57 protein-coding genes, 1 tRNA gene and 1 pseudogene (2 of these 59 cut by a window edge) are annotated in these 56178 nt (G+C 66.4%); 27 read left to right on the top strand and 32 right to left on the bottom strand.

The features are described from left to right. The 3 genes from FQ142_RS03805 to FQ142_RS03815 form a co-directional block, all read right to left on the bottom strand. A protein-coding gene (locus FQ142_RS03805; RefSeq protein WP_149422277.1) for an endonuclease domain-containing protein crosses the window boundary here: on the bottom strand, positions 1–69 show its start. The gene continues 852 nt to the left of window position 1, outside the view; 69 of the gene's 921 nt are visible here — the first part of the coding sequence; it begins with the start codon at positions 67–69; its stop codon lies beyond the left edge, outside the window. A gap of 496 nt (positions 70–565) precedes the next feature. After that, the gene (locus tag FQ142_RS03810; RefSeq protein WP_262492045.1) at positions 566–1600 is read right to left on the bottom strand and encodes an LLM class flavin-dependent oxidoreductase; all 1035 of its coding nucleotides are present in this window, start codon (positions 1598–1600) and stop codon (positions 566–568) included. Between the two features lie 120 nt (positions 1601–1720). Then, a complete protein-coding gene (locus FQ142_RS03815) occupies positions 1721–2143 on the bottom strand; it encodes an Hsp20/alpha crystallin family protein (protein ID WP_149422279.1) in 423 nt (140 codons plus the stop codon). A 126-nt stretch (positions 2144–2269) separates the two neighbouring features. Here FQ142_RS03815 and FQ142_RS03820 point away from each other — a divergent pair, with 126 nt between their 5' ends. Further along, positions 2270–2560 (top strand): MerR family transcriptional regulator, encoded by a 291-nt coding sequence (locus tag FQ142_RS03820; RefSeq protein WP_149422280.1) that lies wholly within the window; start codon positions 2270–2272, stop codon positions 2558–2560. Positions 2561–2600: 40 nt separating this feature from the next. Further along, complete coding sequence (locus FQ142_RS03825) at positions 2601–4331, top strand: cation:proton antiporter (protein WP_149422281.1); 1731 nt, start codon at positions 2601–2603, stop codon at positions 4329–4331. A gap of 87 nt (positions 4332–4418) precedes the next feature. On the opposite strand, the gene FQ142_RS03830 is transcribed toward FQ142_RS03825, so the two are convergent. Continuing rightward, the gene (locus FQ142_RS03830) at positions 4419–5837 is read right to left on the bottom strand and encodes a dicarboxylate/amino acid:cation symporter (protein WP_149422282.1); all 1419 of its coding nucleotides are present in this window, start codon (positions 5835–5837) and stop codon (positions 4419–4421) included. A gap of 140 nt (positions 5838–5977) precedes the next feature. Beyond that, the gene (locus tag FQ142_RS03835; RefSeq protein ID WP_149422283.1) at positions 5978–6322 is read right to left on the bottom strand and encodes a hypothetical protein; all 345 of its coding nucleotides are present in this window, start codon (positions 6320–6322) and stop codon (positions 5978–5980) included. A gap of 108 nt (positions 6323–6430) precedes the next feature. On the opposite strand from FQ142_RS03835, the gene FQ142_RS03840 reads away from it, so the two are divergent. After that, the gene (locus FQ142_RS03840) at positions 6431–6793 is read left to right on the top strand and encodes a YbjQ family protein (RefSeq protein WP_149422284.1); all 363 of its coding nucleotides are present in this window, start codon (positions 6431–6433) and stop codon (positions 6791–6793) included. 10 nt (positions 6794–6803) lie between these two features. Here FQ142_RS03840 and FQ142_RS03845 read toward each other — a convergent pair whose 3' ends face one another. Genes FQ142_RS03845 through FQ142_RS03860 form a run of 4 tightly spaced genes read right to left on the bottom strand, consistent with a single transcriptional unit; the run spans position 6804 to position 9068 of the window. After that, complete coding sequence (locus FQ142_RS03845) at positions 6804–7034, bottom strand: helix-turn-helix domain-containing protein (RefSeq protein ID WP_045253663.1); 231 nt, start codon at positions 7032–7034, stop codon at positions 6804–6806. Continuing rightward, a complete protein-coding gene (locus FQ142_RS03850; protein WP_149422285.1) occupies positions 7031–7807 on the bottom strand; it encodes a hypothetical protein in 777 nt (258 codons plus the stop codon). Before FQ142_RS03850 ends, FQ142_RS03845 begins: the two co-directional genes overlap by 4 nt. Then, positions 7807–8448: a hypothetical protein gene (locus tag FQ142_RS03855; RefSeq protein ID WP_149422286.1), complete on the bottom strand. Its 642-nt coding sequence runs from the start codon at positions 8446–8448 to the stop codon at positions 7807–7809. Before FQ142_RS03855 ends, FQ142_RS03850 begins: the two co-directional genes overlap by 1 nt. Then, positions 8448–9068: a hypothetical protein gene (locus tag FQ142_RS03860; protein ID WP_149422287.1), complete on the bottom strand. Its 621-nt coding sequence runs from the start codon at positions 9066–9068 to the stop codon at positions 8448–8450. Before FQ142_RS03860 ends, FQ142_RS03855 begins: the two co-directional genes overlap by 1 nt. A gap of 228 nt (positions 9069–9296) precedes the next feature. Between FQ142_RS03860 and FQ142_RS03865 the strand changes: the two genes are divergently transcribed. The 4 genes from FQ142_RS03865 (at position 9297) to FQ142_RS03880 (ending at position 13891) form a co-directional block, all read left to right on the top strand. Then, complete coding sequence (locus tag FQ142_RS03865) at positions 9297–11822, top strand: ATP-dependent Clp protease ATP-binding subunit (RefSeq protein WP_056415517.1); 2526 nt, start codon at positions 9297–9299, stop codon at positions 11820–11822. Between the two features lie 121 nt (positions 11823–11943). Continuing rightward, positions 11944–12447 (top strand): amino-acid N-acetyltransferase, encoded by a 504-nt coding sequence (locus FQ142_RS03870; protein WP_149422288.1) that lies wholly within the window; start codon positions 11944–11946, stop codon positions 12445–12447. Positions 12448–12456: 9 nt separating this feature from the next. Continuing rightward, entirely contained in the window at positions 12457–13113 is a 657-nt protein-coding gene (locus FQ142_RS03875; protein WP_149422289.1) for a hypothetical protein, read from the top strand. Positions 13114–13471: 358 nt separating this feature from the next. Beyond that, positions 13472–13891 (top strand): dehydrogenase, encoded by a 420-nt coding sequence (locus FQ142_RS03880; protein ID WP_149422290.1) that lies wholly within the window; start codon positions 13472–13474, stop codon positions 13889–13891. A gap of 415 nt (positions 13892–14306) precedes the next feature. On the opposite strand, the gene radA is transcribed toward FQ142_RS03880, so the two are convergent. After that, on the bottom strand, positions 14307–15674 hold the full coding sequence (gene radA / locus FQ142_RS03885; RefSeq protein WP_149422291.1) for a DNA repair protein RadA: 1368 nt from the start codon (positions 15672–15674) through the stop codon (positions 14307–14309). Between the two features lie 100 nt (positions 15675–15774). Here radA and FQ142_RS03890 point away from each other — a divergent pair, with 100 nt between their 5' ends. From FQ142_RS03890 to cydC, 5 genes are all read left to right on the top strand, one after another. After that, positions 15775–16419, top strand: coding sequence for a helix-turn-helix transcriptional regulator (locus FQ142_RS03890; RefSeq protein ID WP_149422292.1), 645 nt, complete (start codon positions 15775–15777; stop codon positions 16417–16419). Positions 16420–16510: 91 nt separating this feature from the next. Next, the gene (locus tag FQ142_RS03895) at positions 16511–17926 is read left to right on the top strand and encodes a cytochrome ubiquinol oxidase subunit I (RefSeq protein ID WP_056415537.1); all 1416 of its coding nucleotides are present in this window, start codon (positions 16511–16513) and stop codon (positions 17924–17926) included. A 16-nt stretch (positions 17927–17942) separates the two neighbouring features. Beyond that, on the top strand, positions 17943–18965 hold the full coding sequence (cydB, locus tag FQ142_RS03900) for a cytochrome d ubiquinol oxidase subunit II (protein ID WP_149422293.1): 1023 nt from the start codon (positions 17943–17945) through the stop codon (positions 18963–18965). Positions 18966–19083: 118 nt separating this feature from the next. Then, positions 19084–20751: a thiol reductant ABC exporter subunit CydD gene (cydD, locus tag FQ142_RS03905; RefSeq protein WP_149422294.1), complete on the top strand. Its 1668-nt coding sequence runs from the start codon at positions 19084–19086 to the stop codon at positions 20749–20751. Then, entirely contained in the window at positions 20748–22436 is a 1689-nt protein-coding gene (gene cydC, locus FQ142_RS03910; RefSeq protein ID WP_149422295.1) for a thiol reductant ABC exporter subunit CydC, read from the top strand. Before cydD ends, cydC begins: the two co-directional genes overlap by 4 nt. Positions 22437–22563: 127 nt before the next feature. Here cydC and FQ142_RS03915 read toward each other — a convergent pair whose 3' ends face one another. Continuing rightward, a complete protein-coding gene (locus FQ142_RS03915; RefSeq protein ID WP_149422296.1) occupies positions 22564–23340 on the bottom strand; it encodes a hypothetical protein in 777 nt (258 codons plus the stop codon). A 126-nt stretch (positions 23341–23466) separates the two neighbouring features. Between FQ142_RS03915 and FQ142_RS03920 the strand changes: the two genes are divergently transcribed. Both FQ142_RS03920 and FQ142_RS03925 read left to right on the top strand, forming a co-directional pair. Continuing rightward, a tRNA-Ser gene (locus FQ142_RS03920) sits at positions 23467–23557 on the top strand. A 600-nt stretch (positions 23558–24157) separates the two neighbouring features. Then, the gene (locus tag FQ142_RS03925; RefSeq protein ID WP_149422297.1) at positions 24158–24427 is read left to right on the top strand and encodes a hypothetical protein; all 270 of its coding nucleotides are present in this window, start codon (positions 24158–24160) and stop codon (positions 24425–24427) included. Positions 24428–24514: 87 nt separating this feature from the next. Here the strand turns inward: FQ142_RS03925 and FQ142_RS03930 are convergent, their stop codons facing one another. The 6 genes from FQ142_RS03930 to FQ142_RS03955 form a co-directional block, all read right to left on the bottom strand. Continuing rightward, positions 24515–25051 (bottom strand): hypothetical protein, encoded by a 537-nt coding sequence (locus tag FQ142_RS03930; protein ID WP_149422298.1) that lies wholly within the window; start codon positions 25049–25051, stop codon positions 24515–24517. A 91-nt stretch (positions 25052–25142) separates the two neighbouring features. Further along, entirely contained in the window at positions 25143–26054 is a 912-nt protein-coding gene (locus tag FQ142_RS03935) for an AAA family ATPase (RefSeq protein ID WP_149422299.1), read from the bottom strand. Further along, on the bottom strand, positions 26054–27439 hold the full coding sequence (locus FQ142_RS03940) for a Mu transposase C-terminal domain-containing protein (protein WP_149422300.1): 1386 nt from the start codon (positions 27437–27439) through the stop codon (positions 26054–26056). The genes FQ142_RS03935 and FQ142_RS03940 overlap by 1 nt, the downstream gene beginning before the upstream one ends. Before the next feature lie 7 nt (positions 27440–27446). Then, positions 27447–28043, bottom strand: coding sequence for a recombinase family protein (locus tag FQ142_RS03945; protein ID WP_149422301.1), 597 nt, complete (start codon positions 28041–28043; stop codon positions 27447–27449). 234 nt (positions 28044–28277) lie between these two features. Continuing rightward, the gene (locus FQ142_RS03950) at positions 28278–28694 is read right to left on the bottom strand and encodes a PaaI family thioesterase (protein WP_149422302.1); all 417 of its coding nucleotides are present in this window, start codon (positions 28692–28694) and stop codon (positions 28278–28280) included. Between the two features lie 56 nt (positions 28695–28750). Then, on the bottom strand, positions 28751–29971 hold the full coding sequence (locus FQ142_RS03955; protein ID WP_149422303.1) for an acetyl-CoA C-acyltransferase: 1221 nt from the start codon (positions 29969–29971) through the stop codon (positions 28751–28753). Positions 29972–30069: 98 nt separating this feature from the next. Between FQ142_RS03955 and FQ142_RS03960 the strand changes: the two genes are divergently transcribed. The 9 genes from FQ142_RS03960 (at position 30070) to FQ142_RS04000 (ending at position 39429) form a co-directional block, all read left to right on the top strand. After that, the gene (locus FQ142_RS03960; RefSeq protein WP_149422304.1) at positions 30070–31092 is read left to right on the top strand and encodes a fumarylacetoacetate hydrolase family protein; all 1023 of its coding nucleotides are present in this window, start codon (positions 30070–30072) and stop codon (positions 31090–31092) included. Then, the gene (locus FQ142_RS03965; protein ID WP_149422305.1) at positions 31089–31703 is read left to right on the top strand and encodes a cupin domain-containing protein; all 615 of its coding nucleotides are present in this window, start codon (positions 31089–31091) and stop codon (positions 31701–31703) included. The genes FQ142_RS03960 and FQ142_RS03965 overlap by 4 nt, the downstream gene beginning before the upstream one ends. After that, complete coding sequence (locus tag FQ142_RS03970) at positions 31700–33682, top strand: acetoacetate--CoA ligase (protein ID WP_149422306.1); 1983 nt, start codon at positions 31700–31702, stop codon at positions 33680–33682. Before FQ142_RS03965 ends, FQ142_RS03970 begins: the two co-directional genes overlap by 4 nt. 9 nt (positions 33683–33691) lie before the next feature. Beyond that, positions 33692–34288, top strand: coding sequence for a TetR/AcrR family transcriptional regulator (locus FQ142_RS03975; protein ID WP_149422307.1), 597 nt, complete (start codon positions 33692–33694; stop codon positions 34286–34288). Positions 34289–34368: 80 nt separating this feature from the next. Next, the gene (locus FQ142_RS03980) at positions 34369–35589 is read left to right on the top strand and encodes an FAD-dependent oxidoreductase (protein WP_149422308.1); all 1221 of its coding nucleotides are present in this window, start codon (positions 34369–34371) and stop codon (positions 35587–35589) included. A 64-nt stretch (positions 35590–35653) separates the two neighbouring features. Then, on the top strand, positions 35654–36595 hold the full coding sequence (locus FQ142_RS03985) for a LysR family transcriptional regulator (RefSeq protein ID WP_149422309.1): 942 nt from the start codon (positions 35654–35656) through the stop codon (positions 36593–36595). An 86-nt stretch (positions 36596–36681) separates the two neighbouring features. Beyond that, the gene (locus FQ142_RS03990; RefSeq protein ID WP_149422310.1) at positions 36682–37701 is read left to right on the top strand and encodes a VOC family protein; all 1020 of its coding nucleotides are present in this window, start codon (positions 36682–36684) and stop codon (positions 37699–37701) included. Beyond that, on the top strand, positions 37694–38725 hold the full coding sequence (locus tag FQ142_RS03995; RefSeq protein WP_149422311.1) for a fumarylacetoacetate hydrolase family protein: 1032 nt from the start codon (positions 37694–37696) through the stop codon (positions 38723–38725). Before FQ142_RS03990 ends, FQ142_RS03995 begins: the two co-directional genes overlap by 8 nt. Next, positions 38689–39429 (top strand): ABC transporter substrate-binding protein, encoded by a 741-nt coding sequence (locus tag FQ142_RS04000; RefSeq protein ID WP_149422312.1) that lies wholly within the window; start codon positions 38689–38691, stop codon positions 39427–39429. Before FQ142_RS03995 ends, FQ142_RS04000 begins: the two co-directional genes overlap by 37 nt. Before the next feature lie 60 nt (positions 39430–39489). Here FQ142_RS04000 and hxlA read toward each other — a convergent pair whose 3' ends face one another. Together hxlA and hxlB are read right to left on the bottom strand one after the other, a co-directional pair. Beyond that, entirely contained in the window at positions 39490–40113 is a 624-nt protein-coding gene (hxlA, locus tag FQ142_RS04005) for a 3-hexulose-6-phosphate synthase (RefSeq protein WP_149422670.1), read from the bottom strand. A 40-nt stretch (positions 40114–40153) separates the two neighbouring features. Next, positions 40154–40744 carry a 6-phospho-3-hexuloisomerase gene (gene hxlB, locus FQ142_RS04010; protein WP_149422313.1) on the bottom strand — a complete coding sequence of 197 codons (591 nt, stop codon included), beginning with the start codon at positions 40742–40744 and terminating at the stop codon, positions 40154–40156. Positions 40745–40842: 98 nt separating this feature from the next. Between hxlB and FQ142_RS04015 the strand changes: the two genes are divergently transcribed. After that, positions 40843–41724, top strand: coding sequence for a LuxR C-terminal-related transcriptional regulator (locus tag FQ142_RS04015; protein WP_316502112.1), 882 nt, complete (start codon positions 40843–40845; stop codon positions 41722–41724). A gap of 54 nt (positions 41725–41778) precedes the next feature. On the opposite strand, the gene FQ142_RS04020 is transcribed toward FQ142_RS04015, so the two are convergent. Genes FQ142_RS04020 through FQ142_RS04040 form a run of 5 tightly spaced genes read right to left on the bottom strand, consistent with a single transcriptional unit; the run spans position 41779 to position 45600 of the window. Then, entirely contained in the window at positions 41779–42162 is a 384-nt protein-coding gene (locus FQ142_RS04020) for a hypothetical protein (protein ID WP_149422314.1), read from the bottom strand. 48 nt (positions 42163–42210) lie between these two features. Beyond that, positions 42211–43584, bottom strand: coding sequence for an FAD-dependent oxidoreductase (locus FQ142_RS04025; RefSeq protein ID WP_410477425.1), 1374 nt, complete (start codon positions 43582–43584; stop codon positions 42211–42213). Then, positions 43475–43897 carry an HtaA domain-containing protein gene (locus FQ142_RS04030; RefSeq protein ID WP_149422316.1) on the bottom strand — a complete coding sequence of 141 codons (423 nt, stop codon included), beginning with the start codon at positions 43895–43897 and terminating at the stop codon, positions 43475–43477. Before FQ142_RS04030 ends, FQ142_RS04025 begins: the two co-directional genes overlap by 110 nt. A gap of 2 nt (positions 43898–43899) precedes the next feature. Beyond that, positions 43900–44364, bottom strand: coding sequence for a flavodoxin domain-containing protein (locus tag FQ142_RS04035; protein WP_149422317.1), 465 nt, complete (start codon positions 44362–44364; stop codon positions 43900–43902). A 42-nt stretch (positions 44365–44406) separates the two neighbouring features. Then, on the bottom strand, positions 44407–45600 hold the full coding sequence (locus FQ142_RS04040; RefSeq protein WP_149422318.1) for a cytochrome P450: 1194 nt from the start codon (positions 45598–45600) through the stop codon (positions 44407–44409). A gap of 96 nt (positions 45601–45696) precedes the next feature. On the opposite strand from FQ142_RS04040, the gene FQ142_RS04045 reads away from it, so the two are divergent. Next, positions 45697–46629 (top strand): LysR family transcriptional regulator, encoded by a 933-nt coding sequence (locus FQ142_RS04045; protein WP_149422672.1) that lies wholly within the window; start codon positions 45697–45699, stop codon positions 46627–46629. A gap of 11 nt (positions 46630–46640) precedes the next feature. Here FQ142_RS04045 and FQ142_RS04050 read toward each other — a convergent pair whose 3' ends face one another. Genes FQ142_RS04050 through hpaD form a run of 4 tightly spaced genes read right to left on the bottom strand, consistent with a single transcriptional unit; the run spans position 46641 to position 50637 of the window. After that, complete coding sequence (locus FQ142_RS04050; protein ID WP_149422319.1) at positions 46641–47390, bottom strand: alpha/beta fold hydrolase; 750 nt, start codon at positions 47388–47390, stop codon at positions 46641–46643. Next, positions 47387–49303 (bottom strand): FAD-dependent monooxygenase, encoded by a 1917-nt coding sequence (locus FQ142_RS04055; RefSeq protein WP_149422320.1) that lies wholly within the window; start codon positions 49301–49303, stop codon positions 47387–47389. Before FQ142_RS04055 ends, FQ142_RS04050 begins: the two co-directional genes overlap by 4 nt. A gap of 16 nt (positions 49304–49319) precedes the next feature. After that, positions 49320–49625: a hypothetical protein gene (locus FQ142_RS04060; protein ID WP_149422321.1), complete on the bottom strand. Its 306-nt coding sequence runs from the start codon at positions 49623–49625 to the stop codon at positions 49320–49322. A 1-nt stretch (position 49626) separates the two neighbouring features. Beyond that, positions 49627–50637 carry a 3,4-dihydroxyphenylacetate 2,3-dioxygenase gene (gene hpaD, locus FQ142_RS04065; protein ID WP_149422322.1) on the bottom strand — a complete coding sequence of 337 codons (1011 nt, stop codon included), beginning with the start codon at positions 50635–50637 and terminating at the stop codon, positions 49627–49629. A gap of 128 nt (positions 50638–50765) precedes the next feature. On the opposite strand from hpaD, the gene FQ142_RS04070 reads away from it, so the two are divergent. Next, positions 50766–51674 (top strand): LysR family transcriptional regulator, encoded by a 909-nt coding sequence (locus FQ142_RS04070; RefSeq protein WP_262492071.1) that lies wholly within the window; start codon positions 50766–50768, stop codon positions 51672–51674. Here the strand turns inward: FQ142_RS04070 and FQ142_RS04075 are convergent. Beyond that, complete coding sequence (locus tag FQ142_RS04075; RefSeq protein ID WP_188042293.1) at positions 51671–52147, bottom strand: nuclear transport factor 2 family protein; 477 nt, start codon at positions 52145–52147, stop codon at positions 51671–51673. The genes FQ142_RS04070 and FQ142_RS04075 overlap by 4 nt on opposite strands. Positions 52148–52426: 279 nt before the next feature. Then, positions 52427–53290 (bottom strand): annotated as a pseudogene (locus FQ142_RS04080) (aldehyde dehydrogenase family protein); the annotation flags it as partial. Positions 53291–53333: 43 nt separating this feature from the next. Between FQ142_RS04080 and FQ142_RS04085 the strand changes: the two are divergent. Then, positions 53334–54065: an HpcH/HpaI aldolase family protein gene (locus FQ142_RS04085; RefSeq protein WP_149422326.1), complete on the top strand. Its 732-nt coding sequence runs from the start codon at positions 53334–53336 to the stop codon at positions 54063–54065. A gap of 592 nt (positions 54066–54657) precedes the next feature. On the opposite strand, the gene FQ142_RS04090 is transcribed toward FQ142_RS04085, so the two are convergent. Further along, entirely contained in the window at positions 54658–55839 is a 1182-nt protein-coding gene (locus tag FQ142_RS04090) for an IS30 family transposase (protein ID WP_223145265.1), read from the bottom strand. A gap of 147 nt (positions 55840–55986) precedes the next feature. Next, positions 55987–56178, bottom strand: partial view of a glycoside hydrolase family 2 TIM barrel-domain containing protein gene (locus tag FQ142_RS04095; protein ID WP_149422327.1) — the end only. 2232 nt of this gene lie beyond the right edge of the window; 192 of the gene's 2424 nt are visible here — the last part of the coding sequence; its start codon lies beyond the right edge, outside the window; its stop codon occupies positions 55987–55989.

Raw genomic sequence — 56178 nt, forward strand, 5'->3', positions numbered from 1 at the left:
TGAGGCCGCAGCCTGCCGCACGGTGAAATGGCGGGCGAGTTCGTCGGGCAGGAGTATCCGATGGCGCATCCGACCAGCATGGACACTTGACGCAGCGCTCGGGCATCCTCGTCGCCGGATTTCCGGGGAATGTGAATAAGTCGCGCCTGTGGACAGCATCCGCGGGCAGGTCGTGAGTCGATCGCTTCGGGGCCGGTGGGGTGCGGGGTCATTTCCGCATCCGGCTGCCGGCGCGGGGCCACTTCTGCATCCAGCGATCGGTGCGGGGTCACTTCTGCACCCGGTGATCGGTGCGGGGTCACTTCCGCATCCCCAAGCGACGTTTCGGGTGCGAAATTGACCCCGCCTGGATGCGGGCGGACGTCCGGCCGGACGCCGTGCAGGCGCTCCGCGAGAACGTCGGACGCGAGAACGTCGGACGCGAGAACGTCGGACGGGAGAACGTCGGACGGGAGGACGCCGGACGGGCCCGCCGGACGGACGCCGGACGGGCCCTCCCGACCGGACGAGCCCTAGGCCGCACGGACCGCTCCGGTCCGGGCAGGCGTACCGGACCGGCCGAGCCCTACGCCGCGGCGGCGATGAGCTCGAGTGTCTGAGCGCGACCGGCGGCGCTGTCGCGCGGCTCGGACTCGTACGCCCCGGCGACCGGCGACAGCATGACCTCGTCGACGCCGTGCTTCGTGGCGAACTCTCGCACCTCGGCGGCGACCGAGTCACCGGTGCCGACGAACCACCGCGAACGCGCAGCCTCGACGACCTGGTCGGTCGCGGCATCCGTCTCGGCGGCCAGTGCCTCTTCGACGGTCTCGAGCGCGACCAGCGGCTTGTTCAGGCGCAGCCTCGCCATCATGCGCAGCTGCGGCAGGGCGCGGGCCTCGGCCTCTTCCTGCGTGGGCGAGGCCACGGCGTTCACGGTGAGGAACGTCTGCGGCTCGGGGTGCTCCTCGCTCGGCTGGTAGCCGGTGCGGTAGAGATCGAGGGCTCGCTCGAGACCCTGCCCCGAGAAGTGGTTCGCGAACACGTAGGGCAGTCCGTGCGACGCGGCGAGCTGGGCCGAGTAGTCGCTCGATCCGAGCAGCCACACCACGGGGGCGCCGGTCGCAGCCGGGGTGGCCCGCACGGTGTATTCGCCGCCGGAGGTGAAACGCAGCGACGCGCCGTCGCCCGACACGAGGGCGCCGATGTCCTGCACATGGCGGGGGAACTGCTCGACGTCGCTGGTGGTGCCCGATCCGCGCAGCAGCTGGGTGATCACGGGGTCGCTGCCGGGTGCGCGACCCAGGCCGAGGTCGATGCGTCCGGGGGCGATGGCCTCGAGCGCGGCGAACTGCTCGGCCACGATGAGCGGCGCATGATTGGGCAGCATGACGCCGCCGGACCCGAGACGGATCTTCGACGTGCGCATCGCCGCAGCCGCGATCAGCACCGGGGGAGTGGTGGATGCCACGGCGGGCATGTTGTGGTGCTCCGCGAACCAGAAGCGGCGATAGCCGAGTCGGTCGGCGACGGCCGCGAGGGACAGGGAGGCCGTGATGGCCTCGGCGCTGGTCTGCCCGGTACGCACCGGGACGAGGTCGAGAACGGAGAGAGCAGTCACCCCGGTCTCAACGCCGGGCGACAGCGGCGCATTCCCGACGGCGGAACGGATGCGGAACGGTGACGCGTGAGAGGGAGGCGACGCGTGGGGCGGGTCGCGACGCCCGCCCCACGCGCGCGCTCAGGCGTCGATGGCCTGAGGGCGCTCCGCCGATTCCACGGTGATCTTGCGCGGCTTCGCTCGTTCGCTCACCGGGATGATCACCGACAGCACACCGCTCTCATACGAGGCGCTGATGCCGTCGAGGTCGACGCCGTCGCCGAGGGTGAACTGACGCAGGAACGACCCGGCACCGCGTTCGCGGGCGAGCCAGCGCGCGCCGTCGCGGGTGTCGGCTGTGCGCTGGGCGCGGATCGTGAGCTGGCCCCCGTCGAGGTCGACGTCGATCGACCCGGGATCGACGCCCGGCAGATCGGCGTGCAGGATGTAGCGGTCGCCGTCGCGATAGAGGTCCACCGGCATCAGCCGGGGAGCGCGACCGGAGTCCAGCACGCTCGCGGCGAAGCGATCGAGCTGGCTGAAGGGATCGAAGGTCAGTGCCATGAGGTTTCTCCTTTCGAGCGGCCCAGGAGGGCGGATGGGTGATGCAGATAATCTGCATCAGTTGGTGTAGATTTTTTATAGAACAAATCTCAGAACACCGCAAGTCGATCGAAGGGATCTCGACGCATGATCCGCCGCGACCCCCGCACGCCCCTGTACGGCATCGCCGTCGCCGCGCAGCTCGTGGACCTCCCCGAGGCAACCCTGCGCCTGTTCGAGAGCAGGGGGCTGCTGACGCCGGCCCGCAGCGAGGGGGGAACCAGGCGGTACAGCGAGGACGACATCGATCGTCTGCGTCGTGCAGCGGAACTGCGCGACGACGGCATCAACATCGTCGGCATCGCCCGCGTCCTCGCACTGCAGGACGAGAACGTCGGCCTACGCGCGGCGTTGGGCGATGCGGCGTCGACCGACTGAGGGATGCGTGCACCGACGATCCGCCCAGTAGCGTGAGGGCATGGATGCGGAGATCTTCTACGTGCTGGTCGGTGCTGTCATCGTGGCGGCCATCGCCCGATGGCGAGGGTGGCCGGCGCCGCTGCTCGTGACGGTGGTCGCGCTCGCGGCATCCTTCCTGCCGTTCGTGCCCGATGTCGAGATCGACGGGCACCTGCTGCTGAACCTCGTGCTGCCGCCGCTGCTGTACTCGGCGGCGCTCGACGTCTCGTTCGTCGGCTTCAAGCGCAGCCTGCCCCAGATCCGCCGACTCGGGATCACGCTCGTGCTGCTCACCTCGGTCGCCGTGGGACTCGTCGCGTGGTGGATCCTGCCCTCGCTCACCCTGCCGGGCGCCCTGCTGCTCGGGGCGATCGTGGCTCCGCCCGATGCCGTCTCGGCGGCCGCGATCGGCCGCAAGCTCGGGCTTCCGCGTCGCATCATGACGGTGCTGTCGGGTGAGAGCCTGATCAACGACGCGACCTCGCTGACCCTGTACCGGGTGTTCGCGGCGATCATCGCCGGCGCCACGGTGGGCATCGTCGACGGCATCGGCCAGTTCCTGATGGCCGTCGGGGTCGGCGTCGCGATCGGTCTCGTGTTCGGCATCGTGCTGCACCAGCTGCGCATGCGCATCAATGACGCCGTCGTGATCGGCACGTTCGGGCTGCTCGCCCCCTTCGGCGCCTACGCGATCGCCGAGCACCTGCTGGGTTCGGGTGTGCTCGCGGTGGTCGCGATGGGCCTCTACGTCGGATACAACTCTCCCCGTACCGACTACACGACCCGCCAGCAGGAGAAGCCGTTGTGGCTGTCGGCGGACCTGCTGCTCGAGAGCTTCGTCTTCGCGTACATCGGTCTGCAGTTCCCCCGGGTGCTCAGCGACCTCGGTGGCGAGGAGGTGGGCCGCATCCTGCTGCTGTCGGGCGCCGTGCTGCTGGTCGTCCTCGTCATGCGACCCCTGTACGTCTACCCGGCGAACCTGTGGGCGAACCGGCAGGACCGGCGCCGGCTGGAACGTTGGGATCGCTCCGTCGCCTCGGGCGCCTTCGAAGCGCGTCGCCGTGAGTCGAAACGCTGGAAGCAGTACACCCCCGAAGAGCTGCGGTCCCAGATCGTGCGCGATCGCATGGCGGGGCTCCAGCTGACGTGGAAGGACAATGCGGTGATCTCGTGGGCGGGGATGCGTGGCGTGGTCACGCTCGCGACCGCGCTCGCCGCGGCCGATCTCGCGGCCCTCGACACCGAGCCGTCGCACGCGATCGTCGTCGTCGCCTTCATCGTGACGGTCGGCACCCTGCTGCTGCAGGGCCTCACGCTGCCGCTGCTGATCCGCGGGCTCGGCATCGCCAGCGATGTCGAGGACGAGGACGACGAGAGGGCGATCGCCGACATCAGGGCCAAGAGCCGCGAGGCGGGGATGGCGTTCCTCGCCGAGAAGCGCGTCGAGTGGGAGGCCAAGTACGGCGCGGTGGACCTCAGCGTGTTCGACGCCTTCACCAAGCGCATGACCCGGGTCGAGAAGGACACCGATGAGGCGCAGGAGGTCGAGGATGCGGCGGCGCGGCCCTCGTACGACGACCTCGTCGCCCTGTCTCGGGGGTGGTTGCAGGTGCGCCGCGACATCCTGCTGTCCGAACGCGATGCCGGCAACCTCGACGAAGAGGTCATGCGCGAGCTGATGACCGCGATGGACGCTGAGGAGCTCGCGCTCGACACCCGTGGTGCCACGCGTCAGCAGGGTCGCGCGTAGCGCAGGTCGCCGCATGCACGAACGCCCCGCCCGAGGTGGGCGAGGCGTCCGGTCGGTGCCGTGGTGCGGGCCGGCGAGCGGTGCGGGTCAGCGAGTGCCGACGGGCGCGTTCTCGGATGCCGCGGCATCCGCCTCGTCGTCGTCCGAGTCGTCAGCGAACGGCAGTCCCTCGCGGGGCGCGTTGTAGAGCTCCTCGTCGAGGATGCCCTCGCGCTTGGCCACGATCGCGGGGACGAGCGCCTGGCCGGCGACGTTGACCGCGGTGCGGCCCATGTCGAGGATCGGGTCGATCGCGAGCAGCAGGCCGACACCTTCGAGAGGAAGCCCGAGGGTCGACAGCGTGAGGGTGAGCATGACGGTCGCCCCGGTGGTGCCTGCCGTGGCTGCGGAGCCGACGACCGAGACCAGCACGATCAGCAGGTACTGCACGAAGTTCAGCTCGATGCCGAAGAACTGCGCGACGAAGATCGCGGCGATGGCCGGGTAGATCGCCGCGCATCCGTCCATCTTCGTGGTCGCGCCGAACGGCACGGCGAACGAGGCGTACGAGCGGGGCACGCCGAGGTTGCGCTCGGTCACGCGCTCGGTCAGGGGCAGTGTGCCGATCGAGGAGCGGCTGACGAAGCCGAGCTGCACGGCGGGCCACACGCCCGAGAAGTACTGCCTGATCGACAGCCCGTGCGTCTTGACGAGCACCGGGTAGACGACGAACAGCACGAGTGCGAGGCCGATGTAGACCGCGATCGCGAACCAGCCGAGGGCCGCGAGCTTCTCCCAGCCGTACTTGACGACCGCGGCGCCGATGAGTCCGAACGTGCCGATCGGGGCGATGCGGATGATCCACCACAGCACGCGCTGGATGACCTTGAGCAGCGACTCGGTGAAGGCGAGGAAGGGCTCGGCCTTCTTGCCCGCCTTGAGCGCGGCGATGCCGACCGCGACGGCGACGACGATGACCTGCAGGATGTTGAAGTTCACGCTCGAGCTGAACGTGCCGTCGGTGGCGCCGGGGTTGGTGCTCACGCTGAGACCGAGGAAGTTCTGCGGGATCAGACCCAGCAGGAAGTTCCACCAGGTGCCCACCGTGTATGGGTCGCTGGGCTCGAGGCCCTCGCCGGCACGCGAACCGGGCTGCAGCACGAGGCCGAGCGTGATGCCGATGATCACGGCGATGAACGCGGTGATCGCGAACCACAGCAGGGTCTGGCCCGCGAGGCGAGCGGCGTTCTGCACCCGACGCAGGTTCGAGATGCTGGCCACGATCGCGGTGAAGATCAGCGGTACGACGGCGGCGCGCAGCAGCGTGACGTAGGAGCTGCCGATCGTGTCGAGGGTGGCGGACAGGCCGTTCGGGCTGTCGGCCGTGGCGCCGAGCTGGCGGGCGATCAGGCCTGCGGCGATGCCGAGGACGAGGGCGGCGAGGATCTGGAAGCCGAACGACGTCAGCAGCTTCCGGACGGGACCTCGGGTGTCTGGCGCCTTCGTGGGGCGGGCGGTGGTGCTCATGGGGTGGGGACTCCAGGATCGGTGCGCGCCGTGTGCACGCTATAACGCTCAACGCTATGAGGGCGTGCGAATTCCGAGGCCGACATGACGAAGGATGACGGATGCCGCGGCATCCGTCATCCTTCGTCAGCCGACCGACCTCACTGGGTGAAGCCGCACTCCTCCACGTTGTCCCGGAGGATCTTCGTGGTCAGATCCTTCTCCTTCTCGTTCGCCTGCTTGTCCTCACCGTTCGCGATGTAGCCGAGGGTCTCATTGCTGAGGTCGGAGTCGACGAGCTTCTCGGCGAAGCACTGGGCGACGTCGTCGGTCACGACATCGCCGAGGCCCTGGTCTTCGTACACCTGCTGGATGCCATCGGCGACGTCATCGGCAGAGGGGCGCGAGGCGCCACCGCAGGCGGCGAGCGAGAAGGCGAGGGCCGCGATGGGCAGGGCCATGAGGATGCGGGAAGAAGTGCGCTGGGTGCGGTCGTTGAGGGTCATGGTCACGACGCTAGCGGCCCACAGGGAATTCATAGTGGGGGTTGCATGGGGAGGAGTCCCCACCCTCTCGTGCTGTGCCCGGCGCCCTCGCTCTGCCACGATGGCCTCATGTTCATCGTGACGACCAACGACGTGCCGGGCTACCGCATCACCCAGGTGCTGGGTGAGGTGATGGGTCTGACCGTGCGCTCGACCGACTTCGGTCAGGGGTTCACCGCCGGATTCCGCTCGCTCGGCGGCGGCGAGATCCCCGAGTACACGCAGGTCATGCACGAGGCCCGCCAGGTGGTGATGCAGCGGATGTGGGATCAGTCCCTGCAGCGGGGTGGCAACGCGATCGTCGCGATGCGGTTCGACGCGGGATCGATCGCCAACTTCACCGAGATCTGCGCGTACGGCACCGCCGTCGTGGTCGAGCCCCTCGCGCCGGCGGCTTCCGCGCCGCAGCCGCCGCAGCCGCAGCAGGCCTGACGCCGGCCGGCTAGGCGAGCACCAGCAGGTCGCCGACCTCGCAGGCGAGCGCGTCGCAGATCGCCCGAAGCGTGGAGTAGCGGATCGCCCGCGCCCTGTCGTTCTTCAGCACCGACAGGTTGACGATGCTGACGCCCACGCGGGTGCTCAGCTCGGTGAGCGTCATGCCGCGTTCCGCGAGCAGCTCGTCGAGTCGGCAGTGGATGCCGGTGAGCTCGTCGTCGTTCTCCGCCGGGCTCATACGAGGCCCCGGTTGTCGTCGGCGAGCATCTCGTTCTCGCGCTGCAGGGCGTCGCGTTCCTGCTGCAGGCGCAGCCCGTGGCGGAACACCGCGGCCAAGGCCGCGAGCATGAGCGCTCCCGCGAACGGCAGCGGCGTCACCGTCAGCTGGTAGACCGACGGATACCACGCGTAGTCGTCGGGCGCGAAGACCTCGCGCAGCGCCGTCGTCGCGGCGATGCCCTGGAGCAGGTCCGAGGCGATCCCGAACACCAGCACGGCGATCGCGCCGCCCGTGAGCGCCCGGGTGATCGTGCGGGAGAATCCGCGGCCCCGCACGGTGTTGACGCAGATGAGCCACAGCATCACGATGGGGGTCGTCGCGAGCGCCAACCCGCTGATCTGCGCCGCTGCCGCGAGCAGTCGGAGTCCGAGTGAGGCGTTGGCGACCGTGAAGTCCGAGAGCGACTCTGATCCGCACCGGAGCATCGCGGACGTGCCGTTCTCTTCGTCGGAGCACGGGAGGTCGGTGGGCCAGGGCACGGAGACGAGGGAGGTGCCGCCCAGCTCGGCCCAGTTCACCGTGAAGGCCTTGACGACGAAGATGACGAGGCTGACGGCTGAGAGGACGATCCACAGTCCCGTGATCGCGAGAGTGGCGTCGAGCGCGATGGTTTTGCTGCCACGCAGTCGGCCGACGAGCACGATCAGGCCGATGATCGCGGCGAACACTCCGAGCGCGATGCCCATGTTCGCGAGGGATGAGTCGAGTGTCTCCGATCCGAACGTGAACATCAGACGAGTCCCTTCGTGTCGTTCGCGAGCGCGGTGTTCGTCTTCTGCAGGCGGATGCCCTGGCGGAACGCCGCGGCGATGAGACCCACGGCGACACCGGTCGCGAAGATCGGCACGATCGACCAGAACTCGATCGGGTGCACGGGTCCGCCGCCCTCCAGGCCCACGGCCGCCGACACTCCGTTGAGGCCGACGTTCTCGAGCATCACGATCAGCATCGGCGCGAGCACCAGAGTCCATCCGATCGTGTCGAAGGCCCGAGCGTTCGAGCGCACGAAGAAGCGTCCGCGGAGGAAGTTCCCGGCGACGACCATGATCCCGACGATGACGATCAGCGGAGCGATCGCCCAGAGCGCCAGCGAGCCGATGATCGCCGCCGTCGACACGGCATCCACCCCGGTCGCGAACACCATCGCGTGCTGCGCGATCCCCTGCACGGAGACCGCCCCGGAGTCGACCGTGGCGTCGATCGGCTGCTCATCGATGGGGATCGACCAGGCGATGCCCTGGTCTCGGAAGGTCGAGAGGACGCGGAGGACCGTGCTGATCGCCGTGACGATCACGGCGGCGGCGCCGAAGAGGATGACGGTGATCGCGTCGGCGCTCTGCGACCTGGTGGGAGTCGTCGCGAGCCCGCTCATCAGACGAGGCCTTCCGTGTCGCGCTGCAGGCGGTCGCCGATCACGAAGACCGTGCTGGTGAGTGCGAAGACGAACGCCGCGAGCACGAACGTGAAGGGCTCGACGCTGATCACGGCGTTCTCGACACCGTTGCCGGTGATGCGGGCGACGGTCGCGTTGGCCAGCATGTTGTCGAAGAAGCGCACCGCGGCGAAGCCGAAGAGCCCGGTGACTCCGGCCGTCGCGACGAGGACGGTGTTGCGACCGCTGAAGACGCGGCCGGTGAGCACGCTCCGGGCGAGCAGGATCAGGCATCCGATCACGATGACGATCGTCAGGATCTGGGCGATCTGCGCGATGATGCCGGGCACGATCGCGATCATCGGCAGCTCAGGCGCCGTGATGACGGCGCTGTCGAGGCCGACCGCGATGCTGTCGCCGGTGCTGAGCGGCAGGTCGACCGGGGTCTTCGAGCCGATGAACTCGACGAGCACGGGGACGTCGACGCCGCGGGCGAGTTCGATGATCCGGATGATCGAGAACACGGTGATGTAGGCGGCGATCGCGACGCCGGCGATGCAGAAGCCGATCAGCGCCCCCCTGTCGCCGAGGGAGATCGTGCGGTTCTTCGTCGAGGTCATCATCCACTCCTTATCGTTGATCGTTATTACCGATAATCGTTAACATATCGACTGTCGATATGTGCGTCAACCCCGCCCGCATCCGCGGCGCTGCGAGGGGCCGTCACGCCGCTATGCCGACGGCGAACACGGGCATACTGCCTCCGCACGGTGGTTACTCTCGATGTACAGGCGCGGAGACCGTCGAGGGATCCTCGCTTCGCCCCAGTGCGAATAAGGAGTCACAGCATGTTCGAGAGATTCACGGACCGAGCCCGTCGAGTGGTCGTCCTCGCCCAAGAAGAGGCGAAGATGCTCAACCACAACTACATCGGCACCGAGCACATCCTGCTCGGCCTCATCCACGAGGGTGAGGGTGTCGCAGCCAAGGCACTCGAAAGCCTCGGCATCTCCCTTGACGCCGTCCGCGAGCAGGTTCAGGACATCATCGGACAGGGCCAGCAGCAGCCCACCGGTCACATCCCGTTCACGCCGCGCGCCAAGAAGGTGCTCGAGCTCAGCCTCCGCGAGGCTCTGCAGCTCGGTCACAACTACATCGGCACCGAGCACATCCTGCTCGGTCTCATCCGCGAGGGCGAGGGTGTCGCAGCCCAGGTCCTGGTCAAGCTCGGCGCCGACCTCAACAAGGTCCGCCAGCAGGTCATCCAGCTCCTCTCCGGAGCACCAGGACGCGAGCCCGCGGCCGTCGGTGCGCAGTCGAACGACACCCCGAGCGCCCAGGGCGGCTCGCAGGTGCTCGACCAGTTCGGCCGCAACCTCACGCAGGCCGCGCGCGACAACAAGCTCGACCCGGTGATCGGGCGCGAGAAGGAGATCGAGCGGGTCATGCAGATCCTGTCTCGTCGCTCCAAGAACAACCCCGTCCTGATCGGCGAGCCCGGCGTCGGCAAGACCGCCGTCGTCGAGGGCCTCGCTCAGGCGATCGTCAAGGGCGATGTGCCCGAGACGCTGAAGGACAAGCAGCTCTACTCGCTCGACCTCGGCTCGCTCATCGCCGGATCCCGCTACCGCGGTGACTTCGAGGAGCGCCTCAAGAAGGTCACCAAGGAGATCCGCACGCGCGGCGACATCATCGTCTTCATCGACGAGATCCACACCCTCGTGGGTGCGGGTGCCGCCGAAGGCGCGATCGACGCGGCGAGCATCCTCAAACCGCTGCTCGCCCGTGGAGAGCTCCAGACCATCGGTGCCACCACGCTCGACGAGTACCGCAAGCACTTCGAGAAGGATGCCGCTCTCGAGCGCCGCTTCCAGTCGATCCAGGTGAACGAGCCGAGCCTCCCTCACACGATCAACATCCTCAAGGGACTGCGCGACCGGTACGAGGCGCACCACAAGGTGCAGATCACCGACGGCGCCATCGTCGCGGCCTCGAACCTCGCCGACCGTTACGTGTCGGACCGGTTCCTGCCCGACAAGGCCATCGACCTGATCGACGAGGCGGGCGCCCGCCTGCGACTGTCGATCCTGTCGTCGCCGCCGGAGCTGCGCGAGTTCGACGAGAAGATCGCCAAGGTCCGCGAGCAGAAGGAAGTCGCCTCCGAGGACCAGGACTTCGAGAAGGCCGCATCGCTGCGCGACGAGGAGAAGAGCCTCCTCGCGGAGCGGCTCCGCCTCGAGAAGCAGTGGCGCTCGGGCGACGTCGCGACCGCTGCGGTCGTCGACGAGGGTCTGATCGCCGAGGTGCTCGCACAGGCCACCGGCATCCCGGTCTTCAAGCTGACGGAAGAGGAGTCCTCGCGACTCGTCTTCATGGAGAAGGCGCTGCACCAGCGCGTCATCGGTCAGGAGGAGGCCATCGCGGCACTCTCCAAGACCATCCGTCGTCAGCGCGCCGGCCTCAAGGACCCGAAGCGTCCCTCGGGCTCGTTCATCTTCGCCGGCCCCACGGGTGTCGGAAAGACCGAGCTCGCCAAGGCGCTCGCCGAGTTCCTGTTCGACGACGAGGCCGCTCTCATCTCGCTCGACATGAGCGAGTTCGGTGAGAAGCACACCGTCTCCCGTCTGTTCGGCGCCCCTCCCGGGTTCGTCGGATTCGAAGAGGGCGGCCAGCTCACCGAGAAGGTGCGTCGCAAGCCGTTCAGCGTGGTGCTGTTCGACGAGATCGAGAAGGCCCACCCGGACATCTTCAATTCGCTCCTGCAGATCCTCGAAGAGGGTCGTCTGACCGACGGTCAGGGACGCATGATCGACTTCAAGAACACCGTCATCATCATGACCACCAACCTCGGTGCTCGTGACATCGCGGGCGGTCCGGTCGGCTTCCAGATCGAGGGCGTCAACTCGACCAGCTACGAGCGGATGAAGGGCAAGGTCAACGAGGAGCTCAAGCGCAACTTCAAGCCCGAGTTCCTCAACCGTGTCGACGACATCATCGTGTTCCCGCAGCTGTCGAAGAGCGAGCTCGTGCAGATCGTCGATCTGTTCACGAAGCGGCTCGGAGAGCGTCTGCTCGACCGCGACATGACGATCGAGCTCTCGCAGACGGCCAAGGAGCGTCTCATCGAGATCGGGTTCGATCCGGCACTCGGTGCCCGCCCGCTGCGTCGCGCGATGCAGCACGAGGTCGAGGACCGCCTGTCGGAGAAGATCCTGCACGGCGAGCTCAACCCCGGCGACCACGTGAAGGTCGATGCGAAGGACGGCGAGTTCCTGTTCGAGCACGGTCCCCGTGGCGAGAAGGTCGCTGTCGGCGTGAACACCGGTGGAGAGATCTCGGCCACCCCCGACCTGGCGGTCGCCAGCGGGGAGTGATCCCGGTCTGAATCAGAAGGGGCGGATGCGAGCTGCATCCGCCCCTTCTGCGTGTCCGGGGGTTCTCGGCGCTCCGCGCGGACTCAGGGTCTCGGGGGTGGCGGGTTCTAGGCTTGACGACGTGAGTGAGTACATCGTCCGTCCGGCGCGCAGCGCGGACATCGTCGGCATCCGCAACCTGCTGCAGCCGATGGTCGAGCAGCGGATCCTCCTCGGCAAGGATCTCGCCGTCCTCTACGGCGCGGTGCAGGAGTTCGTCGTGGCCGAAGCCGACGGGGAACTCATCGGGTGCGGTGCACTGCACGTGTTCTGGGAGGACCTCGGCGAGGTGCGCACTCTGCTCGTCCGAGAGGACTGGCTGCACCACGGCGTCGGCGGAGCCATCGTGGGGCGTCTCGAAGACCAGGCGCGGGTGCTCGGTCTCAGCCGGCTGTTCTGCCTCACGTTCGAGGTCGACTTCTTCGGCCGTCGTGGTTACACGCCCATCGGCGAGCAGGTCGTCGACTCCGATGTGTACTCGCAGCTGCTGCGCAGCGGGGATGCGGGAGTCGAGGAGTTCCTCGACCTCGCCCACGTCAAGCCGAATACGCTCGGCAACACCAGGATGCTCAAGGCCCTCAACTAACCTGGGATCATGCCCCGTCAGTCCGCCGCCGTCTACCGTCGTCGGCGTCTGGTGACCCTTGTCGCGGTGATCCTGCTCCTGGCGGTGATCGCCGCCGCCGTGTGGGCTCTGGTCGCTCGTCCCTGGGCGAGTGCGACGGATGCCGGGCCGGCGCCGACCTCGTCGGCGACCTCCAGCGCGCCGCCGTCGGCCTCGCCGGACGCGACCCCGTCGGAGTCTCCCGCACCCGAGCCGTCGGCGGAGGAATCGCCGGGGCTCGTCGCGTGCGAGGCGGGCGATGTCGAGGTCGCCGCCGTCACGGATGCCGAGTCCTACCCGGCCGGTGTCCTGCCGCAGCTGTCGATCTCGCTGACGAACCGCGGCTCGACGGACTGCGCGATCGACGTCGGGTCTACGACGCAGCGGTTCACCGTGTCGAGCGGCTCCGACGTGTGGTGGACATCGACCGACTGCCAGGAGAATCCGAGCAGCATGATCGCCACCCTCGCCGCGGGCGCCACCGTGACGAGCAAGGTGCCGGTGACCTGGGATCGCACCCGGTCGAGCGTCGAGACCTGCGCGGACGAGAACCGTCCGCGCGCTCCCGGAGGTGGAGCCTCGTACCATGTGTCGGTCGAGATCGGCGGCTTCAAGGGCGCGAGCACCGCTCAGATCCTGCTCTACTGAGCGGTCAGGCGCGTCGCTGGTCGAATGCGGCAATGGCCGAAGGTCTCGAATACCGACCTGCACTCAGTTTCGGGCTGACACTGTCCGATATTTGGGATACCATTGGGGTGACCCTCGCAGACTTGCGGCGCATGCCATCCCCAATGGCGTCGAGCTCAGCGTCCCCAGCGCTTCGACATGCCGCCCGAGGGTCCGAGGGCCCTCCCGAGTACCCCAGTCCCCAATGGATGACTCGAGAGGGCCCCACTTCTTGCCCTTCGCGGTGCGAGCGTGATGCCGCCGCGATGTCGGCGCCGTACCGCCGCGAGGTCGGCGCCGTGCCGCCGCGATGTCCGCGCCGGCTGAATATGCTGGATGCATGGCAGCGAAGAAGGCGAAGTCCGCGAAGTCGGCGAAGAAGAAGCCCGCACCCGAGGATTTCCGGTCGGAGGCGCTCGCGCAGGCACTGGAGAAGCAGGACGTCGCCGCTGTCGCCCTGGCACTGCGTCACGGGGTCACGGTCGTACCCCTGGTGAAGCCGGGGGCGCGAGACAATCCGCTCGACAGCGGCGAGGTGTGGACGTATAGGGATCCGAACTCCGGCGATCTGGCGCTGCTCCTGTTCAGCGACGCCCGGAACAAGCCCGACAATCTGCCGCCAGGCGTGGGCATCTACACGGCGGACTGGCTGCGAGCGTTCCTCGGCACGCACCCGATCACGACCGTGTTCCTCGACATCGCGGGGCCGCATCCGATGCAGGCCTCGCCCGACGAGATCCTCAAAGCTCTCGAGGCCTGATCCCGGGCGCACTGCTGCGGGCCCTGTAGCGCGTGTGTGCCCGCCCGCGTCTGTCGCAGGTGCGCGCGGTCGGCGCCTCGCCCGTCAGGTGCGTTGGCGCTTTCGCGCGTGCGGTCCGTGCGGGGTCAGTTCCGCACCGGGAGTCTGTGCGGGGTCACTTTCGCACCTGCCGTCAGGTGCGGGGTCAGTTCGGCACCGGATGCGGGAGTTTCGGGTGCGAAAGTGGCCCCGGCTGGCGGGGCGATGCAGAAGTGGCCCCGGCTGATTCGCGGGGCGTGGAGTGGGGCAGGGCAGGGCACGCTGGGCGGGGTCAGTTCCGCACGTGGGGTCTGTGCGGGGTCAGTTCTGCACGTGGGGTCTGTGCCCCGCAGGCCGGGCGCGGAAGGACGCGTCAGAAGGGCGGGTCGCCGGCGGGTCAGAAGGGCGGGATGTCTGCCTCGCTGCGCCGGTTGGTGTTGCGAGCCCTGACGTCATTGAGCGCGGCGCGCAGCGTCTTCGACCGATCGTCGACGACCTGCTCGTAGCCGAGTCGCGCGGCCTCGGAGCGACGCTGAGCCGATTGGGTCACGGGGCGGATCTCGCCCGCGAGGCTGAGTTCGCCGACTGCGGCGACCGTGCGCGGCACGGAGATCTGCTGGATCGACCCGGCGACGGCGATGGCGATGGCGAGATCTGCGGCCGGCTCCGTGAATCGCACGCCGCCGACCGTCGACACGTACACATCGAGCGTGCTGGTCTTGATCCCCGCGCGCCGCTCGAGGATCGCCAGCACCATCGCCACCCGTGAGGAGTCGAGACCGTGCACGACGCGTCGCGGATTCGGAGCGGTGGTGGTGATCGTGAGCGCCTGCACCTCGACGGGGAGCGCACGGCGCCCTTCGAGGGAGATCGCCACGCACGTGCCCGGCTCGGTCGCGCCCTGCGAGAGGAACAGGCCGGACGGATCGGGGACCTCGGCGATGCCGTCGCCCGTCATCTCGAAGCATCCGACCTCGTCGGTCGGGCCGAACCGGTTCTTCAGCGCGCGGATGAACCGCAGCGACGTCTGCCTGTCGCCCTCGAAGTGACACACGACGTCGACGAGATGCTCGAGCACCCGGGGGCCGGCCACCTGGCCGTCTTTCGTGACGTGGCCGACGATGATGATCGGCAGACCGCGGTCTTTCGCCACGCGGATCAGCGCCGACGCCACCTCGCGCACCTGGCTCGGCTGGCCCGCGGCTCCGTCGATGAGTGAGGACGACACCGTCTGCACCGAGTCGACGATCACGAGCTGCGGCTGCACCTCGTCGATGTGCCCGAGGATCGTCGCGAGGTCGGTCTCACTGGCGAGGTACAGCTCGTCGTGCAGCGCCCCGGTGCGCTCGGCGCGCAGCCGCACCTGGGCGGGGGATTCCTCGGCGCTCGCGTAGAGCACACGCCGGCCCGAGGCTGCGGCCTTGGCTGCGACCTCGAGAAGCAGAGTCGACTTGCCCACGCCGGGCTCGCCGCTGAGCAGGATCGCGGCGCCGGGCACGATGCCGCCGCCGAGCACGCGGTCGAACTCGCCCACCCCGCTCGTGCGACGGGGAGCGTCTTCGGTCGTGATCTGCGTGATCGGTCGGGCAGCCTTCGCCGCCGTCGGGGCGAGGGGAGTGATCCGGCTCAGGATGCCGGTCTGCGCGCCCTGCTCCTGCACGGTGCCCCACTGCTGGCACTCGGCGCAGCGGCCGACCCACTTCGCCGTCGTCCATCCGCACTCGGTGCAGACGTAGGCGGGAGGGGCGGGTTTTCGGGTGGCCATGCTGTCAGGCTATCGCCGGCATCTGACATCCCTATCAGCCGAGGCATTATTCACGGCCGAACCCGTCGACGTCGCGCAGCGGCCACGGGATACTGGAGTCATGGCCAATGGCGGGCCCGTCTGCGGGCCGATCTCGACGTTCTCCCGAGTGCAGATCCTGCATCTCGTGCAGACGCGAGCGGAGCGCACGATCGACGAGCTGTGCCGGGCCACGGGCCTGCATCCGAACACGGTGCGCGAGCACCTGCAGCGCCTCATCGAAGGCGGCTACGTGATCCAGACGAGCGAGCACCGCACCACCCGCGGCCGCCCGCGCACCCTGTACAGCGCCGCCACCGGGACTGCCGACGCGTCGAGCCCCATCGCGAGGAACAAGGCCAAGGCCGCCGCCGAGCGCGGCGACCTGCTGCGCCGGGTGCTGCCGGCATCCGCCTCGGCTCTGGGGCGCGACGCGACCTATCAGCTGGACGCCCTGATCGAACATCTGGAAGAGAGCGGCTTCGAGCCCGTCGTCGATGACGAGCAGCTCACCGTCGATCTCAGCCCCTGCCCGCACGCCGCGGGCCGCGCCGAAGACCGTCCGATGCTGTGCACCGTGCACCTCGGCCTCATGCAGGGGGTGCTCACCCAAGCCGGTGGGCCACTCGCCGCCGAGGCCGTGCGCACCTCCGCCCTCCCGGCGGACTGCGCTGTACCTGCGGAGTGCGTCGTGCAGCTGACGCTGACGGAGATGACCGCCGCCTAGGCGCGCATCTGCCTTATTCACGGCCGGCAGCCCCACGGGGGCGGCAGGCCCGTCATTAGCGTGGCACCAGGGCACGAAGAAGGAGTGGCTCATGGAATGGCTCGACCCGCTGGTCCTGTCCCGATGGCAGTTCGGACTCACCACCGTCTACCACTACCTGTTCGTGCCGCTCACGATCGGCATGGCGCTCGTCGCCGCGATCTTCCAGACCGCGTGGGTGCGCACCGGCAAGGTGCAGTACCTGCACCTCACGCGGTTCTTCGGCAAGATCTTCCTGATCAACTTCGCCATGGGCGTGGTCACGGGCATCGTGCAGGAGTTCCAGTTCGGCATGAACTGGTCGGACTACTCCCGCTTCGTCGGTGATGTGTTCGGCGCTCCGCTCGCCTTCGAGGGACTGCTGGCCTTCTTCTTCGAGGCGACGTTCATCGGGCTGTGGATCTTCGGGTGGGACAAACTTCCGCAGAAGCTGCACCTCGCCACCATCTGGTGCGTCTCGATCGGCAGCATCCTGTCGGCGTACTTCATCATCGCCGCCAACGCGTTCATGCAGAACCCGGTCGGCTACGAGTACAACCCCGTGACCAACCGCGCCGAGCTGGTCGACTTCTGGGCGCTGCTGACGAACCCCGTCGCCCTCGCGGCCTTCCCGCACACGATCTTCGGTGCGCTGATGTTCGCAGCCGGTGTCGTGATCTCCGTCTCGGCCTGGCACCTGGCACGGGGGCAGCACTTCGACACGATGCGCATCTCGCTGAAGTTCGGACTCTGGGCGATGATCTTCTCGACCGCGGGCGTCGTGCTCACCGGCGACCAGCTGGGTCTCGCGATGTACGCCGCGCAGCCCATGAAGATGGCCGCGGCGGAGGCGACGTTCAACACGGTGTGCGGACCGGATGCCTCCTTCAGCCTCTTCACGCTCGGTACGCCCGACGGCAGCTCCGAGCTGTTCTCCATCCGCGTGCCGTACCTGCTGTCGCTCCTGTCCACCCACACGTTCGACGCCTGCGTGCACGGCATCAACGATCTGAACGCCGAGTACGCCAGCACCTTCGCCGACACCGGTCTGACCGAGTTCGCCCCGATCCTCTGGGTCACCTACTGGGCCTTCCGCTGGATGATCGGCCTGGGCATGGCCGCAGCGCTCGTCGCCGTCGTCGGACTCTGGGTCACTCGCAAGGGCGCCAAGAAGCCGCCGGCTCCGTGGATGTGGAAGCTCGCGATCTGGTCGTTCCCGCTCGCGCTCGTCGCCAACATCATGGGCTGGGTCTTCACCGAGATGGGCAGACAGCCCTGGATCGTGTTCGGCCTCATGACCACCCAGGACGGCGTCTCGCCCGGTGTCAGCGGCGTCGAGGTGCTCATCTCGCTGATCGCCTTCACCGCGATCTACGCGGCGCTCGCCGTGGTCGAGATCCGTCTCATCATCCGCGCGGCCCAGAAGGGCCCCGACACCGAAGAGCAGCCTCACGAGGAGACGGCCCAGCTGCCGTCGGTCGTGTACTGAGAGAGAGGGAACAGTCATGGAATACATGTGGTTCTGGATCGTCGCCTTCCTCTTCGTCGGCTACTTCGTGCTCGACGGGTTCGACTTCGGCGTGGGCATGTCGCTGCCGTTCCTCGGCAAGAACGACGTCTCGCGGCGCCAGGTCATCAACACGATCGGCCCGATCTGGGATCTCAACGAGACCTGGGTCATCGTGGCCGGCGCGTGCCTGTTCGCCTCGTTCCCCGAGTGGTACGCGACGCTGTTCAGCGGGTTCTACCTGCCGCTGCTGCTGATCCTGCTCGCGCTGATCCTGCGCGGGGTGTCGTTCGAGTACCGGCACCAGCGCGAGAGCGCGCAGTGGAAGGCCGGCTTCGATCGGATGATCGTGATCGGCTCGGCCGTGCCCGCGCTGCTCTGGGGCGTCGCCTTCGGCAACATCGTGCAGGGCGTGGCGATCGATGCGAACCACATCTACGTGGGCGGGTTCTTCGCGCTGCTGAACCCGTATGCGCTGCTGGTCGGAGTCACGACCCTGCTGCTGTTCTTCCTGCACGGCGTGCTGTTCGTCGCGCTCAAGACCGACGGACAGGTGCACGCGGATGCTCGACGCCTGGTGAAGCTCGCGGCGGGCCCGACGGTGCTGGCGGCGGCAGGCACGGTGCTGTGGACGATCGGCATCGCCGGGGAGCGTGACGCACCGCTCATGCTGATGGTGATCGGATGCGGGCTCGTCGCCGCGCTCGCGCTGATCGGCTCGGTCGTGTTCTCGCTGCGCGGCCGCGACGGACGCGCCTTCACCGCGGGTGCGGTGACCGTGGCATCCGCTGTCGTGATGCTGTTCGCGGCGCTGTTCCCCTACGTGATGCCGTCGACGATCGATCCCGCCTTCAGCCTCACGATCGAGAACGCGTCGAGCACGCCGTATACGCTGACCATCATGAGCTGGACCGCCCTGATCGCCCTGCCGCTCGTGCTGGCGTACCAGACGTGGACCTACTGGATCTTCCGCAAGCGGGTCACCCGCAGCTCGATCGAGGGGGCTCCGGCGCACGCGTGAATCGGTTGTATGAGGCCGCGTTCACCCGGTCGTTGAGCGAGGCCGCGCGCAGCGCGCCCGAGACTCGGTCGTTGAGCGAGGCCGTGCGAAGCGCGCCCGAGACGAAACGCGCTGTCCGATGAAGCCGGTCGACATCCGCCTGCTCCGGTATGCGAGCGCCGCACGGGGTTTCCTGCTGCTGTCCGGGGTGATCGGCGTCGCCCAGACCGCGGTCACGATCGCGTTCGCGTGGATGCTGACCGATGCCGTCATCGGCGCGCTCGCCGGACGCGACGTGATGGCGTCGCTGCTCTGGCTGCTCGCGCTCGCCGCCCTGCGCGGGGCGCTCATCGCCGCGTCGGATGCCGCCGGCACGCGCGCGGCGGCGAAGACCGGGATGCAGCTGCGCGCCGCGCTCATCGCCGCCGTCGGACGCCTCGGACCCGGATGGCTCGCACAGCGCAACCAGGCCGGTCTCGCCGTCACCGCGGGACACGGGCTCGAGGCGCTCGACGCGTACTTCGCCCGGTACATCCCGCAGCTGGTGCTCACGGTCATCGCGACGCCGGTGCTGCTCGCGGTGATGTGGTGGCAGGACTGGCCGAGCGGTCTGACCGCGCTCATCACCCTGCCGCTGATCCCGCTCTTCCTGATTCTGATCGGCATCGCCACCCGCACCGTGCAGCGCACGCAGTGGCAGACGCTGCAGCGCCTCGCCGCCCGCTTCGCCGACACGGTGCAGGGGCTGTCGACGCTGCGGCTGTTCGGCCGCGAGCGCCGTGCCGCCGCCCAGATCGAGGCCACGGCCGACGAGTACCGTCGCGAGACGATGAAGGTGCTGCGGTTCTCGTTTCTGTCGGGGTTCGCGATGGAGCTGCTCGCCTCGCTGGCCGTGGCGTTGATCGCGGTGGCCGTCGGGTTCCGCCTGCTGTCGGGCGATCTGTCGCTCGAGGTCGGTCTGTTCGTGCTGCTGCTCGCGCCCGAGACGTTCCTGCCGATCCGCCAGGTGGGCGTGCAGTTCCACGCAGCTGCGGAGGGCGTCGCGGCCACCGAGGACGTGTTCGAGGTGCTCGACGCGGCAGGGGCTCAGGCGGGCGGCGTTCACGATTCAGCACGAGATGTCGGGGAACCGCGTGCCGGTGGCCGTGAGTCCGGCCCCGGAGATCTTCATGCTGAATCGCGAACGGCGGCCCGCGGAGACCTGGTCGTCTCAGACCTCCGGGTGCGCGACCTTGCGCCCGTCTCGTTCACCGCGACCCCCGGAACCGTCACCCTGATCGAGGGACCGAGCGGTGCGGGCAAGTCGAGTCTGCTCGCCGCTCTGCGCGGTGCGACCGAGTTCGAGGGGGCCGCCACGGTCGACGGCGTCGACGTGCGCAGCCTCGCCCCCGCGGACTGGCTGGCCTGGAGCGGACAGCGGCCCCAGCTCAGCCGCGGCACGATCGCGGAGAACGTGGCGCTGGGTGACGCCGCCCCGGATGCCGAGGGCATCCGCCGCGCGCTCGACGACGCCTGCGCGAACGAGCTCGACCCGGCATTCGAGCTGGGCGTGCAGGGCAGCGGCCTCTCGGGTGGGCAGGCGCAGCGCGTCGCCGTCGCACGCGCCCTGTATCGACGGGGGCGTCACCCGCACTCCCTGCTGGCTCTCGACGAGCCCTCCAGTGCGCTGGATCCCGAGACCGAGGCGCGGCTGTGGGCGTCGCTGCGCGCCCGGGCGGATGCCGGAGCCACGGTCATCCTCGTCTCGCACCGCCGCTCGGCGAGGGACATCGCCGATCGCATCGTCACCCTGGGGGTGGGCGTATGACCGCTCGACAGGCTCACGGCCCGGGCGTGGAGGGCCGCGTGCGCGGCATCCTGCGTCTGGCGCAGCCGCGGGCCCGCCGGTTCCTGCCCGGTCTGATCTGGGGGTTCCTCTCGGCCGGTGCCGCGGTCAGCCTGCTCGCGGTGAGCGGCTGGCTGATCGTCAGTGCCTCGATCGTGGACTCTCTCGTCCCGCTGTCGATCGCGGTCGTCGGTGTGCGCTTCTTCGCCGTCTCGCGGGCGGTGACCCGCTACCTCGAACGGTTGAGCGGACACGATGCGGCGCTGCGCCAGCTCGCGTCGACCCGTGCCGACATGGTGCGACGCCTCACGCCGCTGTCGCCGGCAGGTCTCGGGCGCACCGATCACGGACGCGTGCAGTCCGCGCTCGTCGACGACGTCGAGAACCTGCAGAACCTCCCGCTGCGGGTGGTGCAGCCGCTCGCGGTCGCGGGCCTCGTCGCGTCGGGGGCGGTCGTGTTCCTCCTGTTCGTGTCGGTGCCCGCGGCATTGACGCTTCTCGCCTGCCTGGTGATCGCGGCGGCCGCGGCCGTCGGGCTCGGCTGGCTCTTCGGTTCCCGGGCCGAGGCGGCGGTCTCGCGTCGTCGTGGCGATCTGTCGGCCGCACTGACCGACTACTTCGGCGCGCTCGACGTGCTGCTGGCCTACGGGGCCGAGGCCCAGGCGCGGGAACGGGTCGCGCAGGCGGATGCCGAGCTCCGCCGCGCCGTCGGCACGGCCTCGCTCGCACAGGCGATCGCTGCCGGGGTCGTCTCGGCCGTCGCGGGTGCGGCGTCGGTCTGGGCCCTCGCCGTCGCCGCTCCCGGGCTCGTGACCGGGGCGATCGACGGGCCGTGGCTCGCGGTCGCCGTGCTCGTCCCGATGGTCGTGTTCGAGGTGTTCGGTGCGGTGCCGATCGCTGCCGCGTCGTGGCGCAGTGTGCGCTCCAGCGCGGAGCGGATCGTCGACGTGCTGCCGTCCGAGGCGCCGGCCGAGCTGCGATCCGACGACGGCGAGGACGTCGAGATCTCTGGAGTCCCGGCCCTGCGGCTGCGGGACGTGCGCGCCTGGTGGCCCGGAGGCTCGTCGGCGCTGCGGGGCGTCGATCTCGATCTGCAGCCGGGGGAGCGGGTGCTGGTCGCCGGAGCGAGCGGGGCGGGCAAGAGTTCTCTGGCGGCGGCGCTGGTCGGCTTTCTGCGGGTCGACGGCGAGTATTCCGTCGGAGGCATGGGCGCCTGGAGGATGTCGGGTCCGGCCCTGCGAAGAACGATCGGCCTGTGCGAGCAGACGCCGCAGCTGTTCGACGAGGACATCCGCCAGAACCTGCTCTTCGCCCGCGACACAGCGACGGACGAGGAGCTGTTGGCTGTGCTGGACCGCGTGGGCCTCGGCGCCTGGGTGCGCGAGCGCGGCGGCCTGGACGCTCGGGTCGGCGACCGCGGCGGTCTGGTGTCGGGTGGTCAGGCGCAGCGGATCGCGCTCGCGAGGGCGCTGCTGCGCGGATTCCCGGTGCTCGTTCTCGACGAGCCGACGGCGGGTGTCGATCCCGATGCCTCCGATGCGCTGCTGAACGATCTGCTGCAGGCGGCGGGGGAGCAGTCGGTGCTGCTCATCTCGCATGTCGAGCCGCCGCGCGGGACGGTCGATCGTGTCGTGCGACTCGAGGACGGTCGCACCATTTCGGTGTAGGGGCGCGTTTCGTCTCGCTGCGCTCGCTCAACGAACGGGGTGCAGATCTGGTCGTCGAGGGAGGGCGCGTTTCGTCTCGCTGCGCTCGCTCAACGAACGGGGCGCAGACGAAGAGCGGTGGTGCCCGTCAGACGCTGAGGTCGGCGCGGGGCTCCATGACGATGCCCTGGGCTTCGAAGACGCGGCGGCGCTCCTCGATGCGCCGGTGCAGTTCGACCTGTGCGTCATCGACGAGGCGCGGGTCGAGGTCGACGGTCGGGGGATGCGGGTCGCCATGGTTCGCGGCGATGTAGGCGTCGAGTTCGGGACCCGATGTCCACGAGGTGATCAGCGCGAACCGCGGCGCCGTGCCCCGGTGCCACACGGCATGCCAGAAACGCTGGGTGTCGACGATGATCCGCGACCCCTGGCGCAGCGGCAGACGGATCTCGGTCGCCGGATCGAAGCGGTCAGAGCGCAGCAGCAGCAGCGAGTCGGTGTCGTCGGAGAGGTTGTAGTACCCCCGCACGACCCAGCCGGTGCCCTCTTCGTTCAGCCGGTTGTTGTCGTCCTGATGCAGGTTGTAGACGGCATCTGCATACTCGTTGGGCTGCAGCTCGATGACCCGGCAGCGACCCACTCCCGCGCCGGGCTCGAGTGCTCGGCGCTGCAGGGTGGGAGCGATCGCGACCTGCGACTCGACCCAGACGCCGTCTTTGTCGCTGCGGGGCGGGGTCTGGTTCCAGAAGCCGTTGCACTCGATCTCGCCCGCGTAGCTCGCCAGAGGGGCGAAGCGCGTCACGCCCGACGAGCGCCAGCCGATGTAGGTGAGGTCGAGCCACTCGGCGGGGTCGGACGCCTGGTCGTGGTCGTCGAGCACCACGTACCCGGTCTCGGCCAGCGCCTCCGATGTGATGAAACCCATGGTTCGCCTCCTTCGCGTCACTTAGGCCATCCTAACCGGGCGGTCGTCGACGGTCCCCAGGTCGCGCCGGAGATAACCGGTCGCTCCGATTCGCGCCGTGGCGCGGCTTGTCGTAAGCTAGTCCGCGGTGACGTGTCCGAGCGGCCGAAGGTGCAACTCTCGAAAAGTTGTGTAGGGTAACCCCCTACCGTGGGTTCAAATCCCACCGTCACCGCCATGGAAACCCCCGAGAAATCGGGGGTTTTTCCGTATCCGGGGTCGGGCGTGGTGCACTTCTGGTGCATATTTTGGCGATGAGCGGTCCGGACGCGATGGGTTGCCTTCGGCACATGCTTGCCATCCGGGTTCAGATCCCACCGTCACCTCCAGGGCCAAGGCTCCGACTCCCTTGGAAACGCTGAGAAGCAGGGCCTTCGTTATCTCCGCATCAGCGGCAGTCGGTAACGCAAGCGTTGGGCATCGGGCAGTGTTTGGGGAGCGTCGATCCATTCGTAAGCGCTAGTCCCCGCGTCGCGAAGAGCCGGCGCCCGTCTCCGTAACATGCGCGAGGTACGGAACGGGCTTGGCGCCAGCCCCAACCGAAGGGTCGAAGACGTGCGGCGCGTCCAACTGACTCATCGCCGCCTCGAGTAGTAGCCCTCGGTGGAGGCGAACCTGTTTTCATGACTAGCATCTGAACCGGGCAGCAAGGTAGCCACGAGATCCAGCAACGCGTATTGCCCATCACGGTCCCCGATAGTCGTAATTATGTCAGAACATCTGACAGGCTCGCCTCCTGATGATTGCGCCCGCCGCTAAGCTGTGGGACTGTTCCCGCATGAGCCCAACACAGTCATCGCATGAGATTCCCGAGCCAACGGCGGAGGATCTAGAACGGATCGGACGACTCCTGCGCCAGGTCGGCGGCCGGGACGTCGTTTGGGGGGCTCAACAGAAGCTCGATGTCTGGACAATCGAGCAGCGGGCGAAACTTGACCAGCACATGAACGAGCGTCTACGACTCGCTTCATGGGTTCTTGTTGCCGCGACGATCGGCCTGGTCGTGTGCACCGCCGGCTTGATATGGGCGACGCTCGCTGCTGCGTGAGGCGACCGATGTCTGCCCCGGGACGCGAGAAAGGCCGGCCCACAGGGCCGGCCTTTTCATCTTCACCGCCCTCAAGGGCGGGCTGCGTCAATCTTCCAGCTCGGGGCTCAGGATCAGTTCGTCAATCGACACCCTCGGATCGAGTAGGTGTGCTGCGCGCACGTCGCGGTCGAGGATGTGAGCCATTTCTTGTTCGTGGGCGGCGATTTGGGCGGGGTCATTCTTCAAAGAGGCCGCTGTGAGCTGATCAGAGAACCCTCCGCTTTCCCGGGTCGCCCGCCGGACGACACCGGCGAGCAGTGAGCGGGCAACTCCCGTCCGCCCGATCGCGTTCGCGTAGTGGAATGCGGCATCGAGATGCCCCTCGAAGCTGTCCCAGACTTCCTCGTGGCGACCAGAGAAATCGGCGTTCTGAAACGCTGCGAGGACGGCGTAGAGCACTAGCTCATCTGTAGATGAGTCAGGTTCCACTGCCTGGGGTCCGATGTTCGAAATCATGAAGTACGGCCCCATGCCTTTGTGGTCCAAGAGACCGCGCGACGACGCCGTGTCACTGTCTAGCCCTTCGAGCCATTGACGAGCGAACCTGTCGACATCGATGTCTTCAAGATGGTATTTAGTCACGAGCGGTTCTCCCTGCCTCTTCGGTCTTGTCAAGCGAGTGCGGGCGGTGGCCGCACTCGCCATAGAGGGCCGACGGATCGGCGCCGGCTCTCTAGTCGCTCAGCGCTTCCTCTGAGAGAGGGCGCTGGCAGCGATGCTCTTGGTGCGAGCAGAGGAGCGTCCGTCTGAAAGCGCCTTCGACGCCTTCGCCGCTACGCTCTTGCTCGAGGATGCTGGCAGCGGCCTCAATGACGTCGTCGGTGATCGTGTCGAGCTGGTTGATCTTGAGTACCCGGTTGATCTGGGGGAAGAGCCGCTCGAGAAGGCGGAAGTTGCCGCGGGTGATGCGTTCGATGGCGGCTATGGCTTGGGCGTCGGTGAAGTCGTCGGGGTCGAGTGTCTTGCCGAGTCGTTTCCAGTGGCGATCGAGAACGAAGAGGAGTTCGTCGCGTCCGAGGGCGCGGTAGTGGTGGGAGAATCCGAGTCGACTGTAGAGCTGGGGGTAGTGGCGGAATCGTTCGTCGATGCCCGGCATGCCGATCAGGATTATCGCCCGGTGGGTGCGATCGTGCTGATCGCGGAGCAGCTCGAGGGCGGTTGGGGTGAGTCGTTCGGCCTCGTCAATGATGAGGAGTTCTACGAGGCGGGTGACGTCGTTCTGCCGGACCCTTTCCGACTCAGGCATCAGAGACCGGAGGTGCTCGTCGGCGCAGATGCCGACTTTCACCTGCCAGTGATCGATGTCGCGCATAAGTTCTTTAGGGCGGCAGAGGACTTCTGGTGTGTAGAAGACGGTGCGGGATCGGTTCGCGAGGGCGTAATGCTTCGCATCGTGGTCCCCACGCGGGCCCCACTCGTTGATGTAGGGCTCGAGCGCTTCCCAGTTGGCGTAGCGGCGGGGGGAGTTCGTCTTCCCGACGCCGGCAGCGCCGTGGCAGATCCCGATGGTCTTCTCCTTCCGCACGGCGTTGGCAAACTCCGTGAAGCGTCGGTGTTCCTTGGTGACGATGAATGCTTGGTTCATCACTCGTCCTCTTCGTAGGTGCGCAGCTTCGGCCGCCGCTTCGTTAGTTCGGGGGTGCGAGGTTCCTCACGGGTGACAACAGTCGGGATGCGATCGTCGATGGCTCGCCGCAGCTGCTTACGGCGAGCCCGGCGCGCAGTCTCGATGTCGCGGAGGCTGAGACGCAGGTTGGGGTGGGCTTCGTCGATGGCGGTGCAGATGAAGGCGTCTCGGTCGTAGACGCGGATCTCGGAAATGCCTCTGGGGTCGTACCGGATCGTGATGGTGCGCCCCACAAACGGAGCGAGCGTTGGGGCTAGGTAGCGCTGGCCTTGGAAGTGGATGCCGTCGCGTTGCACTACTCGGTTCTTTGGAACGGTAAGGAGTAGTCCGTCGAGTTCTTGAAGGCTGTCGGGCATCCGTGGCAGCCAACCGTCGGCAACCCAGGCGTCACGCGGTGAGATCCCCAACTCGCGATGGGTCCGGTCGTTATAGGTGCCGATGAATCTGCCGATCGCACGGTCGAGTCCGGCAAGGTCGAGGACCGGAGTTGGCGCTCGGCTGCCTGGTCCGAGGTGGCCGGGGAGGGCGGTCAGAAGTTCGGCGTTGATGGTGCCGAAGAACCTTTCGATCTTGCCGCGCCCCTGTGGCCGGCCGACGGTCGAGTGGATGATCCTGATATGTAGGGCGATCGCGGTTCGTTCGAGGTGGTGGCTGATGAAGTCGGAGCCGTGGTCGACGTGCAGAATGTCGGGGATGCCGCACATCGCCCACGCCGGGTCGGTCTTCCGCCAGATTGCCTGCCGGAGGGCGAGGGCTGTGTTAATAGCTGATGGGGCGCCGGTGAAGACCATGTATCCGCAGATTGCGCGGGAGTAGTCGTCCATCACGGTCGTCAACCACGGCCGGTCAGGCTTCCCGTCCGCGCCGGTGATGAGGATGTCGAGTTCAGTGTGATCGGACTGCCATGTCTGGTTGGGATGTTCCGCGCGGCGGCGAAAGACGAGCTCGTGCTTGTCTCGGTACGACACTGGCCCTTCCAACGCCAAGGTGACCAAGGCCGGATCGAGAGCTTGGACGATTTGCCGCACGGTCGCATAGCTCGGCGCCGGCAGCTCACGCGCCTGAGCATCGGTGACGGCGAGACGATGCAGCGTGGCGAGACTTGGGCGCGGCCGAGTGAGCGCCAGTCGTTCGATGAAAGCGACCGTCTCGGTCGAAGTTCGGCGGACACCTTTGTCTATGCGCGCATGAGGGACGAGCGCTGCAATGCCGCCTGCGCGGTAGAGCTGGGTCCAACGCTGCAGAGTCCGAGCGGAGATCCCCGTTTCACGGGCGAGGGCGGCGAGAGGGATCTGATCTTCGACATGCAGCCGAAGAACACGCCACCGCTCGGCCGCGTCCACGAGTCACCTACACAGTGGTGCTCTCGCGGGCCGCGAAGGCCTGCTGATGCCGGTACAAAGTGGCACGACTCCACCCGACGAGCTTTGCCGCATCCTCCGCCGTGCGGCCCTTCGCCCGCGTTTCGGTGACAAGCTTCAGTTTGTCGGCAACGACCACAGGATCGGACAAGGGCCGACCAAACTTGGTGCCGCTATTTCGGGCGGCTGTGATCCCTGCGTTCACCCTTTCTGTGATCAGCTCGCGTTCGTACTCGGCCAAGGTGGCAAGCATGTTCAGCATCAACCGGCCCGACGTCGTCGACGGGTCGATGCCATCCGAGATGCTCTTCACCTGGATGTCCTGGTCTCGGAGCAGCTTCACCGTGTTGAGCACATCGATGAGGGACCGGCCGAGGCGATCGACCCGCCACACCACGACGGTGTCCCCGGGCTGAGCGTGCTCGAGCATCTTCTTTATCCCGGGGCGCGAGATCGCGGTACGGCTGCCCGACGTGACATCAGCGAAAATATCACGCTCCTGCACACCTGATTTCACCAAAGCGTCGACCTGCAACTTCGCGTCCTGGCTTCTTGTGCTGACCCGCGTATACCCGAGATATCTCACCCGGCAATTCTGCCTCACAAACTGCTAGAAGTGTCGCGCAAAAGACATCTCACGGTAAGACATCTTTCCAAGACAGATCGCGCCCCGGAATTCCGCCACCTCTTCCGGCGGCTCAAGAGAGGCTTTGCGCGTCTCGAAAAGCTTTTGTTTATTGAGACACCGGGGCGCGGATATCCATGCATTGCGGACTAACCAATGAGCGTTCCACCTCGGAGCCGATTCGCTGTCCGCGATTCAGTGACCGGTAGGAGACGAATGCTGTCGTGCTGTCCGGGCGGTGCCCCGATAGACCGCCACTGTCGTGCCGCTGGCTGTGACGGTGACGTCGACGACGGCTCTGCGTCGGTCGGAATACGTGACCTGAGCTGAGGCGATCAATTTCTCGCCGATCGGACTCGGTGCCAGATAGACGATCGAAGCATCCGCTGTGGGAGCGCCGTGCAGCACGGAATTGGCGGCCATCGCGAACGCCGTGTCGGCGAGAGCGAAGACGACCCCGCCGTGCGCGACGCGGTGCCCGTTGCCCATGTTCGGACTGACGATGAGCTCAGCGGTAGCAAATCCTCCTTCCGCGTGAGTCACCGCGATTCCCAACCATCCGAGCGACTGATCCGCATCTAGGAGGCCCTGTACGAACGGGTCTATAGCCATGGTGTGCTCCGCTTTCAGTCATCCCGGTCCGAAGACCGGACGTAAGGCATCCGCTTCTACTGCAGTCGCTCGATCGCAAGCGCCATGCCCTGGCCCCCGCCGACACAGAGGGTGGCCAGACCGAGGTGGCCGTCGCGATCGTGAAGGCCATAGGTGAGTGTGCCGAGAAGGCGCACCCCCGTGGCCCCGAACGGGTGTCCGAGAGCGATTGCACCGCCGTGCACGTTGACCCGCTCGGGGTCGGCTTCCAACTGCCTCACCACCGGCACCACCTGCGCGGCGAAGGCCTCGTTGAGTTCGATCAGGTCGAAATCGCGCAGAGTCATGCCGAGTCGCTTCAGAAGTTTTCGGGTGGCTTCCACCGGCCCGAGACCCATGATCTCGGGTGAGAGCCCACTCGCCGACGAACCCAGAATGCGCGCCAGGGGAGTGATGCCGTGCGCTCTTGCGTAGCTGGCGCTCGTGATGATGGCTGCTGATGCGCCGTCGTTCAGCGGGCTTGAATTGCCTGCGGTCACGCTGCCGTGTTCACGGAACGCTGCCGGGAGGCCGGACAGTATCTCGAGAGAGGTCGACGGGCGGGGGCCATCGTCCGTGGACACGATCACACCATCTCGTCGCTTCACGGGAGTGATCTCGCGATCGTAGAAGCCATTATCGCGCGCCCGGATGGCGCGTTGATGGGATGCCAGTGCCCATTCGTCCTGGTCGCGTCGGCTGGTGCCGGTGATCTGGGCGACGAACTCGGCGGTCTTGCCGGTAGTGATGTAGACATCGGGAACCAGGCCATGTTCGCGTGGATCCGTCCATGTCTCGCCCTTATTGAAGAGATGATCAGCGCGTGCTTCTGCTGTCTCCGAGCCTGGGTAGGGAGAGGCGGTGAGCGGGGGAGTGGATGAGGTCGACTCGACTCCGCCGACGAGGACGGTGTCGGCGTCGCCGGCTCTGATCGCCTGGGCCGCCATTGCTGCCGCTTGGAGCGAGGATGCGCAGAAGCGGTTCACGGTCGCGGCGGGAAGGCGATCAAGACCCGCGAGCACAGCGACGCGACGCGCGATGTTGTCACCCTGCGCCCTCTCTGGAACGGCCGTGCCGAGGTAGAAGTCATCGAGGTCCGCGGAGCTCAGTTGAGGGACACTCGCCAGCGTCGCCCTGATCGCAACGAGTGCGAGATCCTCTGGCCTCTCGGTGGCTAGGGATCCTTTTCGGGCGCGGCCGAACGGCGTCCGGTGGTAGGCGACGATGACGGCGTCGTCGGGTGCTGGGTGTTGAACCACGACTCTGTGACCTTTCCCTATTCGATACTGATCGTACCGTATAGTATTTCCCCGGGACACCCCAGCGTGGCGGTGTCATCCATCGAAGGAGGTACCCCGTGACGAAGCTGGGCAGAATAGCAGTGTCGACCCCAGACGGCGAGCAGATCAGGCTGGTCGCCGTCGAACCCGAGAACTCCCGTGTCATCGACCTGGCTCAAGCGCATCGGCTCATGCAGCTTCGCCGGAGCGCAACCGAGGAGAGCGCCGCCCGGATCGCGGGTGCTCTGTTCCCCGGTAGTCTGTCGTCGGCGATCGGCGCGGGTCCGGTGTTCCGAGAGCAGATCGATGCAGCCCTTGCGGCGGCCGATGATGCATCCCTGGCGATCGATGAGGTCGTGTGGCGCGCCGCCGTCGATGCGCCGGTGATCCGTGATGGCCTCACATTCGAGGGACACATCACGAACTTCTTCCGAGATGTCGTGGGCGCTCCGCCGAACCCCGGTATCTATGTCAGGCCCGGGTACTTCAAGGGGTCGACAGGCGTCTCGTTCGGCAACAATGAGGTCATCCCGTACCCCGGGTACACGGAGCAGCTCGACTACGAGCTCGAGCTCGGCTACGTCATCGGCAAGCCGGGCCGCAACCTGAATCCGGACAATGCTCTCGAGCACGTCTTCGGCTTGACCATCTTCAACGACTTCAGTGCCCGCGACGCGCAGGGATTCGAACTCGGTGTCGGCATGGGGCCGCAAAAGTGCAAGGACTTCGCCTACGGAATCGGGCCGTGGGTGACCACCCTGGATGAGATCGGGTCGATTGAGGGACTCACCGGCCAGGTCCGGGTGAACGGCGAGGTGCAGTCGAACACGCGGGTCGAGAACTTCGTCTACAGCCCCGCCGAGCTGGTGGCGTTCGTGTCGATCATGGATCGGCTCCAGCCGGGGGACGTGATCGGCTCCGGCACGATGGGGTTCGGATCCGGAATCGAACTCGGCCGCTTCCTCCAGCCCGGTGACGTGGTCGAGCTCGAGGTCGAGGGCATCGGGACCTTGCGATCGCCGATCGCGCCGGAGCCGGAGAAGGTCCCCTGGTGGCCGACCCCCAAGCACAACCCTCACGCTGAGGAGACGGCCGCATGACCGGCGGACCGCAGATCCGCCGGGTCGTCACCGGGCACGACGATGACGGACGCGCGATCATCCTGCTCGACGACATCGCACCGCACACCTTCCGCTCCGACTCGATCCCCGGGCTCGGCGCCACCGTTCCCTGGTGGACCGGACCCGAAGCGATCGATCTCGTTTCCGACGCCGACGCTGCTCCGGCACCGGGCGTCGTGCCGTCGTTCGCCTCTCCAGGAGGGACGATCCTCCGTATCGCCGATTTCCCCCCGGACTCGTCGTATCCGCCCGACGCCGGTGCGACGATCTTCGCCGAGATCGACGACCACGGCGGTCACGAAGGCGGTGAGCGGGTGCAATCCGCCCGCCACTTCTGGTTCCATCGAAGTGAATCGCTCGACTACGCGGTAGTCCTGGAAGGCGAGATCACCCTGCTGGTCGACGAGGGTGAAGCCACACTGGGCCCCGGAGACGTCGTAGTCCAGAGGGCGACGAACCATTCCTGGTCGAACCGTACCGACGCGAACGTGCGCATGCTGTTCGTGCTGATCGGCACCCCGCCGATCTCCCCAGACCGGATCGCCCAAGCCCGCCGGGAGTCTGCTGTCGGCGTCGAGACCCTCGCGTGATCATCGACCAGGACGCCGCAGATGGTTCGGTCATCTGGCGTCCCGATGAGAATACGGTCGCCGAGTCGAATGTGCTCCGGCTCGCCTCGTCCTTACGCGACGCGGGCGTGGTGGTGGACGACTCCTACGAGACCCTGTGGCAATGGTCTGTGGATCATCCGGAGCGGTTCTGGGATCACTTCGCCGACTTCGCGGGGGTGGATCTGTCGGGCTCCGACGGCCCGGTCAGGACGACCGATCCGATGCCCTTCACCCGATGGTTCCCCGGCCGCACGCTCAACTTCGCCAGGCACCTCCTCGAAGGCCGAGAGGGCGTGGCGATCGTCGCGATCGGAGAAGACGGCGATCGCGAGGAGTGGTGCTGGGACGATGTGCGCCGCGAGGTCGCAGCACTGGCCGCCCAGCTGCGGCGACTCGGCGTCGAACCCGGAGACCGGGTCGCAGCGATCCTGCCGAACGTGCCTGAAGCACTGATTGGCCTGCTCGCCACCGCGGCGATCGGCGCCGTCTGGTCGGTGTGCGCTCCTGAGTTCGGCTCGGGAGCGATCATTTCGAGATTCACGCAGCTGGCTCCGAAGATCATCCTCGCCGCCCCTGGCTACCGTCTCGGCGGCACGGACCGCGACCGACGCAGCGAGATCACCGAGGTGATGCGCCGGTTGCCCGATGTCGAAACGGTCATCTGGGTGACGCGACACAGCGCCATGAGCTCGGTGGACGTCGAGCAACACGCGATCAGCTGGGAGGAAGCGACCGCCACTCCGGCCGACCTCGAGTACGCGCCCGTCGAGTTCAGTCATCCCCTCTGGGTGCTCTTCTCGTCGGGCACCACCGGTATCCCCAAGGGCATCGTGCATGGCCACGGTGGCGCGCTTCTCGAGAACGCCAAGCTCCTCCTTGTTCACGCCGACCTCCGCGAGGGGGACAGATACCTGCTCATCGCGTCGACGAGCTGGGTGGTCTGGAACGCCCTGATCTGTGCTCTCGCGGTGGGGGCGACCGCCGTGCTGCTCGATGGCAATCCGACGTACCCCAGCATCGACAGGGTCTGGCAGGTCGCCGCCGACGAAGGCGCGGCAGTGTTGGGTGTCAGTGCGGGATTCGTCCATGCCTGTGCCAAGGCGGGGCTGACGCCCGGGCGGGACCATGACCTCGGCCGGCTGCGCGCCGTTCAAGTGACAGGGTCGCCGCTCTCCACGGACGGGTACCGCTGGGTCTATCGTGCGGTGGGCGACGTCTGGTTGTGCTCGATGAGTGGAGGTACCGATATCGCGTCGGTCTTCGTCGGTGGGGTGCCCACGGTCCCCGTGCACGTCGGGAGGATCCAGGTGCCCGCACTGGCCGTGAGCGTGGAGTCCTGGGGCGACGACGGGCACCCTGCCCTGGGCAAGGGAGAGCTGGTGATCACGGCGCCGATGCCGTCGATGCCGCTGCGCCTGTGGGGTGACGACAGTGGTGAGCGCTATCACGCCAGCTACTTCGACACATTCCCCGGTGTCTGGCGGCATGGCGATTTCATCGAGTTCACCGACACCGGGATCATCATCCACGGCCGCTCGGACTCGACTCTCAACCGCAACGGCTTGCGCCTCGGTTCCGCCGACATCTACACGGCCGTCGAATCGCTCGGTGCCGTCGTCGAGGCGTTGGTGATTGGCGCGGAGATGGGGGACGACTACTACATGCCGCTTTTCGTGCAGCTAGCGGACGGCGCCGACCTCGAGGACGCGCGGAGAGGGATTGAGGGCGCCATTCGAACCAACCTCTCCGCACGGTATCTTCCCGACGAGCTCGTCTTCATGCGGGCCATCCCGCATACCCGAACGGGGAAGAAGCTCGAGGTCCCCGTGAAGCGATTGCTGCAGGGCGCCGACGTGGCGGACGTCGTCGACCTCGGCGCGGTCGATGACGCCGACCTCCTCCAGGAATATGCGGACTTCGCTCGCGCGCGGAAGGACCGAGTGGAGAAGTCCCAATAGAGTCGGACCATGGTTGAGCGGAGCGAGCAGAGCAGACAGGCGATCCTGAAGGCGACCATGGACCTGCTCGACGAGCGCAACCCCGACGCCCTCTCCGTTCGTAAGCTCTCGATCGAGCGGATCGCCCGAGAGGCCGGCGTCAGCAAGACCACCATCTACCGCTGGTGGTCGAGCAAGGCCGAGGTGGTTCTGGACACCATTCTCGATAATCACCTCGCCCGTACTCCGGTGCGCACGGACCTCCCAGCCCTCGAGGCGCTCCGCGAGCACCTGGCGTCGCTCGCGGCGGTGTACGGCGACTGGGAGGGGCGGCTAATGGCGCAGCTGATCGCCGAATGCCAAAGCGATCGTGAAGCGATGGCGATGTTCAACGATCGCTTCTTCCAGCCTCGCTCTCACACGGCGATCGCGATCATCGAGCGAGCTGTCGATGAGGGAGTGCTGCAGCGCGACATCGACGCGGCGGCCACTGCCGAGCTGCTCTACGCCCCGCTCTACTTTCGATTGCTGCTCCACGTAGGGGGCATCGATCGGTCGTTCACCGACGCGATCCTCGACTCGACTTTGCGAGGCGTCGGTGTGAGGGGCCAGCAAACCGATGGGTAGCCGCTAACCTCTGCCCTTAGGGGTCTATCTTCGAAACGATACGTCCAGTATCATATCGATGGCACACGAAGGAGTGAGTTATGACGAAGATGTCGATGAAACCCCGAGCAGCTATCATCGGAGCCGGACCCGCGGGCCTGGCAGCTGCCATCGGCCTGGGCCAGCGCGGATGGGACGTGCAGCTCTACGAGCGGTACCCCGAGGTGAAAGCCGCCGGCAACATCCTGAACCTGTGGCCGACCCCGCAGAAGGCCCTGCGCGTGCTCGGCGTCGACATGACGGGCATGGGAGCTCCGGCCTTCACGCAGCTCCGCCGTCACGACGGGCGCGTGCGAGCGGAGTTCCGTATTCCTGAGGACGTCGCGCGCGAGTACAACGGAGGATTTGTCGGTCTGATCCGCTGGGGCCTCTACAAGCGGATGCTCGATACTCTTCCGCCGGGGGTGCTGCAGCTAGGGCGTGCGTTCACCGGATTCACGGACAACGGTGACTCCGTGACAGCCGAATTCGCGAGCGGCAAACCGGTGGAGGTCGACCTGCTGATCGGGGCCGACGGCATCGACTCGGCCGTTCGGAAGGGGCTCTGGGGTGATTCACCCAAGCGCTATCACGGTCTGCACCTCATGGGGGGCTGGTTCCTCGGCGACGAGCCGAGCGGCACGCGAGGGGTTTTCGCCCACGACCGCACCGTCCAGGGCTCGTACACGCCGATCCGCCACGAAGGCCGGGACGGCTACGAGTGGTGGGTGCTGGAGAAGTGGACACCCAGGGCGCCCTTCACCGAATCGGATATCCGCGCCTACGCACTGTCCAAAGTCGGACATTTCGCCGACCCTCTTCCCCAGTTCATCCAGCGGACCGCCCCCGAAGACACTCACCGCTGGGAGATCGTCGACCGGGTCCCGATCAAGCAATGGTCGAAGGGTCGCGTGATGATCATCGGCGATGCCGCCCACCCGACTTCCCCCTACGCGGCCTACGGAGCAGGGATGTCGATCGAGGATGGCTACTTCCTCCGACGCTTCGTGCCGGCGGAGAAGGCGTCGTCCACCGCCGCACTCCGGCAGGCGCTGCAGGAGTTCGAAGACGCCCGGAAGCCCCACACGGGCCCCGTCTCGCAGCAGGCGTACTTCACCGGACGGATCTTCCATCACGTGCCGGCCCCTTTCCGTGCGATGCGCGACTTCTTTTTCGACCACACCAAGTTCCTGCAGAAGATGCAGGGTGACGGGACGGCCGATCACATCCTCAAGCAACTCGCGTTGGTCGAGGACGCGCCGGCGCCCACCGCGCACGCGTAACGGGTTCCGCTGGAGGAGGCGACTCCCGCCTGCGACAATTGTGACGTCGAAGGCGGGAGGGTGAGTGGCCACGATCGACTACAACCTGGTCCGACCGCTCAGAGCCCTGCTCGAGGAGCGGAACGTCACCCGTGCGGCAGAACGGCTCCACATGTCGCAGTCTGCGATGTCGATCGCCCTCGGCCGATTGCGCGCCCACTTCGATGACCCGCTTCTCGTGCGGAGGGGCAATCTGCACGATTTGTCACCGCTCGCGGAGCGACTCCTCCACGATCTCCCTCGGGCGATCGCCGAGACGGAGCAGTTGTTCGCGCTCCAGTCCCGATTCGATGCCGCAACCAGCACGCGGGCGTTCACGATCGCCGGCGTCGACTACGCGATCGCCCGGATCATGCCGGCCCTCAATCAGATCGTGCAGCGAGAGGCGCCCAACGTGCGCTTCGAGTTCCCCGCCGCAGATGCCGCACTGGTGAACAGCCTGCCGGATGCCCTCCGAGTCATCGACGCCGTGATCATGCCGCACGGTTACGGAGCCGGCCAGGCGCACATCGATCTGTTCACCGACGCCTGGATCTGCCTCGTCGACGGAGAATCCGGGTTGAGCGACGCGTCCACCGCCGATGAGCTGTTCTCACGACCATGGGTGCAGACCATCTCACCGCGTGAGGGGATGACCCCCGCGATTCATCAGCTGCAGTCCCGAGGAATCGACGTCACGATCGCCGCGGTGACGCCGCACTTCTTCGTCGTACCGGCGCTGCTGATCGGAACCGATCGCATCGCGCTCGTACCCGAGAGCTTCGCCCGGATGGCGATGGCCATGCAGCCTCGGCTACGGACGGTGCCGGCGCCACTCGACCTCGATCCGGTACGAGACGCGTTCTGGTGGCACCGTGATCGCGAGCACGACTCGGAGCATCGATGGCTCCGCGGCATCCTGCGGCGGGTCAGTGACAGCGTCATACCGAATCCCGATGACGGTCATACCGAAGTAGCGATTCAGTAATAACCCGGCGGAGCACAGGATGGTGCCTAGAAGAGCGACACTCCGTGCCGCGAGTTCAGTGCAACGACGCAGTGAAGGACACCATCATGAGCAAGTACCTCTCCCACCTCTCGCACATCGAGATCTACGCGCCCGACCTGGACGCGACCATTCGCTTCTACGAACAGAAGGTCGGGCTGACCGTCGTCCGGAGGGTGGGTGACCGCGTCTTCCTCCGCAACTGGTGCGACTACTACGAGTACAGCGTGGTGCTGCGTCAGGGCGAGCAGGCGGGAATGGTGCGCATGGCGTGGCGCACGAACTCGGGCGAGGATCTCGATCGCGTCGTCGCCCGTATCGAGGCCACTGACTACAAGGGCCAGTGGCTCGACGCCGCCGACGGTCTCGGGAGGTCGTACGAGTTCACGGGGCCCTACGGCCATACCATGCAGCTGTTCTGGGAGGTCGAGCACTACGAGGCTCAGGGCGAAAATGCCTCCACCTACCCCGACCGGCCCTCGAAGCGGACCACAACCGGTTTCGCTCCTCGCCAGCTCGACCACGTGACGATCGCCTCCAGGGACGTCGAAGGCTTCGCGAACTGGTACAACGAGGTGCTCGACTTCCGCATCATGGCCTTCGCCAAACTGCCGGAGCCTCGGCTGACCTTCTTCGGCGTCATCACCACGAACGAGAAGTCGCATGACCTCGGAATCCTGCTCGACTCGTCCGACGTCCCCGGGCGGATCCACCACTTCGCCTTCTGGCTCGACACACCCGAACAGGTCACAGCGGCAGCCGACGTGCTCATCGAGAACGGCGTGCCCATCGAGTACGGACCGGGCTTCCACGGGATCGGCGAGCAGAACTTCCTCTACTTCCGCGACCCCAGCGGACTCCGGATCGAGGTGAACTCCGGCGGTTACCGCAACTACGTGCCGGACTGGCAGCCCAAGGTCTGGGAGGTCGACGACGGCCCGAGCGACATGTTCCGCAACCTCACCGTCCCCGAGTCGATGCTCGAGGCGTCGCCGCCCGCATCGAAGCCCACGGCGACCGAGCAGGGCATCGTCGCGGGAACAGAAGACGATCTCGCCGCCGCGGCAGCCGCCCAGCGGGATGTCTGACACAGTGACGGCCTTCGCCCTCGCGACCTTCGCCATCGACGAGGTCGCAACTCCGGTTCTCGTCGTCGCGGACGACGTGTACGACATCCGCACGATCCTGCCGGGCGTCGAACGAACCGGTGACCTCTTCGGCGCGTGGGACGAGAACCTCGATACGCTCGCCTCCTTCCTGGTCGAGCCGACGGCGCCGCCGCTCTCCCGAGACCGACTCGAGCAGGATGGCCGCGTCCGAGTGCTGCCTCCCGTGCAGCCCGTCGGGCCGATTCTGGCAGCCGGGGTGAATTACCGCGAACACATCCTGCAGATGGCGGTGGCCCACAAACTTGGCCAGGACGGCGCATCCGATGAGCAGCTGCTCGCGGATGCCGCCGCCGAGATCGACCGGCGAGTCGCCACCGGAGATCCCTACGTCTGGACGGGGTTGCCCTCGGCGGTATCGGGCGCCTACGACGACATCCAGTTGCCGGATATCGGCACCAGCGTGGACTGGGAGGCCGAGCTCGGAGTCGTCCTGGGTCGCCGAGCGTACCGCGTCGACACGGCGAACGCGTTGGACTACGTGGCTGGATACGTCATCGTGAATGACGTCTCCGCACGTTCCCTCGTGCCCCGACCTGATGTGGCGATGGTTGGAACCGACTGGTTCCGAGCGAAGAACCATCCGACGTTCTTCCCGACCGGACCTCTGCTGGTGCCCGCGCGGTTCGTGGCTGATCCGATGGATCTCGACATCCAACTCCGGTTGAATGGTGAGCTCAAGCAGGATTCGTCGACGGCCAACATGGCTTTTGGTGTGCGCGAACTCATTAGCTACGCGTCATCCATCGCCGCCCTCGAACCCGGTGATGTCGTGATCACTGGGTCACCGGCTGGGAACGGATCGCACTGGAAGCGATTCCTTCAGGGCGGCGACGTCGTCGAGATCACCATCTCCGGATTGGGGACGCAGCGCACCTCAGTCAAGTCGCCGACGGGATCATTGCCGCCATGGCAGGCCTCGCGCGCGCGAGGGGAGGACGTGTGACTCTCCGTGTCTCGTACTTCGTCCCGCCGGCACCCCTGCTCGCCGCTCAGGAGTCAGGTTCACTCGACGAGATCGAGCTCATCGAGACGAGGACGAGTGGCAGCCCCGCTCAACTCGATGGCCTGCTCTCCGGTGAGCTCGACGTCGTCGTGACCGCGATCGACAATCTCTTCGCCTGGGTGGATGCGGGTGCCGATGCTGTGATCGTCGGGCAGGTCGAGGCGACGACACCGATGGGGATCTACGCCGACGAGGGGTTCGGGACGCTCTCGGATCTCCGTGCTGCGCGCTTTGCCGTCGATGCCTTGACCAACGGTTTCGCACTTGTGGGGCGCTATCTGCTGCACCAGGCGTCGACCGAGGTCGAGTACGTCGAGGTCGGTGGTGTCGCGAAGCGACTCGACGCGCTGATCGATGGATCGGCAGACGCCACGTTGCTGGGCCCTCCCTTCGACGAAATGGCTCGCACTGCAGGTCTGCACGAAGTTGCCAACGTTCAACGTGAGTTCCCCGCATTCCCCGGGCAGGGACTCATTGTTCGGCGCGCCCTGCTCGGCACGTCCGAACTCGTGGCCTTTCTCTCGGCGCTGCGGGCGAATGGTCTGCTCGATGTGGATCCGGCGGGCCTCGATCTGCTCATCCGTATCCGGGATGAACTGGGGCTCTTGCCGGCAGGCATCGACCTTCACGAACTTTCGGTCTGAGCCACAGGAAGGCCCCGGCTCATTGAGCCGGGGCCTTCCTGCGTGGAACGCCGAAGACGATCAGGCGATTGCGGCGCGAAGCGCGGCCGCTGCGGCGCCCACGTCGGGAGCGTTGTAGATCGCCCCGCCGGCAACGGCAACCTGGGCACCCGAGCGCTGGACGTCGCCGATGGTCGAGACGCTGACGCCGCCGGCCACCGAGAACGGTACTCCGGAGGCCTCACCGTCGCGCAGCAGGTTGGCGAAGGTGAAGCCCTCTTCGGCCTGTTCGTCCAGCCCGGCATGCATCTCGACGAAGTCGGCGCCGAGGGCGACGACCTCCTTCGCACGAGCAGGCTTGTCGGCCACTCCGATGAGATCGACGACGACACCCTTGCCGTGCTTCCGGGCTGCCTTCACGGCGCCCGCGATGGTGCTGTCGCCCGCGGAACCGAGAACGGTCACCAGATCGGCGCCGGCCGAGAAGGCAATGTCCGCTTCGAGCTCACCGGCATCCATCGTCTTCAGGTCAGCGAAGACGATCTTGTCGGGATGGGCCTTCTTGACAGCCGTTATGGCGGAGAGCCCGGCGCTCTTGATGAGGGGGGTACCGAGCTCCAGGATGTCGACGTGCGGAGCGGCGGCGGCGGCCAGTTCGAGCGCAGCTTCTGTGCTGAGAGTGTCCATGGCGAATTGCAGTTTCATGTGGTCTTCCTTCATGTGGATGGGTACTTCGAGGGATCGGTCATTCGAGATTCGCGTGGCGAGGCCAGAGATCGTCGGCGGAGGCGCCGGAGCGCTGCCAGAGTGCGTGGAACAGGGCGTCGCCGAGCAGGGCGACGGTCTGCTCGAACAGGCTTCCGGCGTACTGAGCCGAGGCCGTGCCGCTGCGGTCGAGCTTCGCCGCTGCGGGCACCATGATCAGCGCGGCGGCCAGTTCTGCCAACGGCGACGATGCCGCCGTCGTGATCACCGCGACTCGGGCGCCCGCGTCCACGGCTGTCGCCGCGGCCTTGACGACCCCGGGAGTCGAACCCGATCCGCTTGCGGTCAGGAGCACGTCACCGGCGCCGATCGCGGGCGCCGTGACCTCGCCGACCACGTGCACCTCCAGACCGAGGTGCATCATTCGCATGGCGGTCATCCGCAGTGCCAAACCGGACCGGCCGGCCCCGAGCACGAAGACTCGTTGCGCCTCCGCCAGCAGGCTCGCGAAGACGTCCAACACATCGGAGGAGCCGTCCTGCTGATCGTCGAGCAGGAGGTCGATCGTGGCGTCCAGCTCGGTGCGGATCAACCGCAGAGCGCCGCTGACGGAGTCATCGGAATCGGTCATGTTTTGATGCTGACGCAAATCGTGGTCGGAAGGAGCTCACCGAAAGTGGAGTCCTTCCTGGTCATACGGGTAGGTAGTGTTGGGCGTATAGTGAAACGGTGGACGTCTACGGCGACGACGAGTTCCTTCCTTCACCGGCATCGAGGCAGCTCTTGATCGAGCACGCGCGTACGGTCGCCGAGCTGGCGGACCGGCATGCGCTTACCTTGGAGTCGATTCTCGCGACGCTCCGTTCTCGGCGGCTCGACGATCACGCCGCCCGACAGGCCGCTATCGACATCGCGGCGTCAGCGATGGTCGGTCTGAGGATGACGACAGACCGGCAGCGCAGCGCGATGCTCGAACCCGTGGTCGGCGCGTTCGCCCGGTTGCGCAGCGATCTCCGCCCACTCGTTCGTCATAGCGATCTTGACGTTCAGTTCGTCGAGCCGCCAGCCACAGGGAGGGCGCTCCCAGGAGAGATCGCGCACGAGGCGAGAGCCATCGTCCGAAACGCCGTGCTCGCCTTCGTAGACCAGGGCGAAACTCGCCGCGTGAGAATCCAATGGGATTGCGACGGCCTGAATCTGCTGATCGGTATCCGCGACGACGGCCGCGGAGAACTCACAGGTCACGACGATTCCCTGCGCCCCATCGCGGAGAGGGTCTCTGCGCTGGGCGGCACGCTGGCGGTGTCTTCCACGAGCGGCTGGGGGTCGGAGCTGTCGATCCGCCTGCCGCTCGACCCGCCGCCAGTGCCGGAGGCGCTCGATCAGACGGTGACGCTCACGGCCCGAGAGCGAGAGGTCTTGACGCTGCTCGCCGGGGGTGCTCGCAACAGGGCGATCGCCGAGCAGCTCGCCATCAGCGACAACACCGTGAAGTTCCACGTCTCCAACCTGCTCAGGAAGGTCGGCGTGCAAACCCGGATGGAACTGGCGGCACTCTCCCGAGGTCAGTGGACGGCTGTGTCAGTCGACGGGAGCTATCCTGTTGGGTAGGTGAGACCTCGGAATGGTCGGCAGCCGCTGGGCCCGAGGCCTCATCTCCGAGGGCTAGGTGGTCGGGATGCTCGAAGGCGGCGCCACCGCGGCGAGATCCTCGCGATAGCCGACGATGGAGTCGGCAGCCGTGCGGCGTGCGTCGAGCTTGAGCCCCACGACGGTGGCGATGAGGATGCCGATGGGGACGAGGACCACCACGAAGAGATCGCTGAGTCCGAGACCGGCTCCGATCAACATCGAGACGAAGCCCGCTGTCTCGACAAACGTGATGCCGCCCCCGACGGAGACCCCCCATTCCTTCACTAAGGAGGGAAAGGTGTGACTCACGATGGTCACGTCCATTCCGTCGCACAGCAGCAGCGCGGTTATCAGGGCGAAGTAGAGCCAGTGGCGTCTCGTGAGGCCCACTGAATCGGTGAATGTACTGACGGTCATGCTCGGGGCTAGTGTTTTCGACATTGAAAACCAACCTTTCTCGTGGTGTTACGGGGTGGTGCCGGGCGCCTTCGACGGAAGGCTGTGGCCTGCGGCGATGGCACGCATGTGGTTGATGTCCGTCAGCTTCTTTCGCACTCGACCGCTTGTGGCCTGCGACATCTCAAGGGCATCCACGCGCAGCCATCCGTCGTAGGAGTAGGCGGATGCCAAGCGGTCCTCGAGGTCCTGCGCTCCAGCCCGTGTGAAGGGGCCCTTCAGGTCGGTGGCTATGAGGCTTGCCAGTTGCTGTGCGTCCGACCGGTGAGACGAGATGGTTCCGCGAGGTCCCCGGCGCGCCCAGCCGGCGACGTAGAGACCGGGCGAGAGCCGACCGGTGTCGCCGGCTTCAGTGGTGTCCGCGGCCAGCCGCTGTTGCGCAGTGGCCGTGAAGCCGATGGCTGTGATGACCGTGTCGACCGGAATGGTGAGGACGTCATCCGAGTCGACTCGTTCGATGTCGATACCGGTGACCTGGCGGTCACCGCGCATGTCGGATGGTGCGTAGCCGAACCACCACTCGACACGGACGCGAGCAGACGGAGGGTGAGGAGCGCGGTCGAGCTCCGAGATGATCGATGACCTCGGATCCCCGTCCTGGCCGATATCAACTCCGTGGACCGCATGCTCGACAGTCGGCAACTCGATCAGCTCACGTGCCATCGCGGGATCGAATCTCGCGTCGACCGGTTGGGATCGTCCGATGATATGGATCGTTCGGACCTCTGACGTGAGCTGCGCGTGGATCTCATCGTCGATATCCGAGCCCACCAGATCGTTGCCGGACTTTGCCAGGAGGCGAACGAGATCCAGAGCCACGTTGCCCATACCGACGATCGCAACCGCCGCGCCCAATGACGGTGCCGGCCGTGTCTCGAGCGGGTGGCCGTTCAGAAGCCGGGTGATCCTGCCGGCGCCGAACACGCCAGGGAGGTCGGCCCCTGGGACATCCAGCCCGATGTCCCCGTGCAGACCATGAGCGATGACGACCGCGTCGAAGCATGCACGGATCGCCGCCAGCTCTATGTCTTCCCCGATCGTGACGCCACCGAAGAATTGCACCCCGTTCTTCTCGAACAGCCGCGCGAACTGCTTGGTGACGGCCTTGGTGCCCTGATGATCCGCAGCTACCCCGTGCCGGATCAACCCGAACGGCACTGGCAGAGCGTCGAAGATGCAGACGTCGGCATCAGGCATCTGCTTCAGCACCGCCTGAGCCGAGTAGCACCCGGAGGGTCCCGCCCCGATGATGGCGATCCTAGGTCGTGTCATGTCACTCGTTCCGGATCCGCACGGGGTCGAAGACTGACCCGGCGGGATAGTTTTCGAAGAACAGTTCCGAGCCCTCCGTTGTGAGCTGTGGAGAGGGATAGCTCCTACCATCGAAGAGGTCGACGGGCTGCTGCAGATCAAGCAGCGTACGTCGACCACCCGTGAAGTCCTCGTCCTCGACCGTCAGGAGCATGCCCCGATCCGAGGCGCCAATCTCGATCTCAGTGATCTGCAGGAATAGCATTCCGTAGTGTCCCGAGAAGGTGACGCTGCCGGCGAAACGCCCATCGCCTGCCGAGGGGAACAGGAAGTTGTCCGCCTGACGTATCGCGCCGCCTGTGAGATCGATCTGCCCGTCGTCCATACGTTCGACGTACGTGGTGAAGGACCGCTTGATTGGCCAGATGAGCGTGGACGTGGCCATGGCTACAGAGATGCGGATTCGAGGTCGGGAACGGTTTCGAGCACGTTCCGTGCCCACTCCTCTGCGAGGGCAGACGCGTCGTCGCGCGATGCGGCATCGTGTCGCCCGTACTCCCCGACCCGCTCGGCGCCGGAACCGGCGAGGAGTTCATCGACGTGCTCGCTGCCGCGGCTGTAATTGACGTAGGTGCTGTCTCCGAGGCCGAACATCGCGTAGCGGATGCCGGTGAGATCGACGCGAGCGGTCTTCACTCCTTCCAGGAAGGGGAGGGCGCTCTGCGGAGGGTCGCCCTCGCCGTGGGTGGAGCAGATTACGAGGTGCAGCGTGGCCGGCTCGAGGGAGGCGACATCGACATCCGCGAGGTCCTCGAGCACAACGTCGTGGTCGTCTTCCAGGGATTCGAACAGGTCGGTGGCGACCAGTTCGGAGTTTCCGGACTCCGTTCCGTACAGGATGCAGATCTTCATGTCGTTCCTTTCATCACGTCGACACGCCTCGGCGTGGTTTCGTCAGTGGCCGTCCCAGGTCACCGGGAGAGCCGTTGCGCCCCGGAACACCCAGCCCCGGAAGTTCGTCGCTCGCGGGTCTTCGACGGTGAGGCCGGGGAATTCGTCGTAGAGGGCCGGGAGGGCGATCTCGCCGATCATGGCTCTGGCGACCCAGTTGCCGGCGCAGATGTGGGTGCCGTTTCCGAAGGCGAGGTGGGACACGCTCTCGCGGTTGAGGTCGAAGACGTCCGGGTGGTCGAACTGCGCGTCGTCCCGGTTGGCAGACCCGACCACGATGGAAGCCGTGGCGCCCTCGGGGATCACCACTCCCGCGACCTCCACGTCGCGCGTGGTGCGTCGGGGGTACATGCCGATGGGGGAGTGGAACCGGGCGGTCTCCTCGAAGGCATCCTTGAACGATCGCTTTCCCGACAGTACGAGATCGCGCTGATCTGGGTAGGCGCTGAGGGCCCAGACTGCGCTCGCGATGACGTGGCTGGGCTCATTCATGCCCCCGGAGATGGTGAGACGCACGTTGGCGCGAAGGATGTCTTCCGGCAGACCCGCTCGGACCATGGCTGAGATCATGGAGGGATTGTCCGAGTCGAACGGCTTCGACAGCACTCGCTCCACGGCGGCATCGATCTCCTCGCAGACGATCGCGGTCTCCGCCCACACGGCTGGGTCATCGGTCACGTTGGCACCTCCTCGGATGAGGGTGTGGGACCAGTTCTTCATGTCCGTGTGGTCGACGTCGTCAAACCCGAGTACGGCGCTGAGGTTGTCGGCGGCATAGGGGACGGCGAACAGCTTCACGAGGTCGGCGCCCTGGCCAGCATTTCGCACCACCGCCATGTGCTTGGCGGCGTTGCTGCGGAAGATGCCGGCCCAGTGCTTCTTGACCGCGACAGGTCGTAAGGCAGGGCTCATGGCGTTGCGTTCGACCTTGTGCTGCGGGTCGTCTTTCCGGAGCATGGGGCGGCCCATGGCTCTGATCATCGGGGATCGCTCAGCCCTCTCGAAAGCGCTGAACGTCGCCTGATCGAGCTCGGCGTCGAAGCACTCGCGGAAGGTCGTGATGAGGTAGCGGTCGATCTGCGGCACATACGCGACAGGAGATTCGCGTCGGAGTCGCGCGTAGGTGGGATAGGGATCGGCCAGTAGTTCATCGACACTGACCCAATCGGCGACGGGCGCCTCGATCGCATCGGGCATGAGTACTCCTTCGTGACTCGTGTGGATACACTGTCCAACGCACCTAAAAGAATGGCAACTGAGTTCTTTTGCCCCCACAGCGAAGTAGGAGTGCGTATGAGTAGCGGCGCCCGGTACACATTGAGACAGCTCGAGCTGTTCGTCGCCGCCGCTGAGTACGGCTCCTTCGCGGCAGCGGCGGAATCGATGTTCGTGACGCCCAACGCGGTCGCCCTCGCCGTCCGCGACCTCGAAGCGTCGCTCGGAGCTCATCTCGCCGTCCGGCAACGAGCCGTGGGTCTCACTCTCACCCCGGCCGGCGTGCATCTGTTGCAGGGCGCGAGGCAGCTTCTCCGCGAGGCCGATGACCTCTACTGGAGTGTCAGTGACAATGGCGGTCCGTTGCGCGGACCGGTCATCGTAGGTTGCTATTCGACCTTGGCGCCCACAGTGCTGCCGCCGCTGATGGGGGGTGTGCGCGAGGCGTTCCCCGATGTGGAGCTGTCGATCGTCGACGGCCCGGTGAACGAACTGCTGACGGCGCTGTTCGCTGGTGGTATCGACGCCATGATCTCGTACGACATCGCACTTCCTGCTGAGCTGGATCAGGTGGAGCTGTCCCGCACCCAGGTACATGTGATCCTGCCGGAATCGCATCCGCTCGCAGGTCTCGACGTGATCTCGCTCGAGGACCTCGCGCAGGAGCCTCTGGTTCTACTCGACCATCCGCCGAGCGGCGACCATACTCTGCGGATGCTCGCGCGAGTGGGCGTGACCCCGGACGTGGCTTACCGCACCCCGAACTTCGAGCTCGTCAGAAGCCTTGTGGCGCGGGGGTTCGGCTACAGTCTGCTCATTCAACGGCCTGCGGTCGACGTGAGCTACGAAGGTCTCGGGGTGATCAGTAAACGGGTGGTGCCCACTCTTTCGGAGGAGCGCATCCTCATCTCCTGGCCGCGCGCGGTGAGGCTCACTGACCGTGCGCGGGCGGTCGTGGACCTCGCGCACACGATCGTGCCCACGCAGAACTGGTTTCCCGCCTCCGACTGACCTCAGGATGGTTAGGGTGTTCGACGGACTGTCAGTTCGAGGAGCAGTTGCGTGATGAGGTCGGGTTCGTCGATCATCACATCGTGGCCACCGGGGACATCGCGAACATTCCAGTCGGGGTCCGCGATGAGCTGTTCTCGGACGCGGTCGAAGCGGTCGCTCCGATAGGACGGGGCGCGGACGTAGTTCTTGATCGGTACGAGGTCGCGTGCGCCGGTGAGTCGGATCGGTTCGAACGATGGCCCGATCGGCTGAGGAGTGGTCTTGGCGTCGACCCATCGTCGGTCTCGGGCGGCGACCACCCCGAAGTCCGCAGCTGAGGGGGCCGGTCGGCCGGCGGCCCCGGAGCGGCGAGCCTCCTGCAGCGCAGCGGCGGCCTCCGGGCGGCCGAAGTCGGCCAGTCGCTGGCCGTCCTCCGGGAGGTGACAATCGATGAAGGTGACCGAGCGCACTCGCGGATGGATGGTCTCGAGGGCTCCGGAAGCCACCCAGCTGCCGTACGAGTGTGCGACCAGGTCGATCTCGTGGAGGTCTTCCCACAGCGCGAGGTTGACGATGTCCTGGATGTGTGTGCTGAGGTCGGGACGACTGTCGAGCAGGTGGGATCGATCGCCCAGACCGGTGAGGGTGGGTGTGAAAGCCCGGTGGCCCTGAGCCTCCAGCCGTTCCCGCACACGTGAGTAGCACCAGCCGCCGTGCCACGCACCGTGCACGAATACGAAGGTGCGTCGCGTCGGGGCGGCCGGCGCCGAACCGGTCATCGTCCGCCTGCCGGAGATGTGGGCTCGAGCAGGTGGCCGGCGAAGAATGCGGCGATCTCGTCGTGCGCTGTCAAGGGGAAGATCCCCGCGACGTACTGATCGGGGCGCACCACGACCACGGCTCCCTCGCGGCTGACCTCGCGATCGCGGAAGATGTCGCGCCCATGCCCGGCCGAGAAGATCTGGTTCAGGTCGACGAGTAGGTACGGGCCCTTGACGGGTTTGAAAGCGTTCGGCACGTTCACCGGTTCTATCTCGGTGTAATCCTGCTGATAGATGACCTTGGTGTCGAACACCGCGTCGGGGTCCAGGTCTGGCGGTGTGAAACGCACCTGAGGAGACGCGGCGTCGGCGTCCCACCACCGTGCGAAGTCTGCCACGGGTGATCCGCTCACCGTGGGTGCCTGGGAATCGGCGAAGACGTAGACGCGCCATCGGCCGTCGGCCTCGTGGAGATGCCCTATGTGTCGCCAGCGGTTGTCTGCCCTGCGGATTGCCTCGGCCGACTTGAAGCGCTTCCCGAGGGGGAAACCAGGGGCGAGGCTCTGGTGCTTGTCACTGGCGGTGATCATGGATGGCTCGTACTGGGTCATGAAGCCGGCGGGGAATTCGATCGTGGCGAGGTAGTAGCGTTCGACTTCGTCGGGATCCCCGAGGCCGCCGGCCGATCGCGCGAGCATGTCGGACCACTCCTTGTCGAAGTCGATGAGGTTTTGCGCTATCACCATGCGCTCGGCCGCGTAGGTCGAGAGCAGCGACTCCGGGGATCGCTGCTCGAGCACGGCGGCGAGTTTCCATCCGAGGTTGAAGCCGTCCTGGATCGAGACGTTCATGCCCTGCCCTGCCTTGGCGGAGTGCGTGTGGCAGGCGTCGCCCATGATGAAGGCGTGGGGATGACGGGAGCCGGCCTCTTCCTCGGGGACGTCGTCGAAACCATCCGCGATGCGGTGTGCCACCTCGTACACCGACCACCAGGTGACGTGCTTCACGTCGAGCACGTAGGGTGACAGGATCCGGTTGGCGCGCGCGATGATGTCCTCAACTGGGGTGGCACGCACGGAGCCGGCCACCGCGGCTTCGTCGACGTCGCCCAGGTCGACATAGAAGCGAACGAGGTAGCCTCCTTCGCGGGGGATCGTGATGATGCTCCCGGCATCGTGCGATTGGATGAGGCACTTGATCTGGATGTCCGGGAAGTCTGTGTTGAGCAGCACGTCCATCACCCCCCAGGCGTGCAGGGCGGCCTGTCCGCGCAGCCGGCGACCAAGAGATCTGCGCACCCGGCTGCGTGCACCGTCGCCGCCGACGAGGTACTTCGCTCGGATGCTGCGCACCTCGCCCTCTCGGGGTCCGACCGTGTATCGGACTCGCGCCTCGACCGGGTGGTCCTGGCCGGGGTGGATGGTGCAGTCGAGGAACTCGATCCCGTAGTTGGGCACGACCCGTCCAGGTGCGCGGGCTGCGTCCCTGAAGAAGTAATCGAGGACTCGCGACTGGTTGACGTAGATATGGGGGAACTCGCTGACACCGGTGGCGTCGTCCGGTGCGCGTGAGGCCCGGACGATCCGCGTGGGGTCTGCGGGATCCGGCTTCCAGAAGCAGGTCTCGACGTTTCGATAGGCCTCGTCCACGATCTCCCCAGCGAAACCGAACGTCTGGAAGGTCTCCATGGACCGGGCCTGGATGCCATCGGCTTGCCCGACCTCGAGCCGGCCGGGCCGTTGTTCGATCACATAGGTGTTGATCGACGGGAACCGCGACAGCTGTGCGGCCACGACGGTTGCGGCGGGGCCGGCTCCGACGATCAACACATCCATCTCGTCGGCCAGCTCGGCAGGCCTGTCGACGCCGTACCCTGCGGCCGGCTTCACGCGCGGATCGCCCGATTCGTAGCCTGTGTAGTGGATCTGCATGTTCGATGCTCCTTGATCAGCTGCCAGAGCGGCTGTTGTGCCCGTACACCAGGTCGACCATGCGGATGTCCCGGCTCTCGATCGGCATCGGTTCGCCGGAGAAGAGTTCCGTGCGCTCTGGGGATGCCTCGTACTCGCGCATGGCCTCATCCCATTTCGGGTGCGATACAGCCCAGACGAATTCCGAGCGCACACCGTCGGCGGCCGCGAATTCCACGGTGAAGCCGAATCGCTCCCGCAGGGCGCGGATGCGCTCGAAGAATTCCACGACTTCGTCGATGCCGCCCTCGGCTACGACGTACCGCCGGAGTTGCGTGGCCACGTCAGTGGGAGGCTGTCGGAATGCCGAAGCCATCGGCGCCGATGGCGGCTGCGCGCTCCGACGCGACCTGTGTCCTGATCGGCACGGGGACACCGTCGAGGTCGAGAACCTCGGAGGACTCCTCGTACCAGGACGCACGGATGTCGTGCCCCCACCAGGATCGACGTCGGGGGTTCGACACATCCCAGCGGATCTGAGGATTGTCGGGGTCGCCTGTGTAGTAGTCCGACGTGTACAGCTCGATGCGGTGCCCGTCCGGGTCGCGCAGGTAGAGGTAGAAGGCGTTGGTCACGCCATGGCGGCCGGGACCCCGCTCGATGAGGTCCTCGGCCTGGTAGGAGCCGAGGATGTCGGCGGTGTTGAGGATCTGCTCGCGCTCCGCGGCCGAGAACGCGATGTGGTGCAGCCGGGGGCCATCGCCGCTCGTGAGGGCGAGGTCGTGCGTCGTGGGCTTGCGGTAGTACCAGGCCGCGTACACGTGCTCATCGTCCTCGATGGACTCGGACATGCGGAAACCGAGGTCGGCGTAGTATTTCTGCCCCTCCGCGACGTCGGGCACCGTGATGTTGAAGTGGTCGAGGCGCGTGAGCCTGTTGGAGGGCATCCGGTGGTACTGCTGGTGCAGCCGCTCGGTGTGCTCGGCGTCGTAGAAGAACTCGACGGGATAGCCCAGGGGATCAAGAACGAAGATCGCCTCGCCGATGCCTCGCGTCGTTCCCGCCGGGAGCCGGCGGACCTCGGCGCCGAGCCCGGTGAAGTAGGTCTCGGCCTTGTCGATGTCTTCCGGGGCGCAGACTCGGAAGGCGAGCTTGGCGAGTGCGGCGGTGTCACCTTTGCGGAGCACCAGGCTGTGGTGCAGGAACTCATCGAATCCCTTGAGATAGATGGCTTCGTCGTTCTCCTCCGTGACGACCAGACCGAGCACGTCCACGTAGAACCAGCGGGAGCGCTCGAGGTCGGTACACACCAGTTCGGCGTATGCGGCTCGAAGGATGTCGGGGGCTGGATTCATGGTCTTTCTCCAATCGGGAGGAGTCGAACGGACAACGCCATCCCAACAGCCCAACTCCAATACAAAAAGATCGAATCAATTATGAATATGATCGGTATTACCGAAGAAGCCCACTCCGAGAGGCGACGATGCTGCGATTGACTCTCCGGCAGCTCGAGTACTTCGTCACGATCGCCGAGTCCGAGACCCTGGCCGAGGCGGGCGGGAAGCTCCTGGTGTCGCAGTCGACGCTCTCCCAGTCGTTGACTGAGCTCGAGGTGGCCGTTGGATCGCAGTTGTTCATCCGGCGTCGGTCACGAGGCATCAGCCTGACTCCCAGTGGGCGCGAGACCCTGGTCCGAGCGCGGGACGTGCTCCGGCAGGCGTCTGACATCCAGTGGAACGCGGGCGGTTCGTCCGAACTTAGAGGCCCCCTAGCCATCGGGTGCTACATCAGTCTCGCTCCGCGCATCATTCCGACGCTTCTGGAGACGTTCTCGGCTCGACATCCGCTCGTCGACCTCGCATTCTCGGAGCAGACGCAGGACCTGCTGCAGAACGAGCTGCTTGAGGGCGCCATCGATGTCGCGCTGCTCTTCGACATGGAACTGCGTCCCGGTCTGCTCGGGCACGAACTGGCTCGGATCCCGCCGCACCTCATAGTGCGCGCTGATCATCCGCTCGCTGAGCGGGGGCATGTGCGTCTAGCGGAACTCGCCGAGGAACCGATGGTTCTGCTCGACTCGCCGCCGAGCGCTGAGAACACGCTGGCCACCTACCATGCTCTGGGTGTGGAACCGAAGGTGGCGTACACGGCGCGCAGCTTCGAGACGGCCAGATCGCTAGTGGGTCGGGGATTCGGCTACGCGTTCATGGTGCAACGCCCAGCCGATTCCCTGACCTACGACGGGGGCAGTGTCGCGCGCCTCGAGATCGACGACGACCTACCCCCCGCCCGCCTCATGCTGTTGGTGTCGAGCCGTGCCCGTATCAACGAGAGGACGCGCGCCTTCATCACTCACTGCGAAGCGCACTTCGCCGCGCTTGCTGCCGGCTAGCTCAGTTCCGGCTGGGGAAACAGCGGCTTCTCGGTCTCCCAGACCGTCCGGACTTCTGCCCGGGTGAAGCGCCAGCCGTCAGGGGTGCGGCGAAGATCCTGCAGGTACCATCCGCCGGCTTGAGCGGTGTCCGATGGCGTCGCGGGGTCGAAGACATGCGTTGCCACGACGTACGTTCGGGTGTGTGCGACGTCGCCGTCGATGTCTATCAGGATGTTGCCGATGAGGTGATGAGCTGCCCACTCAGGGGGGAACCCTGGGATGGAGAGGATCTGGTCCCTGCCCTTCAGATGAATGGCATGAAGAACCAGCTCTCCGTCTTCGGTGAAGTTCTCGGCGTACTTGATCATGTCCCGGTCGTCCACGCAGCGCGCGAAGTCCAGAACCAGATCGGTGATCTCGGCGCGGTCGACCAGCCACTGCAGTTGCGTGGCTTGTACCGTTCCCAGCTCGTTGACGGTTGGCGTTTCCATGTTTGCTCCTTTGCTTGACAGGTAAACGACGTGTGCGCTTCTCATTGTTCGCCAGTACCGCGATGTTGTAAATCGCCAATTTTTTATGCGTTTCAGCCGCAACAATTGTGAGTTTTGACATTGGTCGCAGGGAAAGATTGCCGGAATTTGTTCCGCTCCGTCGGGCACTCCGATGACGATCAGGTGTCATCCTGGAAGGGTTCGGCCGCGGCGTGCAGCATGACGGTTAGGTCCCGAGTGTCGTCGTGGCCGGATCTCGTGAGAACGAGAACAGGCCCCTCAAATGGGCACGAGCACGAGCACGTACTTCGTCTCCAGATATTCATGGATGCCCTCGAGGCCGCCCTCGCGGCCGAGACCCGACTGTTTTACGCCACCGAAGGGAGCGGCCGCGTTCGAGACCACGCCTGTGTTCAGCCCCATCATGCCGGTGTCGATCGAGTCGATGAGCCGCTGGCCGCGGGCGAGATCCTCGGTAAACACATAGCTCACCAAGCCGTATTCGGTCGCATTGGCCTTCTCCACGGCGTCGGCCTCGTCGGTGAAGCGGGTGATCGACACCACCGGCCCGAAAATCTCCTCGCCCAGGATGTCGCTGCCCGCCTGCACGTTGCCGAGCACCGTCGGTTCGAAGAACGAGCCCGGACCCTGCAACGCGGACCCGCCGGCCAGCAGGGCGGCCCCACGCCGGACGGCGTCGTCGACGAGAGAGCCGACCTTGGCCACGGCCTTGTCGTCGATTAGCGGGCCGATCGTCACACCCTCCTCGGTGCCTCGCCCGATCCGGAAAGCCTTCACCCGCTCGGCGAGGCGGCGGCCGAACTCGTCGGCCACCGACTCGTGCACGATGAAGCGGTTCGCGGCGGTGCAGGCCTCGCCGATGTTGCGGAACTTCGCCAGCAGCGCGCCCTCCACGGCCTTGTCGAGGTCGGCGTCGTCGAACACCACGAACGGGGCGTTGCCGCCGAGCTCCATGGAGGTCTTCAGTACATTGTCGGCCGCTTGTTTCAGCAGCTGCACGCCCACCGGGGTCGAGCCCGTGAAGCTGAGCTTGCGCAGCCGGGGGTCGGCGATGATCGCGCCCGAGACTGGGCCAGTCGTCGTCGTGGTGATGACGTTGACCACACCCTTGGGGAGGCCCGGTTTCGCCGCCGCGCTCGTCGCCCACGACCGGGCGCTGGCCGGCATGTGGGTGTGCAGCGGCAGCCCGTTGATCGCCGAGCTGTGCGCCGGATCGGGCCTGGACTGGCTGCTCATCGACGCCGAGCATTCCCCGAACGGCCTCGAGTCGCTGCTCGCGCAGTTGCAGGCGGTGCACGGCTACCCGATCCTGCCGGTGGTGCGGCCGCCGGTCCTCGATCCCGTCATCATCAAGCAGTACCTCGATCTCGGTGCGCAGACGCTGCTCATCCCGATGGTCGACACGGCCGAGCTGGCCGTGCGGAGCGTGCATTACCCGCCGCGCGGCATCCGAGGAGTCGGATCAGCGCTCGCCCGCGCCTCTCGCTGGAATCGCGTCGACGACTACCTGCAGACCGCTGCCGAGCGTATCTCGGTGATCGTGCAGATCGAGTCGGCGGAGGCGGTGGCGAATATTGAGTCGATCGTGGCCGTCGACGGTATCGCCGGTGTCTTCCTCGGCCCTTCCGATCTGGCGGCCTCGATGGGCGTGCTCGGTCAGCAGGACCATCCCGACGTCGTTGCCGCGGTCGAGCGTTGCATCGCCGTGGCATCCGCCGCTGGGGTTCCGGTCGGTGTGAATGCCTTCGCTGAAGCTCTGGCTCGTCGCTACCTAACGGCGGGCGCCTCGTTCGTGCTGGTGGGTGCGGATGTCGCCATCCTCGCCCGAGCTTCTGAGGGGCTGGCCGAGCGTTATGCCGGAAACACCCTGAATGAAGCACCCCGCTCGAGCTACTGATGACGACCGCGGCGCCTTACGCGTCGACGGGGTCGGTGGTGTCCCTGCAGATGGCGAGGAGCGGAGCGAGCAGTGGCTCGAATTCCCCTCCGAGCGATGCGGTCCCATAGATGTATCGGTCAGGGCGCACGATCATCGCGTTCGCTTCTACCGACTTGAGCAACGCGTCGACGCCTGGCGACGAATCGTCGAGAACGACAACGATAGGCGAATCGTCGAGAGTGCCGCGCGCGGAATCCGGCAGCTCGCGCAACGCGGCGGCGGTGCCGGCGACCAGGAAACGATAACCGAGCTGCTCATCGAACTCGGCAGGTCCCGTCAGTGCGGGCTGAGGTGCTCGCAGGCCTCCCGCCTCACCGTCGTGGAACTGCAGCGATCGGAAGCCAGGTCGCTACTGACCACACTCTCTAACCGAAGGACACGGTCTGGATCCCACCAGAACCTCGATCCTGGCGACGCCAACAGCACCCTAGAGTTTCGGGCAGCTAGAACCGGCATGAGAGCGACCGCCCCAGAAGCGACGTCCGGACAGCCCTATGTCAGGTGGCCACTTCCACGAGCTGTCTACCCAACCACCGAAAAGATGGCGGTCTCAACGGGGCAACGCGCTCGTGTCAGATTCGGTATTCTTCCAGCCTCCGGCGTGGAGGTGAGGGAGGAATCGCTCGGCAGCGGTCGCCCAGCCCAGGACGCGTCGGGGTCGGGCGTTGATCCGGTCGGCGATGTCGTCGAGGTCGCGCAGGGAGAACTGGCGCAGGTCGGCTCCCTTGCTGAGGTACTGCCGGAGGAGCCGGTTGGTGTTCTCGTGTGATCCGCGCTGCCAGGGCGAGTGCGGGTCGCAGAAATACACGGAGATTCCTAGCTCCGACGCCAGCTGTTGATGCTCGGCCATCTCTCGTCCCCGATCCCAGGTCAGTGATCTCCGAAGAGACGCCGGGATCTGGTTGAACTCGGCAGCCACTGCTTTGCGTACCGCGTCGGCCTTGTAGCCGTCGTGAAGGGGCACGACCCGGACGAAGCGGGTGGCCCGCTCGACGAGCGTGGCCACCGCGGAAGGGCGCTTGCCCATCACGAGGTCGCCTTCCCAATGGCCGACTTCGATTCGATCCATGACGATGGCAGGGCGGTCCCGGATGGAGGTCATGTTCCGCAGCACGCCCCGCCCGTGTGACTGCTTCGCCCTGCGCGCGTGCCGCACCGATCGGCCGGAGCGCAGGCGTCGCGCAGAGTGCTGGCCGAGCTCAGTGCGACTCGAGACGTAGATGCTGCGGTAGATCGTCTCGTGGGACACACGCATCGCTTCGTCGTCCGGGCGGGTGGTCCGCAACCATCTCGCGATCTGCTGTGGCGACCAGTCCAGCTCCAGCTGTTCGCGAACCACCGCGAGCAGCTCGCCGTTGGTCTCCAACCGAGACGGTTTCGGCCGACGCGCTCGGCTCCACGCCGGCTCATCGGCGGATGTCGCTCGATACCGATCGCGCCCACCGTTCCTGGTGATCTCACGCGACACCGTCGACGCCGATCTGCCGATGACCGCTGCGATGGCGCGATTCGACGAGCCGACTGCAATCCCTCTCGAGATCTCCTCGCGCTCCAAAGCAGTGAGATGTCGATCACTCCGGTGCCGCTCGGGTGGGCGGACGCCGCCATGCCGGGCCAAGAACCCGCGCACGGCCGCCGGACCAGTCCGCAGTGCTCGTGCGATCAGTCGGCTCGGCTCACCCCGACTCCATCGCTCCCACAGCTCGATTTCCTGCTCGCTCGTGAACGCCACGCACACCTCCGGATCAATCCTCAACATTGTGGTGCGTTGACCGGTTGAGACCGCCATCGTTCTCGGTGGACTTTGTGCTTTCGCCCTTCCGGGCCTCTGTCGGGGGTGGAGGGGTGTTCCGTGCGTGAACGGAACACCCCTCGACACTCAACGCGCCGTGAGATTCAGGTACTGCAGCGGCAAGCCCGTCGCTGCAGCACGCAGGGTGATCGTGCCTGGACCTGTGGGACGGATGATCGCTAGTGCCCGTCCGTCGTAAGTGGTTCGGGTCGCAGCTGCGAAGTCTTCGGTGGTGTCCGGCTGGGCGCTTCCAAACCCGGCGAGGATCCCGGGGCCCTC

The organism is Microbacterium sp. ANT_H45B, from assembly GCF_008369345.1.
GTDB lineage: Bacteria > Actinomycetota > Actinomycetes > Actinomycetales > Microbacteriaceae > Microbacterium.

Coding starts and splice junctions, on each gene's coding strand:
- cydB (WP_149422293.1), top strand. CDS start 17,943: ATGGAATACATGTGGTTCTGGATCGTCGCCTTCCTCTTCGTCGGCTAC.
- FQ142_RS04070 (WP_262492071.1), top strand. CDS start 50,766: ATGCTGCGATTGACTCTCCGGCAGCTCGAGTACTTCGTCACGATCGCC.
- FQ142_RS04045 (WP_149422672.1), top strand. CDS start 45,697: ATGAGTAGCGGCGCCCGGTACACATTGAGACAGCTCGAGCTGTTCGTC.
- FQ142_RS03890 (WP_149422292.1), top strand. CDS start 15,775: ATGGCCAATGGCGGGCCCGTCTGCGGGCCGATCTCGACGTTCTCCCGA.
- FQ142_RS03830 (WP_149422282.1), bottom strand. CDS start 5,837: ATGAGCACCACCGCCCGCCCCACGAAGGCGCCAGACACCCGAGGTCCC.
- FQ142_RS03825 (WP_149422281.1), top strand. CDS start 2,601: ATGGATGCGGAGATCTTCTACGTGCTGGTCGGTGCTGTCATCGTGGCG.
- FQ142_RS03975 (WP_149422307.1), top strand. CDS start 33,692: ATGGTTGAGCGGAGCGAGCAGAGCAGACAGGCGATCCTGAAGGCGACC.
- FQ142_RS03915 (WP_149422296.1), bottom strand. CDS start 23,340: ATGGGTTTCATCACATCGGAGGCGCTGGCCGAGACCGGGTACGTGGTG.
- FQ142_RS03840 (WP_149422284.1), top strand. CDS start 6,431: ATGTTCATCGTGACGACCAACGACGTGCCGGGCTACCGCATCACCCAG.
- FQ142_RS04055 (WP_149422320.1), bottom strand. CDS start 49,303: ATGCAGATCCACTACACAGGCTACGAATCGGGCGATCCGCGCGTGAAG.
- FQ142_RS03845 (WP_045253663.1), bottom strand. CDS start 7,034: ATGAGCCCGGCGGAGAACGACGACGAGCTCACCGGCATCCACTGCCGA.
- FQ142_RS03815 (WP_149422279.1), bottom strand. CDS start 2,143: ATGGCACTGACCTTCGATCCCTTCAGCCAGCTCGATCGCTTCGCCGCG.
- FQ142_RS03895 (WP_056415537.1), top strand. CDS start 16,511: ATGGAATGGCTCGACCCGCTGGTCCTGTCCCGATGGCAGTTCGGACTC.
- FQ142_RS04040 (WP_149422318.1), bottom strand. CDS start 45,600: ATGCCCGATGCGATCGAGGCGCCCGTCGCCGATTGGGTCAGTGTCGAT.
- FQ142_RS03995 (WP_149422311.1), top strand. CDS start 37,694: ATGTCTGACACAGTGACGGCCTTCGCCCTCGCGACCTTCGCCATCGAC.
- FQ142_RS03850 (WP_149422285.1), bottom strand. CDS start 7,807: ATGTTCACGTTCGGATCGGAGACACTCGACTCATCCCTCGCGAACATG.
- FQ142_RS03875 (WP_149422289.1), top strand. CDS start 12,457: ATGCCCCGTCAGTCCGCCGCCGTCTACCGTCGTCGGCGTCTGGTGACC.
- FQ142_RS03835 (WP_149422283.1), bottom strand. CDS start 6,322: ATGACCCTCAACGACCGCACCCAGCGCACTTCTTCCCGCATCCTCATG.
- FQ142_RS03980 (WP_149422308.1), top strand. CDS start 34,369: ATGACGAAGATGTCGATGAAACCCCGAGCAGCTATCATCGGAGCCGGA.
- FQ142_RS03820 (WP_149422280.1), top strand. CDS start 2,270: ATGATCCGCCGCGACCCCCGCACGCCCCTGTACGGCATCGCCGTCGCC.
- FQ142_RS03855 (WP_149422286.1), bottom strand. CDS start 8,448: ATGAGCGGGCTCGCGACGACTCCCACCAGGTCGCAGAGCGCCGACGCG.
- FQ142_RS03860 (WP_149422287.1), bottom strand. CDS start 9,068: ATGACCTCGACGAAGAACCGCACGATCTCCCTCGGCGACAGGGGGGCG.
- FQ142_RS03965 (WP_149422305.1), top strand. CDS start 31,089: ATGACCGGCGGACCGCAGATCCGCCGGGTCGTCACCGGGCACGACGAT.
- FQ142_RS03925 (WP_149422297.1), top strand. CDS start 24,158: ATGAGCCCAACACAGTCATCGCATGAGATTCCCGAGCCAACGGCGGAG.
- FQ142_RS04085 (WP_149422326.1), top strand. CDS start 53,334: ATGTGGGTGTGCAGCGGCAGCCCGTTGATCGCCGAGCTGTGCGCCGGA.
- radA (WP_149422291.1), bottom strand. CDS start 15,674: ATGGCCACCCGAAAACCCGCCCCTCCCGCCTACGTCTGCACCGAGTGC.
- FQ142_RS04050 (WP_149422319.1), bottom strand. CDS start 47,390: ATGACCGGTTCGGCGCCGGCCGCCCCGACGCGACGCACCTTCGTATTC.
- FQ142_RS03880 (WP_149422290.1), top strand. CDS start 13,472: ATGGCAGCGAAGAAGGCGAAGTCCGCGAAGTCGGCGAAGAAGAAGCCC.
- FQ142_RS03935 (WP_149422299.1), bottom strand. CDS start 26,054: ATGAACCAAGCATTCATCGTCACCAAGGAACACCGACGCTTCACGGAG.
- hpaD (WP_149422322.1), bottom strand. CDS start 50,637: ATGAATCCAGCCCCCGACATCCTTCGAGCCGCATACGCCGAACTGGTG.
- cydC (WP_149422295.1), top strand. CDS start 20,748: ATGACCGCTCGACAGGCTCACGGCCCGGGCGTGGAGGGCCGCGTGCGC.
- FQ142_RS03950 (WP_149422302.1), bottom strand. CDS start 28,694: ATGGCTATAGACCCGTTCGTACAGGGCCTCCTAGATGCGGATCAGTCG.
- FQ142_RS04025 (WP_410477425.1), bottom strand. CDS start 43,584: ATGGTAGGAGCTATCCCTCTCCACAGCTCACAACGGAGGGCTCGGAAC.
- FQ142_RS03865 (WP_056415517.1), top strand. CDS start 9,297: ATGTTCGAGAGATTCACGGACCGAGCCCGTCGAGTGGTCGTCCTCGCC.
- FQ142_RS04020 (WP_149422314.1), bottom strand. CDS start 42,162: ATGACCGTCAGTACATTCACCGATTCAGTGGGCCTCACGAGACGCCAC.
- cydD (WP_149422294.1), top strand. CDS start 19,084: ATGAAGCCGGTCGACATCCGCCTGCTCCGGTATGCGAGCGCCGCACGG.
- FQ142_RS04030 (WP_149422316.1), bottom strand. CDS start 43,897: ATGGCCACGTCCACGCTCATCTGGCCAATCAAGCGGTCCTTCACCACG.
- FQ142_RS04000 (WP_149422312.1), top strand. CDS start 38,689: ATGGCAGGCCTCGCGCGCGCGAGGGGAGGACGTGTGACTCTCCGTGTC.
- FQ142_RS03990 (WP_149422310.1), top strand. CDS start 36,682: ATGAGCAAGTACCTCTCCCACCTCTCGCACATCGAGATCTACGCGCCC.
- hxlB (WP_149422313.1), bottom strand. CDS start 40,744: ATGACCGATTCCGATGACTCCGTCAGCGGCGCTCTGCGGTTGATCCGC.
- hxlA (WP_149422670.1), bottom strand. CDS start 40,113: ATGAAACTGCAATTCGCCATGGACACTCTCAGCACAGAAGCTGCGCTC.
- FQ142_RS04075 (WP_188042293.1), bottom strand. CDS start 52,147: ATGGAAACGCCAACCGTCAACGAGCTGGGAACGGTACAAGCCACGCAA.
- FQ142_RS04035 (WP_149422317.1), bottom strand. CDS start 44,364: ATGAAGATCTGCATCCTGTACGGAACGGAGTCCGGAAACTCCGAACTG.